The 56,469-nt window shown below is 67.5% G+C and carries 54 protein-coding genes (1 of these 54 only partly in view); 41 read left to right on the top strand and 13 right to left on the bottom strand.

Annotation, left to right across the window (positions count from 1 at the left end):
* The 3 genes from G6R31_RS08370 to argR all read left to right on the top strand — a co-directional run.
* Positions 1-437, top strand: the final stretch of a protein-coding gene (locus G6R31_RS08370) for an efflux RND transporter periplasmic adaptor subunit (protein ID WP_017870666.1). The gene continues 790 nt to the left of window position 1, outside the view; 437 of the gene's 1,227 nt are visible here — the last part of the coding sequence; its start codon lies off the left edge, out of view; the stop codon is at positions 435-437.
* Between the two features lie 115 nt (positions 438-552).
* The gene (locus tag G6R31_RS08365) at positions 553-3,969 is read left to right on the top strand and encodes an efflux RND transporter permease subunit (RefSeq protein WP_017870667.1); all 3,417 of its coding nucleotides are present in this window, start codon (positions 553-555) and stop codon (positions 3,967-3,969) included.
* Between the two features lie 122 nt (positions 3,970-4,091).
* The gene (gene argR / locus G6R31_RS08360) at positions 4,092-4,565 is read left to right on the top strand and encodes an arginine repressor (protein ID WP_017870668.1); all 474 of its coding nucleotides are present in this window, start codon (positions 4,092-4,094) and stop codon (positions 4,563-4,565) included.
* A gap of 129 nt (positions 4,566-4,694) precedes the next feature.
* On the opposite strand, the gene G6R31_RS08355 is transcribed toward argR, so the two are convergent.
* On the bottom strand, positions 4,695-5,372 hold the full coding sequence (locus tag G6R31_RS08355) for a response regulator transcription factor (RefSeq protein ID WP_017870669.1): 678 nt from the start codon (positions 5,370-5,372) through the stop codon (positions 4,695-4,697).
* 128 nt (positions 5,373-5,500) lie between these two features.
* Between G6R31_RS08355 and G6R31_RS08350 the strand changes: the two genes are divergently transcribed.
* The 3 genes from G6R31_RS08350 to G6R31_RS08340 all read left to right on the top strand — a co-directional run bounded on the left by G6R31_RS08350 (position 5,501) and on the right by G6R31_RS08340 (position 8,938).
* The gene (locus G6R31_RS08350) at positions 5,501-7,177 is read left to right on the top strand and encodes a sensor histidine kinase (protein ID WP_017870670.1); all 1,677 of its coding nucleotides are present in this window, start codon (positions 5,501-5,503) and stop codon (positions 7,175-7,177) included.
* Positions 7,178-7,317: 140 nt separating this feature from the next.
* Positions 7,318-8,421 (top strand): S1C family serine protease, encoded by a 1,104-nt coding sequence (locus G6R31_RS08345; protein WP_017870671.1) that lies wholly within the window; start codon positions 7,318-7,320, stop codon positions 8,419-8,421.
* 304 nt (positions 8,422-8,725) lie between these two features.
* A complete protein-coding gene (locus G6R31_RS08340; protein ID WP_017870672.1) occupies positions 8,726-8,938 on the top strand; it encodes a hypothetical protein in 213 nt (70 codons plus the stop codon).
* 48 nt (positions 8,939-8,986) lie between these two features.
* Here the strand turns inward: G6R31_RS08340 and G6R31_RS08335 are convergent, their stop codons facing one another.
* Positions 8,987-9,898: an aldose 1-epimerase gene (locus tag G6R31_RS08335; protein WP_017870673.1), complete on the bottom strand. Its 912-nt coding sequence runs from the start codon at positions 9,896-9,898 to the stop codon at positions 8,987-8,989.
* Positions 9,899-9,909: 11 nt separating this feature from the next.
* Positions 9,910-10,638, bottom strand: coding sequence for a 23S rRNA (guanosine(2251)-2'-O)-methyltransferase RlmB (gene rlmB / locus G6R31_RS08330; protein ID WP_017870674.1), 729 nt, complete (start codon positions 10,636-10,638; stop codon positions 9,910-9,912).
* A gap of 232 nt (positions 10,639-10,870) precedes the next feature.
* On the opposite strand from rlmB, the gene G6R31_RS08325 reads away from it, so the two are divergent.
* A complete protein-coding gene (locus G6R31_RS08325; RefSeq protein ID WP_025566838.1) occupies positions 10,871-11,362 on the top strand; it encodes a Na+/H+ antiporter subunit E in 492 nt (163 codons plus the stop codon).
* Positions 11,363-11,537: 175 nt separating this feature from the next.
* On the opposite strand, the gene G6R31_RS08320 is transcribed toward G6R31_RS08325, so the two are convergent.
* The 3 genes from G6R31_RS08320 to minD all read right to left on the bottom strand — a co-directional run bounded on the left by G6R31_RS08320 (position 11,538) and on the right by minD (position 15,596).
* Complete coding sequence (locus G6R31_RS08320; RefSeq protein ID WP_152423641.1) at positions 11,538-14,228, bottom strand: sensor domain-containing protein; 2,691 nt, start codon at positions 14,226-14,228, stop codon at positions 11,538-11,540.
* Positions 14,229-14,514: 286 nt separating this feature from the next.
* Complete coding sequence (minE, locus tag G6R31_RS08315) at positions 14,515-14,793, bottom strand: cell division topological specificity factor MinE (RefSeq protein WP_017870677.1); 279 nt, start codon at positions 14,791-14,793, stop codon at positions 14,515-14,517.
* Entirely contained in the window at positions 14,793-15,596 is an 804-nt protein-coding gene (gene minD, locus G6R31_RS08310) for a septum site-determining protein MinD (protein ID WP_017870678.1), read from the bottom strand. The genes minE and minD overlap by 1 nt, the downstream gene beginning before the upstream one ends.
* A gap of 138 nt (positions 15,597-15,734) precedes the next feature.
* Between minD and G6R31_RS08305 the strand changes: the two genes are divergently transcribed.
* From G6R31_RS08305 to rplS, 3 genes are all read left to right on the top strand, one after another.
* Positions 15,735-16,421 (top strand): DsbA family protein, encoded by a 687-nt coding sequence (locus tag G6R31_RS08305; RefSeq protein WP_017870679.1) that lies wholly within the window; start codon positions 15,735-15,737, stop codon positions 16,419-16,421.
* Positions 16,422-16,437: 16 nt separating this feature from the next.
* Positions 16,438-16,899 carry a disulfide bond formation protein B gene (locus G6R31_RS08300; RefSeq protein WP_017870680.1) on the top strand — a complete coding sequence of 154 codons (462 nt, stop codon included), beginning with the start codon at positions 16,438-16,440 and terminating at the stop codon, positions 16,897-16,899.
* Between the two features lie 161 nt (positions 16,900-17,060).
* Positions 17,061-17,549, top strand: coding sequence for a 50S ribosomal protein L19 (gene rplS / locus G6R31_RS08295; protein WP_017870681.1), 489 nt, complete (start codon positions 17,061-17,063; stop codon positions 17,547-17,549).
* 298 nt (positions 17,550-17,847) lie between these two features.
* On the opposite strand, the gene tsaB is transcribed toward rplS, so the two are convergent.
* Positions 17,848-18,438, bottom strand: a complete 591-nt coding sequence (gene tsaB / locus G6R31_RS08290; RefSeq protein ID WP_017870682.1) for a tRNA (adenosine(37)-N6)-threonylcarbamoyltransferase complex dimerization subunit type 1 TsaB — start codon at positions 18,436-18,438, stop codon at positions 17,848-17,850.
* A gap of 279 nt (positions 18,439-18,717) precedes the next feature.
* Between tsaB and G6R31_RS08285 the strand changes: the two genes are divergently transcribed.
* Together G6R31_RS08285 and G6R31_RS08280 are read left to right on the top strand one after the other, a co-directional pair.
* On the top strand, positions 18,718-19,851 hold the full coding sequence (locus G6R31_RS08285) for a citrate/2-methylcitrate synthase (RefSeq protein ID WP_017870683.1): 1,134 nt from the start codon (positions 18,718-18,720) through the stop codon (positions 19,849-19,851).
* Positions 19,852-20,325: 474 nt separating this feature from the next.
* Positions 20,326-20,973, top strand: coding sequence for a TapB family protein (locus G6R31_RS08280; protein ID WP_017870684.1), 648 nt, complete (start codon positions 20,326-20,328; stop codon positions 20,971-20,973).
* A gap of 73 nt (positions 20,974-21,046) precedes the next feature.
* Here the strand turns inward: G6R31_RS08280 and G6R31_RS08275 are convergent, their stop codons facing one another.
* Positions 21,047-21,874: a DUF72 domain-containing protein gene (locus G6R31_RS08275; protein ID WP_017870685.1), complete on the bottom strand. Its 828-nt coding sequence runs from the start codon at positions 21,872-21,874 to the stop codon at positions 21,047-21,049.
* Between the two features lie 94 nt (positions 21,875-21,968).
* Here G6R31_RS08275 and zapE point away from each other — a divergent pair, with 94 nt between their 5' ends.
* Both zapE and G6R31_RS08265 read left to right on the top strand, forming a co-directional pair.
* Positions 21,969-23,012: a cell division protein ZapE gene (gene zapE / locus G6R31_RS08270; protein ID WP_017870686.1), complete on the top strand. Its 1,044-nt coding sequence runs from the start codon at positions 21,969-21,971 to the stop codon at positions 23,010-23,012.
* Positions 23,013-23,121: 109 nt separating this feature from the next.
* A complete protein-coding gene (locus G6R31_RS08265; RefSeq protein WP_017870687.1) occupies positions 23,122-24,144 on the top strand; it encodes a serine hydrolase domain-containing protein in 1,023 nt (340 codons plus the stop codon).
* Between the two features lie 33 nt (positions 24,145-24,177).
* On the opposite strand, the gene G6R31_RS08260 is transcribed toward G6R31_RS08265, so the two are convergent.
* Positions 24,178-25,017, bottom strand: coding sequence for a metallophosphoesterase family protein (locus G6R31_RS08260; protein WP_029732895.1), 840 nt, complete (start codon positions 25,015-25,017; stop codon positions 24,178-24,180).
* 78 nt (positions 25,018-25,095) lie between these two features.
* Between G6R31_RS08260 and G6R31_RS08255 the strand changes: the two genes are divergently transcribed.
* Together G6R31_RS08255 and G6R31_RS08250 are read left to right on the top strand one after the other, a co-directional pair.
* On the top strand, positions 25,096-25,491 hold the full coding sequence (locus G6R31_RS08255) for a hypothetical protein (RefSeq protein ID WP_029732896.1): 396 nt from the start codon (positions 25,096-25,098) through the stop codon (positions 25,489-25,491).
* Positions 25,492-25,559: 68 nt separating this feature from the next.
* On the top strand, positions 25,560-26,996 hold the full coding sequence (locus tag G6R31_RS08250; RefSeq protein WP_081608361.1) for an IS4 family transposase: 1,437 nt from the start codon (positions 25,560-25,562) through the stop codon (positions 26,994-26,996).
* Positions 26,997-27,047: 51 nt separating this feature from the next.
* Here G6R31_RS08250 and G6R31_RS08245 read toward each other — a convergent pair whose 3' ends face one another.
* Positions 27,048-27,578, bottom strand: coding sequence for a GNAT family N-acetyltransferase (locus tag G6R31_RS08245; RefSeq protein ID WP_017870511.1), 531 nt, complete (start codon positions 27,576-27,578; stop codon positions 27,048-27,050).
* Between the two features lie 139 nt (positions 27,579-27,717).
* Here G6R31_RS08245 and lipB point away from each other — a divergent pair, with 139 nt between their 5' ends.
* From lipB to G6R31_RS08135, 22 genes are all read left to right on the top strand, one after another.
* Positions 27,718-28,452 carry a lipoyl(octanoyl) transferase LipB gene (gene lipB, locus G6R31_RS08240; RefSeq protein ID WP_017870512.1) on the top strand — a complete coding sequence of 245 codons (735 nt, stop codon included), beginning with the start codon at positions 27,718-27,720 and terminating at the stop codon, positions 28,450-28,452.
* Positions 28,453-28,506: 54 nt separating this feature from the next.
* The gene (gene lipA, locus G6R31_RS08235; RefSeq protein ID WP_017870513.1) at positions 28,507-29,502 is read left to right on the top strand and encodes a lipoyl synthase; all 996 of its coding nucleotides are present in this window, start codon (positions 28,507-28,509) and stop codon (positions 29,500-29,502) included.
* Between the two features lie 122 nt (positions 29,503-29,624).
* Entirely contained in the window at positions 29,625-30,953 is a 1,329-nt protein-coding gene (locus G6R31_RS08230) for an outer membrane protein assembly factor BamB (protein WP_161617929.1), read from the top strand.
* Positions 30,950-31,459, top strand: coding sequence for a short-chain dehydrogenase (locus G6R31_RS08225; RefSeq protein ID WP_017870515.1), 510 nt, complete (start codon positions 30,950-30,952; stop codon positions 31,457-31,459). Before G6R31_RS08230 ends, G6R31_RS08225 begins: the two co-directional genes overlap by 4 nt.
* A 27-nt stretch (positions 31,460-31,486) precedes the next feature.
* A complete protein-coding gene (murF, locus tag G6R31_RS08220) occupies positions 31,487-32,788 on the top strand; it encodes a UDP-N-acetylmuramoyl-tripeptide--D-alanyl-D-alanine ligase (RefSeq protein ID WP_017870516.1) in 1,302 nt (433 codons plus the stop codon).
* Between the two features lie 34 nt (positions 32,789-32,822).
* Positions 32,823-33,626 carry a hypothetical protein gene (locus tag G6R31_RS08215; RefSeq protein ID WP_026138734.1) on the top strand — a complete coding sequence of 268 codons (804 nt, stop codon included), beginning with the start codon at positions 32,823-32,825 and terminating at the stop codon, positions 33,624-33,626.
* Between the two features lie 279 nt (positions 33,627-33,905).
* Entirely contained in the window at positions 33,906-35,081 is a 1,176-nt protein-coding gene (gene pilM / locus G6R31_RS08210; protein WP_017870518.1) for a type IV pilus biogenesis protein PilM, read from the top strand.
* Entirely contained in the window at positions 35,074-35,760 is a 687-nt protein-coding gene (locus tag G6R31_RS08205; RefSeq protein ID WP_017870519.1) for a hypothetical protein, read from the top strand. Before pilM ends, G6R31_RS08205 begins: the two co-directional genes overlap by 8 nt.
* On the top strand, positions 35,757-36,443 hold the full coding sequence (gene pilO, locus G6R31_RS08200; RefSeq protein ID WP_017870520.1) for a type 4a pilus biogenesis protein PilO: 687 nt from the start codon (positions 35,757-35,759) through the stop codon (positions 36,441-36,443). Before G6R31_RS08205 ends, pilO begins: the two co-directional genes overlap by 4 nt.
* Positions 36,440-38,413: a hypothetical protein gene (locus G6R31_RS08195; RefSeq protein ID WP_017870521.1), complete on the top strand. Its 1,974-nt coding sequence runs from the start codon at positions 36,440-36,442 to the stop codon at positions 38,411-38,413. Before pilO ends, G6R31_RS08195 begins: the two co-directional genes overlap by 4 nt.
* A 3-nt stretch (positions 38,414-38,416) precedes the next feature.
* The gene (locus tag G6R31_RS08190; protein ID WP_017870522.1) at positions 38,417-40,447 is read left to right on the top strand and encodes a secretin N-terminal domain-containing protein; all 2,031 of its coding nucleotides are present in this window, start codon (positions 38,417-38,419) and stop codon (positions 40,445-40,447) included.
* 142 nt (positions 40,448-40,589) lie between these two features.
* Complete coding sequence (aroC, locus tag G6R31_RS08185) at positions 40,590-41,738, top strand: chorismate synthase (protein WP_017870523.1); 1,149 nt, start codon at positions 40,590-40,592, stop codon at positions 41,736-41,738.
* 7 nt (positions 41,739-41,745) lie between these two features.
* Positions 41,746-42,462 (top strand): shikimate kinase, encoded by a 717-nt coding sequence (locus tag G6R31_RS08180; RefSeq protein ID WP_017870524.1) that lies wholly within the window; start codon positions 41,746-41,748, stop codon positions 42,460-42,462.
* Positions 42,449-43,501: a 3-dehydroquinate synthase gene (gene aroB, locus G6R31_RS08175; RefSeq protein WP_017870525.1), complete on the top strand. Its 1,053-nt coding sequence runs from the start codon at positions 42,449-42,451 to the stop codon at positions 43,499-43,501. The genes G6R31_RS08180 and aroB overlap by 14 nt, the downstream gene beginning before the upstream one ends.
* Positions 43,502-43,532: 31 nt before the next feature.
* Positions 43,533-43,964 (top strand): type II 3-dehydroquinate dehydratase, encoded by a 432-nt coding sequence (aroQ, locus tag G6R31_RS08170; protein WP_017870526.1) that lies wholly within the window; start codon positions 43,533-43,535, stop codon positions 43,962-43,964.
* Positions 43,961-44,812, top strand: coding sequence for an alpha/beta hydrolase (locus G6R31_RS08165; RefSeq protein WP_017870527.1), 852 nt, complete (start codon positions 43,961-43,963; stop codon positions 44,810-44,812). The genes aroQ and G6R31_RS08165 overlap by 4 nt, the downstream gene beginning before the upstream one ends.
* 22 nt (positions 44,813-44,834) lie before the next feature.
* Positions 44,835-45,110 carry a hypothetical protein gene (locus G6R31_RS08160; RefSeq protein ID WP_017870528.1) on the top strand — a complete coding sequence of 92 codons (276 nt, stop codon included), beginning with the start codon at positions 44,835-44,837 and terminating at the stop codon, positions 45,108-45,110.
* Between the two features lie 264 nt (positions 45,111-45,374).
* Positions 45,375-46,043 (top strand): response regulator transcription factor, encoded by a 669-nt coding sequence (locus G6R31_RS08155; RefSeq protein WP_017870529.1) that lies wholly within the window; start codon positions 45,375-45,377, stop codon positions 46,041-46,043.
* An 85-nt stretch (positions 46,044-46,128) separates the two neighbouring features.
* A complete protein-coding gene (locus G6R31_RS08150; protein ID WP_017870530.1) occupies positions 46,129-47,034 on the top strand; it encodes a P1 family peptidase in 906 nt (301 codons plus the stop codon).
* Positions 47,035-47,043: 9 nt separating this feature from the next.
* Entirely contained in the window at positions 47,044-47,511 is a 468-nt protein-coding gene (locus G6R31_RS08145) for an NUDIX hydrolase (protein ID WP_017870531.1), read from the top strand.
* 101 nt (positions 47,512-47,612) lie between these two features.
* Complete coding sequence (locus tag G6R31_RS08140; protein WP_017870532.1) at positions 47,613-48,380, top strand: uroporphyrinogen-III synthase; 768 nt, start codon at positions 47,613-47,615, stop codon at positions 48,378-48,380.
* A 32-nt stretch (positions 48,381-48,412) separates the two neighbouring features.
* On the top strand, positions 48,413-49,114 hold the full coding sequence (locus G6R31_RS08135) for a S4 domain-containing protein (RefSeq protein WP_017870533.1): 702 nt from the start codon (positions 48,413-48,415) through the stop codon (positions 49,112-49,114).
* 86 nt (positions 49,115-49,200) lie between these two features.
* Here G6R31_RS08135 and G6R31_RS08130 read toward each other — a convergent pair whose 3' ends face one another.
* Complete coding sequence (locus G6R31_RS08130) at positions 49,201-50,346, bottom strand: branched-chain amino acid ABC transporter substrate-binding protein (protein WP_017870534.1); 1,146 nt, start codon at positions 50,344-50,346, stop codon at positions 49,201-49,203.
* A gap of 137 nt (positions 50,347-50,483) precedes the next feature.
* On the opposite strand from G6R31_RS08130, the gene cysK reads away from it, so the two are divergent.
* From cysK to G6R31_RS08115, 3 genes are all read left to right on the top strand, one after another.
* Complete coding sequence (gene cysK, locus G6R31_RS08125; protein WP_017870535.1) at positions 50,484-51,434, top strand: cysteine synthase A; 951 nt, start codon at positions 50,484-50,486, stop codon at positions 51,432-51,434.
* 57 nt (positions 51,435-51,491) lie between these two features.
* Positions 51,492-53,186, top strand: a complete 1,695-nt coding sequence (locus G6R31_RS08120; protein WP_017870536.1) for a glycerol-3-phosphate acyltransferase — start codon at positions 51,492-51,494, stop codon at positions 53,184-53,186.
* 228 nt (positions 53,187-53,414) lie between these two features.
* On the top strand, positions 53,415-54,287 hold the full coding sequence (locus tag G6R31_RS08115) for an alpha/beta fold hydrolase (RefSeq protein ID WP_017870537.1): 873 nt from the start codon (positions 53,415-53,417) through the stop codon (positions 54,285-54,287).
* A 124-nt stretch (positions 54,288-54,411) separates the two neighbouring features.
* On the opposite strand, the gene G6R31_RS08110 is transcribed toward G6R31_RS08115, so the two are convergent.
* Both G6R31_RS08110 and G6R31_RS08105 read right to left on the bottom strand, forming a co-directional pair.
* On the bottom strand, positions 54,412-55,806 hold the full coding sequence (locus G6R31_RS08110; protein WP_017870538.1) for an MATE family efflux transporter: 1,395 nt from the start codon (positions 55,804-55,806) through the stop codon (positions 54,412-54,414).
* A 26-nt stretch (positions 55,807-55,832) separates the two neighbouring features.
* On the bottom strand, positions 55,833-56,405 hold the full coding sequence (locus tag G6R31_RS08105; RefSeq protein WP_017870539.1) for a dihydrofolate reductase family protein: 573 nt from the start codon (positions 56,403-56,405) through the stop codon (positions 55,833-55,835).
* Positions 56,406-56,469 lie beyond the last annotated feature (64 nt).

Below are 56,469 nucleotides of genomic sequence, written 5' to 3'. Positions count from 1 at the left end.
GCGTCCGCGCCCGCGTGGGCGTGCCCACCGCCGACGCCGCCGCGCTGACGGAGGGCGTCAAGTTCAACCTGACCTACGGCGGCAAAAGCTACGTGGCGACGGTGGTGGACAGTTCGGGCATCGCCGGACAAAACCGCCTGGTGCCGATTACCGCGACCATCGAGGGCGGCCAGGAGTTGCCCGTCGGGGCCACCGCCCGCGCCAGCTACCGCGCCAAGCTGGGCAGCGGCCTGCTGATTCCCGCTGGAGCCTTGCAGGTCGAAGGCGGCGAAAACGCCGTGTATGTCGCCAGAAACGGCAGGGCCGAGCGCGAAGTCGTGCAGGTCGTGGCCGAGAGCGGCAACCGGGTGGCAGTTTCGGGCCTTCAGAGTGGCGACGCGGTCATCAGTCCCCTGCCTGCCGGGGTGCAGGACGGGGCGAAGGTGGTGGTGAAGTGAGGGGGGCGGAAGGCAGAAGGCGGATGGCTGAAGGCAGATGGCAGATGGCCGATGGCGGATGGCCTCTTGCACTGCACTCTTCACCCTCCACCCTTGACGCTCCGCAGGAGCAGCCATGAGTACGCACCTCGACGAGGCCGAGTTCAGGTCCGGCGGCACGCTGCCCGACGGCACGCCCGAGCCGCCCATTCACCCGCTGGTGCGCTTCAGCGTCAAGAACTACGTCTTTTCCATCGGCATTTTCGTCATGGTGGTGCTGCTGGGGCTGGTGTCGACCTTCCGGCTGGGCGTGGAGCTGCTGCCCAACTTCGAGGTGCCGGTGCTGGCGGTCAGCACGACCTACCCCGGCGCCAATCCCGACCAGGTGGACCGCGAGGTCAGCCGCCGGGTGGAAGACGCCGTGAGCACCCTCTCGGGCGTCACCGACATCAACACCACCTCGGTCAGCAACCAGTCGGCGGTGGTCATCACCTTCAGCGACGCCACCGACATCGACTCGGCGGCCAACTCGGTGTCGCAGGCGGTGGCGGCCATTCGCGGCGCCCTGCCCGACGGCGCGGAGGCTCCGGTGGTGCAGAAGTTCGACCCCAACGCCCAGCCCATCGTGACGCTGGCGCTGCTCGGCGGCTCGGCGCGGCCCAGCGAGGTGACGGCCTTTGCCGAAGACACCCTCGTGCCCCGCTTGCAGCGCGTGGAGGGCGTGGCCGACGTGACCGTGAGCGGCGGCCCCGAACGGCAGGTGCAGGTGCTGCTCGACCCCGTGCGGCTGCAGACCTTCGACCTCTCGCCCGCGCGGGTCAGCGGGGCCGTGGGCGCCTCGGCCCTCGACCTGCCTGCCGGGACACTCGATACGGGCGGCGCGACCACCTCCTACAGCACCCGCAACACCCCCCGCAGCGCCGCCGACGTGGGCCGCATCGTGGTGGACCCGGCGACGGGTCTGCGTGTGAGCGACGTGGCGACGGTGCGCGACGCCAGCGCGGCGGCCAGCAGCTACGCCCGCGTCAACGGGCAAAGCGCCGTGCTGCTCAATGTCCGCAAGGCGAGCGGCACCAACTCGGTGGCCGTGACCGACAACGTGAGGGCGGCGATGGAGCAGCAGCGCCTCCCGGCGGGCTACAAGCTCACCCTCGCCAGCGACACCACCACCAGCACGCGGGCGACGGTGAAAGACACCTTCGGGGAATTCCTGATCGCGGTGGCGGCGGTGGGCCTGATCTGCCTGCTGTTCCTGGGGCGGCTGAACACCGTCTTTGCCGTCGTCCTCGCCATCCCCATTTCCATCAGCGCCGCGCCGCTGCTCTTCGGCACGATGGGCATCACCTTCAACATCATCTCGCTGCTCGCCATCATCGTCGCTATCGGCATCGTGGTGGACGACTCCATCGTGGTGGCCGAGAACGTGCAGCGCTACCGCGACCTGGGCTACTCCACGCTGCGGAGCGTGCTGCTCGGCGGCTCCGAAGTGTTTTCCGCCGTCACCGCCGCCAGTTTCTCGCTGCTGGCGGTGCTGATTCCCCTCAGTCTGATGCCGGGCATCCTGGGGCAGTTCTTCAAGCAGTTCGGCCTGGGCATCGCCGCCGCCATCGTGCTGAGCTGGCTGGAAAGTCTGCTGTTCCTCACCGTCCGCATGGCCTACACGAACGAGCCGCAGCGCGTCACCTGGGCCGACCTGCCTAACGTGCTGCGCCGCCTGCCGCTGACCTTCCGCGAGTCGCTGAGCGGTGTCAGGACGTTCGGGGGCCTGTTCTGGCTGGCAGTGGCCGGGGCCGCGACGTATTTCGGCCTCAGCCGCGCCGGGCTGCCTGCGGTGGCGGCGGGCGTCCTGTGCCTGCTGCTCGCGCCGGTGGTGCTGACCGCCGTGCGCTACCTGCTCACGGTGCTCTACGCCCTGCTCGAAGCGTTGACCGAGACGCTGCACACCCTCACGCTGAGCGGCGTCAACCGCGTGGCCCGCGCCTACGCCCGCTCGCTGGCGGGGGCCCTGCGGCGGCCCGGCGCGGTGATGCTGATCGCGGGGCTGTTTCTGCTCAGCGCCCCGCTCGCCCTGCGCGGCCTGGGCTTCGCGTTCGTGCCGAGCAGCGACAGCGGTATTGCGACGGTCAGCCTGACCCTCCCCGTGGGCACGCCGCTTTCCGTCACCGACGAACTGACCCGGCAGGTGGAAGACAAGCTGCTCGCCCGCCCGGAGGTCAGGCTGGTGCAGACCGCGTCGGGCAGCAGTGGGCAGCTCGGCGGCGCCAACGCCAACACCTCCGACCTGACGCTGACGCTCGTGCCCAGATCCGAACGTCCGGGTCTGGATGAACTGCTCGAACGCTACCGCCGCGAACTCGCGCCCGTCGTGGCCCGCTTTCCCGGCACCGAACTGCTGGTGGCGGGGCAGGCGGTGGGACCGGGCGGCAGTGCCGACATCTCGCTCGCGCTGACCGCCCCGAGTCAGGCGCTGCTCGAAGAACGCAACCGCGCTCTCGTTCGCCTGCTCGCTGCCGACCCCAACATCCGCACGGTGGAAAGCAGCCTGTCGGCCACCCGGCAGGAGCGCACCTTCGTGCCTGACCCGGTGCGGCTGAGCGGCACGGGCCTGAGTGCCAGCGACGTGGCGCAGGCGCTGCGCACCTACAACGACGGCACGGTGGCCGGGCAGGTGCGTGACGGCGACCGCAGCGTGGACATCGTGGTGCGGCTCGACCCCGCGCTGGTGGCGGGCGAGCAGAGCCTCCTGTCGCAGACGCTGTACTCGCCCGCTCTGGGGGCCAACGTGCCGCTTTCCAGCCTGGGCCGCTTCGAGGTCGCGCAGGCGCCCGCCACCCTGCGGCGCTTCAACAAGGCCTATGCTGCCACCGTCGACATTAATCTCGTCTCGGGCGGCCCCAACCCCTTCGCGTACCAGAAGGAACTGGAGCAGCGCGTCGAGAAGGCGGGCCTGCTCGCGGGCGGCGTGTCCCTGGGCAACGCCAACTCCTTCGGCAGCGCGGGGCTGACCGGCGACCTGATTTTCTACGGCCCGATTCTGATGGCCGCGGCGGTGCTGCTGACCTATCTGGTGCTGGGCAGCCAGTTCAACTCGTTCCGTTACCCGGTTTACCTGCTGCTGCCCATCCCGCTCGCCATCGTGGGGGCGCTGTGGACGCTGAGTTTGTTCGGCGTGAACCTGGACGTGATTACCGTGCTGGGGATGGTGATTTTGCTCGGCCTGTCCACCAAGAACTCCATTCTGTACCTGGAATTCGTCACCGAGCGTGCCCGCGTCTTGCCGCTGCGTGAGGCGCTGCTCGAAGCCGCCGAACTGCGCTTCCGGCCCATCCTGATGACCACGCTGACGGTGCTGGTGATTTCCATTCCGCTGATTCTGGGCCACGGCGAGGGCGCCGAGTTTCGCCGGGGCCTGGGCATCGTGATTCTGGGCGGCGTGATTACGAGCACCCTGCTCACCTTCTACGTGGTGCCGAGCGTCTTCTGGCACTTCGAGAAAAAGCGGATGCCCCGTCCTGCGCTGGGGGCAGAAGCAGCCGCCACTCCAACCGCCTGACCACGAAACCGCAAGAGGAGTCCCCTTCCGAATCCTGGAAGGGGTTCTCTTTTGCCATCTGCCATCTGCCTTCCGCCCCCAGCCATTTGCCCTTTCCTCTGTATATGCATAGAATATTCAGAATGCTGGGCAAGGAAATTGGCAAGGACCACAGACAGAAACGAATTCAGGACATCATCCTGCGCGAGAGCGTGTCCACGCAGGCCGAACTGGTCAAACTGCTGGCAAAGGAAGGCGTGCAGGTCACGCAGGCCACCGTCAGCCGCGACATCAACGAGCTGCGGCTGGTGCGGGTGCCCATCGGCAAGGGGCGGCACCGCTACGCCCTGGCGCAGTACGGCGGCGACAGCGACATCGAGGAGCAGCTCGCCCGGCTTTTTCAGAGCTTCGTGCAGGACGTGGACCGGGGCGAGAACATCCTGGTCATCCGCACCGCCGACGGGCACGCCTCGGGGGTCGCGCTGCTGCTCGACCGCTGGAAACGCGACGACATCGTGGGCACGCTGGCGGGCGAAGACACCATCATGGTCGTGGCCCGCACCACGGGCGAGGGCGAAAGCCTGATGGAAGAGTTCAATGCGCTGATGCTGGGGTAGGTGCGGATGGCAGATGGCTGAAGGCAGATGGCTAATGGCAGATGGCGAAAGAAAACCCCTTCCGAATCGTGGAAGGGGATTTCTTTTAGCGGTTCGACCTTTAGACGGTTTCGACGGTTCAACCTCCCGTCATTCCTCGCGCAGCACGTAGCCCACGCCACGCACCGTGTGAATCAGGCGTCTCTCGCCGCCTTCCTCCAGCTTGCGGCGCAGGTAGCCGATGTACACGTCCACGACGTTGCTGCCACCCGTGTACTCGGGCCAGACCTTTTCCTCGATTTCGAAGCGCGAAAAGACCTTGCCGGGGTTGCGGGCGAGCAGTTCGAGCAGTTCGAACTCTTTGGCCGACAGCTCGACCCGGCGCCCACCCCGGAAAATCTCGCGCCCGTCGAGGTTCATCACCAGGTCGGCCACCCGCACTTCACCGGTCACGGCGGGGTTGACGCGGCGCAGGTGGGCACGCACGCGGGCCAGCAGTTCCTCGATGGAAAAGGGCTTGATGAGGTAGTCGTCGGCGCCCGAGTCCAGCCCTTCCACCTTGTCCTGAATGCCGTCCTTGGCGGTCAGGATGATGATGGGCGTGTTGCTGGTCTTGCGGATGCGGCGGGCGACTTCCAGGCCGTCGAGCACCGGCAGCATCAGGTCGAGAATGACCAGGTCCGGGGCCACTTCGCGGAATTTCGACAAGCCGGTCACGCCGTCAAAGGCCACCTCGGTGGCGTAGCCCTCGGCGGCCAGTTCCAGCTCGATGAAGCGGGCAATATCTTTTTCGTCTTCGATGACGAGGACGAGCGGCTTGCGTTCCATACCCGCAGTGTAATAAGTCTTCTCATGAGAAGGCGGCGCCGTGTCCTTAAGTTGTATTCATCACAATTTGGGAGAAGGCTTCCTGTGCCTGTCACGCGGCTGGGGGCCGCCGCCGTACACTGCCGGACGTGACCACGGTCAGCCCGCCTCCCCCCGCCCCCGCACCGGAGTCTGCGCCGCCCCGGCGCGGGCTGCTGCGGCCCTCGTCGCTGCAACTGCGGCTGACGCTGCTGTACGCCGCTTTGCTGGCGCTGCTGCTCGCTTCGGTGTACGGCGCCGCGCTGGTCCTGATGCGCAGCAGCCTGACCACCGGCCTCGACGAAGGGATGCGCAACACCTACAGCCAGTTCAGCGAGCTGGTGGCGCAACTCGCCCTCGACTCGCCCGCCACCGAGCAGGAGCGCGACAAGGAAGGCGTGCTGCCCCGCGCCCGCACCCTGTTTCCCAACGACGCGATTCAGATCGAGAAGCTGCCCTTCGTGAACCACCAGCAGCTTCTGACGCGCCTGGGAAGCGCCCAGCAGCCCGCCGACCGCGTGCAGGAGTTGCAGGTGGTGCGCTCGCAGCTCACCAAGTACCGCTACCCGGTCACGGTCAACCGCCTCGCTCCGCTGGAACTGACCGACGCCGAGCTGCTCAACCTGATCAAGTCGCCCACGGGCCGCATCTTCGTCGCCCGGCAGATTCGTGAGCCGTACAGCGACAAGACGGTGCCCTACCGGGTGCTGGTCACGCTGGCGGCGGTGCAGTACGCGCCCCGGCCCATCGTGTCTCTCGGCAACGCGACGGTGGACCTCATGCCGCTGCCGGTGCTGTCCATCATCTACGTGGGGCGCAGCGTGGCGGGCATCGAGGACACGCTGGGACGGCTGCAACGGGTCTTTGCCATCGTGATGCTGTTCGGGGCGCTGCTGGCGGGCACGCTGGCCTACGTGCTGGCGGGCCGGGCGCTGCGGCCCCTGCAGGAAGTGCGGCAAGCCGCCGAGCGCATCGGGGGCCAGACCCTGACCGAGCGCGTGCCCGAGCCGCAGACCGGCGACGAGGTGCAGGCCCTCGCCCGCTCGCTCAACGCCATGCTGGGGCGCCTGGAGGCGAGTTTCGAGGCGCAGCGCCGCTTTACCAGTGACGCCAGCCACGAACTGCGCACCCCCGTCACCGCCATCAGCGGGCACGCCAGTTACCTGCTGCGCCGCACCAACCCCGGCGGGCAGGAACGCGAAAGCCTGAACATCATCCGGTCCGAGGCCGAGCGGCTGACCAACCTGATCGCCAGCCTGCTGCAACTCGCCCGCTCCGACAGCGGGGCGCTGACGCTGCACCCGGCGCCCGTCTTTTCGCGGCTGTTTCTGGACGACGTGAGCCGCGAACTCGCGCCGCTGGCGAGCGGCCAGGGGTCGGAGCTGCGGGCGAGAGGCCCCGACATCGCCTTCGAGGGCGACCCCGACCGGCTGCGACAGGTGGTCATCAATCTGGTGGGCAACGCGCTCAAGGCCGGGTCCAGAACCGTCACCCTGGAAAGCAGCGAACAGGAGGGAGGCCGTGAGGTGCGCCTGAGCGTGCGCGACGACGGCCCCGGCATTCCGCCCGAGCACCTCTCGCGCCTCTTTGACCGCTTTTACCGCGTGGAAGACAGCCGCAGCCGCGACCAGGGCGGTGCGGGCCTGGGCCTGAGCATCGCCAAAGGCATCGTGGACGCGCACGGCGGGCGCATCTGGCTGGAAAGCGAGGTCGGACGCGGCACCGTGGCGCACGTACAGCTCCCGGTGGGCGACGTGCCGGTGCTGGACGAGGAGGACGTGCCGTAGGGGGCGGATGGTAGATGGCAGATGGCTTGCTTAAGCTTTGGCCTGAGCCAGCCATCTGCCTTCTGCCATTCGCCCTCCGCCCTCCGCCTTCTGCACCCCCGCGCACCTTCCCCTGCCCGCGCCCGGCCTAGACTCGGCGGGTGCGGCGCTTTCCTGTTCTGTTTCCCCTGCTTCTGCTGCTGGCGCTGACCGGTTATCTGCTGCCGGCCCGGTCTCCGCAGGGAGAGCAGGCGCCGACCCCGCCCGCTGCCGTCACGCCCCTGCCGCAGGCGCTGCCCGCAGAGGAGCGCGACCTGTTCGCGGCGCTGCGCCCGGCGGTGGTGCGGGTGGACAGCGTGAACATGGCGACACGGACCGGGGGACTGGGCACCGGCTTTTTCGTCAGCGGGCAGGGGAGGGTGCTCACGGCGTACCACGTGGTCAAGGCGGGGCAACTGTTTCAGGTGACGACCCTTTCGGGCAAAACCTACCCGGCGCGGGTCACGGCCTTCGACGAGGCGGCGGACGTGGCGCTGCTTCAGGTCACGCGGGGAGGCCCGTTTCCCTTTCTGGAACTCGCCAGCCAACCGCCGAAGGTGGGCGAACGGGTGCTCGCCATCGGCAACAGTGGCGGGGACTTTTTGCAGCCCCGGCGCGGCGAACTGCTGCGGCTGAACGCCGAGGCGGGCCGCAGCGATTTTCCGGCGGGCACGCTCGAAATGAACGCGCCGCTGGCCCAGGGCGACAGCGGCGGGCCGATTTTCAACGGGCGCGGCGAGGTGCTGGGCGTGGTGAGCTATGTCCGGGTCAGCGGCGACGGGGTGACGCGGGCCAGTTACGCGGTGCCGGTGCCGGGCGGCGGCGAACTCATCGGCGCCCTGCAAGCGGGGGAAAAGCGCGAGTCGCCGCTGACCGCGCTCGTCGGTCTCGCGTTCGACCAGAATCACAGCGGCCTGACCGACCCGCCCGGCGCCGTGATTCTGCGCGTGACCCCCGGCAGCGCCGCCGCCCGTGCGGGATTGCGCGGGTGCGTGGCCGACCGCCAGGGCCAGCTCACTGCGCTGGGCGACGTGATTCTGAGCATCGGCGGCGTGCGGACGCCCGACAGCGGCACCGCGCTCGATCAGGTCAAGCGGCTCAAGGTGGGCGACCGGGTGGAAGTCGAGTACCTGCGCGGCGGGCAGCGTACGCGAACCACGCTGACCCTGCGGGCGCAGCCGGTGGGCAAGACCCCACTGGACGCCCAGCCCTGCACCCGGCAGTAATACGGATTCCGCTTAATTCCTGCACAGTCGGGAAAGCGCCGCCTATGCATCCATATCGCGGAATCCGTATTTTTTCCTACTCGCATCCGCTCTGCTGAGCAGCTTTGCAAGTCGGATTGAATCTGAAACGACCAGATTCAATCGGAATCCGTATGAGTAGAAGAAAATACGGGACTGAACGGCGCGAAGGAGATGGCGGCGCTTTTCCGACATCTCCGAAGAAGAGTCCAGTCCTGTATAAGGGTGGAGAATCCCGCAAGCCCCTTCCTATCCGGTTCGGGCGCTGCTCGGGCACCATGCAGGGATGTCGAGAGCTTTTGTCAAGGAAGACGGGGGCGAACGCTGGACCCCGCCCACCAAGGCCGGTGACTACCGGGTGGTCGTCGAAACGCTGGACGGTCCCGAAATCGTCTTCGAGACGGGCGACCTGCTCGGCGCCCTGCGCTGGGCCGCCGCCCGCCCCGGCGCCGGTTTCGAGGTGCGCGGCAAGGACGGGCGGCTCCTGGCCGTGAGCTGAAATAGGAGGGGGCGGCGGGGCTAAAGCTGCGACCCTCCACTCTCTCCCTTACCAGTCCCCGTCCAGCGTCAACCGCACCGCCCCGGCCAGCGCCTGCCCAGGGGCCAGCACCCGCATGTCGGTTCCGGGCACCCCCCGCGCCGCCAGGTTGAAGGCGTCGGTGGCGTGGCTGGTCGGCTCCAGCGCGAGGCTGCCGTCCGGCGCGGCAAAGACGACGAAATGCGAGAACACGGGATCGGCGGTCAGCGTCAGGGTGCGCCTCCCCCAGTCGAGGCGGGCCACGCCGTCCCAGGCCGTGTACGTGGCGTCGGGTGAGCGGGTGCCCACCGGGGCGGGCAGGCGGAAGTCTTCCCCGGGCCGGACCGGGCGGGCGGCCTCCGTCGGCAATTGCCGCTCGTCCGTGTCGTAGAGCAGCGCGGCACCGAAACTCAGCGCCGGGTCCACCCCGTCCTGAAGGCGCTGAAAATAGGGATGCAGGCCCATTCCGGCGGGCATCGGGCGGGGGTCGGCGTTCGTCAGGACCACGCTGGTGTCGAAATGCGGCCCGTGCAGGCGGTACTCGACCTCGGCGGTGACGTGCCAGGGCCAGTTGAAGTCGGGAAACGCCCGGCTGTCGAAGGTGCAGCGCAGGTGCGCGCCGCTCTCCCGCGTGACCTGCCAGGGCCGGTTTCTCACGTCGCCGTGCTGGGTCAGGCCGTCTTTCGTCGTCACCCGCAGCTGCGTTTCCTCGCCGCCGAAGGTGAAGCGGGCGTGCCGGATGCGGTTGGAAAACGGCAGCAGCGTGAAGCTGGCGCACTGGCTGCTCGTTTCGACCTCTGGCAGCGCCACCGGACGCAGCACCGGGCGGCCCGACACCGAGCGCAGGTTCAGGATGCTGGCGCCGAGATCGGGCACAATCTCCAGTTCGAGCGCCTCGCTGCGGATGGTCTCGGTGCGCCGGTTCATGCTGGGCCGGTTCATGCTGGGATGGCTCACTTCTTGCCCCGGCCCCGCGTCATCTCATGCAGCAGGATGCCCGCCGCCACCGAGGCGTTGAGGCTCTGGACCTGTCCGCGCACCGGGATACTGACCAGCACGTCGCATTTCTCGCGCACCAGCCGCCGCATTCCTTCGCCCTCGGCCCCGATGACCAGCGCCGCCTTGCCGGAAAAGTCGGTGAGAGTCACGTCCTGCGCCGCTTCGCCCGCCGCGCCGTAGACCCACACGCCGTCGGCCTTGAGCTGGTCGATGAGCCGGGGCAGGTTCTTCGTCTGGGCGACGGGCAGGTAGGCGGTGGCCCCGGCGGCGGTTTTGGCGACCACCGGCGAGAGGGGGGCCGAGCGCCGCTCCTCCACGACCACGCCGTGCGCCCCGAGCACCTCCGCCGAGCGGATGATCGCGCCGAAGTTGCGCGGGTCGGTCACGCCGTCGAGCAGCACCATCAGCAGCGGCTCGCCGCTGGCCTCGGCGCGGTCGAGGATGTCGTCCACCGTCGCCCACGCCAGCTCCTCGACCTCGGCCACCACGCCCTGATGCTGCGTGGTTCCCACGAGCTGGTCGAGTTCGATGCGCGGCAGCCAGCGCACCCGCACGCCTGCCTCGCGGGCGAGGTCCTGCACCTGCCGGGCGAAAGCGTCCTCGACCCCACGGGCGAGCACCACCTCGGACACCCGTCCGGCGGGCAGGGCTTCGAGCACCGGGTTTCTTCCGTAGAGCAACATGTGCAGGAGTCTAGAGCAGTTCTCCGAATTACGTGATGCGCGTAACGGCACCCCGCATCACTCCATTCTCTCCTGCGGACTCGCAGAGCTGCCCCGCAGAGCTTTGCAAGTCCGCCCTGCTCAGTGTTTTGCACTCGCTCTCTGCGAGCTGTCCCAGTCCGCTCGCCAAAAAGACGTTGCGTCTTTTTGTCAAATGCTCTAGGACGAAAGGTCCGGGTGCTAGCCTGTGCCGGTGAACGGCCTTGCCCTCAACCTGATTCTGGCGCTGGTCTGGGCGCTGTTTCTGGGCGAGGTCAACCTGCGCAGCCTGAGCATCGGCTTCGGGCTGGGCTTCGGGGTCATGACCGTCTTTCACCGGGCGCTGGGCAGCCGGGCCTATGTCCGCTCGGTGGGCGGGGCGCTGCGGCTGGTCGCCTACTTCGTGGCCGAACTGGTGCGGGCCAACGTGCAGATGGCGCGTCTGGCGCTGCGTCCCCACCCGCCGCTCAACCAGATGATCGTCGCCGTTCCGCTGCGGCTGCGCGGCGAGGGGGCACTGACCCTGCTCACCGCGCTGACGGGCCTGATGCCGGGCACCGTCACGCTGGGCTTTGCACCCGAGCAGGACCGCATGTATGTCCACGCGACGGGGCTGGAGAACGGGGACGCCGTGCGCCGCAGCGTGCAGGAAATCGAAACGCGGCTGCTGCAGGTGCTGGGGGAAAAGCAGCCCTCCTCTGCCTGATACGGATTCCGATTGAATCTGGTCGTTTCAGATTCAATCCGAGCGGATGCGAGTAGGAAAAAATACGGGTTACGCGATATGGATGCACAGGCGGCGCTTTCCCGACTGTGCAGGAATTAAGCGGAATCCGTATGAGGCGCACGGCGTCAGCGCCCGCCTTTTCCGTGCCTCCGGGTCAGCGCCCGCGCACCCACGTCACCAGGTCGCCCACGCTCAGCGGCGGGGTCAGCGCGTAGCCCTGCGCGGCGTCGCAGCCCAGGTCGCGCAGCACGTCGAGCTGGGCGTAGGTTTCGACCCCCACCGCCGTGACCGACAGGCCCAGGCTGTGGGCGAGGCTGACCGTGCCCTGCACCAGCTTGAGCGACTTGGGGTCGCCCGGCAGCTGGGTGGTCAGCGTGGGGTGCAGCTTGAGGCCGTAGAGCGGAAACTGCGTCAGCGCGGTCAGGCTGCTGGCGCCGTCTCCGAAGTCGTCCACGATCAGCCGGGCGCCGCGTGAGCGCAGGGCGTTGAGCAGGCCCAGGGTTTGCTCGCTGTGGTCGAGCAGGCTGCTGGCACTCACCTCGATATCCAGCGCACTCGGGCGGGTAATCAGTGGCAGCAGGCGCTCGATGGCCCCTTCGCGCCGCAATTCTTCCAGACTGAGGTTGACGCTGGTGCGCCAGTCGTGCTGTTCGGTGGCTTCGCGCAGCTGCGCCCGGCCCTGGACCGCCTCGCGCACCACCCACTCCCCGATGGCGGTGATCAGGTCGCTGCGCTGGGCCAGCGGCAGAAACCGGGCGGGCGAGACGTTGCCCAGTTCGGGGTGGGTCCAGCGCAGCAGGGCCTCGGCGCCCAGCACCCGCCCGTCCTTGAGGCTGACCGCCGGCTGGTAGAGCAGCGAGAACTGTTCGTGTTGCCGCCCGCCCTCGATGACCGCCCGCAACTGGTCTTCGAGTTCGAAGGTCTGGGCTTCCTCGGCGCGCAGGCCCGGCTCGAACACCGTCAGTTGCCCGCGTCCCCGGCGCCGGGCGTGTTGCAGGGCGACTTCGGCGTCGGCCAGGGCGTGTTCGGGGGACGCGGGCAGCGGCGCGGCCCCCAGCGAAAAGGTCACCGGCACCAGTCGGCGTCCGGCCCGCAGCGGTTCGCGCAGCGCCGCCTGAAGTTTCTGTCCCCCCACGGCGGCCCCGAGGTGGGGCAGGAACACGGCGAAGGTGTCGTCGGCCAGCCGCGCCGCCTGCCCGCCCTCCAGCGTGGCGAGGTCGTTGAGCCGCGCCGCCACCTGAATCAGCAGCAGGTCGCCCGCCGTGCGGCTGAGCGCGGCGTTGAGGCCCCCGAACCCGTCGATGTCGAGGCAGGCCACCATCCCGCCCGCCTGCGCCGCAACCTTGCCTAGTGCCGAGCGCAGCCCGCTGCGGTTGAGCAGGCCGGTCAGGGCGTCGTGTGAAACGTCGTGGCGCAGCTTGGCCTGGGCGCGGCGCAGTGTGGTCACGTCGCGCAGCGAGAGCAGCAGTTCAGGCGCCGCCTTGCGCGAGGAACCGGCCCCGGCGTGCGCCCCCGGCAGGGCCGACAGGGTGACTTCCAGGTGACGGGTCAGGCCGCCAGGCAGCAGCGCCAGCACCTCGCCGCTGTAGGGGAGCGGCAGGTCCGGGAGTGAAGGCAGGGTCAGCGGGTCGCCCTGCGGGGTGTGCAACTTGATGCCGAGCTGCTGTTGCAGGCGCGGCAGCGGCAGGCCGGTCAGCTCGGTGCCCTGGGCGCCCTGGGAGTCGAATCCCAGCAGCCGCGCCGCCTGCTCGCTGATGAGCTGCACCCGCCCCCGCGAATCGAGCAGGATGGTGGCGGCGCCGCTCAGGTGCAGCAGGCGGGCCGCGCCGTTTTCCTCGCTCAGCGTGGCGGGCCGGGCGCCCTCGGCCAGCAGCAGCCCCGGCTCGGTGTCGCTGGGGCGCACCACCAGCGCCAGATGTCCGCCCCGCGCCAGCGCCACCTCGCTGGGTGCCGGGCTGGGCTGGCCCGCTTCGGCGTTCTGAATCAGGTCCTGCAGCAGCCGGGCGCCTGCGGGTGCCCAGCAGGGCCACTCGTGCAGGGGCCGCTGGGCAGCCGCGTCTGCCCCGTCTTCCGGTTCGCCGAGCAGCTGGCGCAGGCCCCGGCTCGCGCCGCGCACCGTGCCTCCCGGCCCGAGCAGCGCCAGCGGCAGGTCGGTGCCCAGCAGGGTCGCCACCTGTGACTGCTGGGCGCATTCGGCACTCACGTCCTGCACGGTCCACAGCACGCCCGCCGCCGCGCCGCCGAAATAGGGCCGCGCCGACCCGCGCACCCAGCGTTCTCCCCGCACACCGGGCACGGGCGGCAGCCGCTCGTCCCCCAGTTCTGCCGCCCGGCCCGCCGCCGCGCTGGCGAGGTGCTGCGCGAGCGTCGGGTGGTCGGCGAAGACCTCGTGGACCGTGCGGCCCAGCACCTCCGGCCCGCTCAGCCCGAACAGTTCCAGAAAGGTGCGGCTGACCTGCCGGAACTCCAGTTCGGCGCTCAGCCACGCCGTCGCGGCGGGCAGCTGGGTGATGAGCATGTCGGCCTCACGGTTGGCGCCCTCGGCACTGGCCGCCGAGAGCAGCAGCGTGAGCACCTGCACCGCGCCTTCGGGCACGGGCGCACCTTCCGACCACAGCAGGCCCAGCAGGGCACCGTCGCGCGTGATCCAGGCGAGGTCGCCGCGCTCGAGCCAGTCGTCGGGCGGCACCAGTTGCGCTTCTTCGGTGGGCGTGCCCTCGGCCTGGATGTTCAGGATCCGCTGCCCGATGGCGGCCAGCAGGGTGGCCTGCGGCGCATGAAGCCGGATCAGGTCACGCAGGGCAATGGGCAGCACGGACTGGGCATCGGTTGGGGCAGCAGACATGAAATCGACCTCGGGAAGATGGGGCGTATAGGTGGGACAGACAGGTGGGGATGAGGCGGCCAGCAGCGAAACACAGCCGGTCGCCGGAGGTGGGCCAGCACTGGGGGGCCAGGGCAGGCAGAGCGTGCAGCTTGCGGGACAGTGACCTGACCTGAACTGGCCTTCACCCCCGAGCTTGTCACGTCGCCTCTTACGGAGTTCATGCAGGAGCGGCGGGGTGGCCCTGCACAGCAGCAAAAACCCCACCGCCGCGCCAGCAGGGTGGGGTTTGATGAAGGAAAAAAGCTCAGGTGCCCGGCTTGTCTTCCTTGGGGGCGTCTTCCTCGGTACTGAGCGCCGCTTCCTCGATGGAGATGCTCGCCATCAGCACGACCTTGTCGCCGTCCTGCTCGACCTCGACCTTGGAATTGCCCGAGGGGAAATACTTCTGCACGACTTCCAGCAGGTCGTTGCGCAGCGCCTCGACCTTGCCGGGCGCGATCTTGGCCCGGTCATAGGCCAGAACGAGTTCCAGGCGGTCCTTGAGTGTTTCCTTGGAGCGGCGGCCCCTGAACCAACCGAACATCATCCACCTCCGAACAGCCGACGGATGGCGGCCCAGATGCCTTTTTCTTCCTCGGTCAGCTTGGGAAAGGGCACGTCCTGACCCTGGATGCGCTGCGCGGTCGCCATGAAGGCGTCTCCGGCCTTGGTCTTGCCCAGCACCGCCGGTTCACCCACGTTGGTCGAAACGATGATGCCCTCGTCCTCGGGAACGATGCCGATGGGCTTGACCCCCAGGATGTCCACCATGTCGTCGATGGAGAGCATGTTGCCGCTCGCCACCATCTTGGGGCGCAGGCGGTTGACGACCAGCCGGATTTCGGTAATCTGCTGCGCTTCGAGCAGCCCGATGATGCGGTCGGCGTCACGCACCGACGAGACCTCGGGGTTCACGACCACCAGCGCACCCTCGGCAGGCGCGGCGGCGGTGCGGAAACCCGACTCGATCCCGGCGGGCGAGTCGATCAGCACGCGGTCGAAGCCCTCTTCTTCCAGCAGGCCCTTGACGACTTCCTTGAACACTTCGGGGTCCAGGGCGTCCTTGTCGCGGGTCTGCGAGGCGGGCAGCAGGTGCAGGTTTTCCACCCGCTTGTCGCGGATCAGTGCCTGATTCATGCGGCATTTGCCTTCCAGCACGTCCACCAGGTCAAAGACCACGCGCGACTCCAGACCCATCACCACGTCCAGGTTCCGCAGACCCACGTCCACGTCGATCACAACGACTTTTTCACCCAGTCGGGCCAGGGCCGCGCCGATGTTGGCGGTGGTCGTGGTTTTGCCCACGCCCCCCTTCCCCGACGTGACGACAATCACTTTGGCATCCATGCTTGGGGCAGCATAGCAAGGCGGCGGGGAAATGGAAGCCTGTAGGCCGTGAGTGCCGCCCGGCAAGGGGGGGGAGGGGGAGCGGGGACAGGCGGCCCCGAATGCAGGCGCCGCGAAGCCGGTAGACTGTGGGGCAGCATGACCCGACTTTCCGGAAACAATCAGAACCGCAGCGTCCTGATCATCGGCACCCTGATCGCCGCCGCGCTGATCGCTCTCGCCCTGTTCGCCGTGCGCGGCAAGGGAGCGACCACGGGCGAGGCGCAGACCTTTACCTACGCCAACCTGCCGTATGCAGGCCAGGCGAGTGCGCCGGTGAACGTGCTGGTGGTCGAGGACTTCAAGTGCCCCAACTGCAAGACCTTCGAGGAAGGCGCCGCCACCGAGCTGCGCACCAAGTACGTGGGCACGGGCAAGGCCAAGATGTACTCGCTGGTCTACCCCTTCCTGTCCGACAGCCTGCCTGAAAACGACAGCAAGTACGCGGCCCAGGCCGCCCGCTGCGTCTACGCCCAGGGCAAGAACGACGCGTTCAACACCTACAAGGAAATCATCTTCCGCGCCCAGGGTCCTGAAAGCGAAATCTGGGCCACCAAGTCGCGCCTCAAGGAACTCGCAGGCAGCCTCGACATCGACCAGGCCAAGTTCGCCGCCTGCCTCGACAACGACGAAACCGCCGCGCAGGTCGAGGCCGACAAGCAAGAAGCCCTGAAGGCGGGCGTGACCGGCACCCCCACCGTCTTCGTCAACGGCAAGCGCGTGAATGTCCAGAGCGATTACGTCAAGGAAATCTCGGCGGCCATCGACGAAGCGCTCAAGCCGTGAGCCGGGAGGGGAGGCCATGAGCCGCGACACCCGGTTGTACCTGGCCTGGCTGGTGGCCCTCGTCGCCACCATCGGCAGCCTGTATTTCAGCGAGGTCCGGCAGTTCAACCCCTGCATCCTGTGCTGGGCGCAGCGCATCTTCATGTATCCGCTGGCTGTGATGCTGGGGATTGCGGCCTTTGTCGGGGACCACGGTGTGCGGCGCTACGTATTGCCGCTGGCCGTACTGGGGCTGGGCTTCGCCGTGTTTCAGAACCTCGAAACCTGGGGCATCGTGCCGACCATCAAGGCCTGCACCATCAACGCTGGCGCGGCGTGCAACACCCCCTGGGAAGTCTGGGGCAAGGGGCAGGACGCCCTGAACCGCACCCTTACCATTCCGGTGCTGAGCATGATCGCCTTTTCGGCCATTCTGGCGCTGCTGAGCTGGCCCCAGTCCCGCGCCGCCGTGCATGAAGGCGTGTCGGCTCAGGGCTGACGGACTGACACTCGGCTTGCATCGGTCGCCTCCGGCCCCCTATACTTCTCCGGCCCGGTTCGCCTGCCAGCGTGCAGCGCGAGCCTGTAAAGGAGTAAGAACGCTTCTGCCCGTGAAGAGCGGGAGATGGGAGGCGGTCCGCTGCCCGGAGGAGTAGAGACATGCAGACCCACATCAAGATCAACCGCGGCGAACTGCTGCGCGGCATCGAGAAGGACCACACCCGCGAGCTGCCCGACTTCCGCCCCGGCGACACCGTGCGCGTGGACACCAAGGTGCGCGAAGGCAACCGCACCCGCAGCCAGGCCTTTGAAGGTGTCGTCATCGCCATCAACGGCTCGGGCAGCCGCAAGAGCTTTACCGTGCGCAAGATTTCCTTCGGTGAAGGCGTGGAGCGCGTGTTCCCCTACGCCAGCCCCCTGGTCAACCAGGTGACGGTCATCGAACGCGGCAAGGTCCGCCGCGCCAAGCTGTACTACCTGCGCGACCTGCGCGGCAAGGCCGCCCGCATCAAGAGCGACCGCAGCCGCGTGATGAAGGACGCTGCCCGCGCCCAGCAGGACAAGGCCAGCCAGGCCGCCGCTGCCCAGGCCGACGTGACCGTCATCAGCGCCGCGCCCGAAGCCAGCACCGAAGCCCAGGGCGAATAAGCCCCCACAGCGGCCTGTGCCGCTCACCCTCCCGCTTGCTCCCCAGGGGCAGGCGGGATTTTTTGGTTGAGGGTCAGGGGTTGAGGGCGGAGAGTGGGAAGGACAGTGTTTTTAGCCGTCTCGCCCTGTTACGAAACCTGCCTTATACGGATTCCGATTGAATCTGGTCGTTTCAGATTCAATCCGACTTGCAAAGCTGCGCAGCAGAGCGGATGCGAGTAGGAAAAAATACGGATTCTGCGATATGGATGCACAGGCGGCGCTTTCCCGACTGTGCAGGAATTAAGCGGAATCCGTATTACAGATAGGCCAGCGCCCACTGCGTTTCTCCGTGCGACAGCCCCGCTCGCAACAGCGACAGGCCGCTCGGCGCCGGGTCGCGCCAGTGGGGAAGGTCACCCGTTTCGGCTTCAAAGTCAGCCAGGGCGCGGCGGGCGACGGGCTGCACGGTGGCCGTCACGGTGCCGCCGCTGACCTCGTAGACCGCGCTGTAGACGTTGCCTTTGCGGGCGTCGAGGCTCACGGCCTGCCGACCCTCGCCGCGCACCAGGCTTTCCAGGGTGGACACGCCGCGCACCTCGGCGCCCCACACGCGGGCCAGCCCCAGCGCGTAGCTCGCCCCGACGCGCACGCCGGTATAGGAGCCGGGGCCGGTGCCGATGACGATGGTCCGGGCCTGAAACGGCAGCCCCGCTTCCCCGAACAGGGCGCGAACTTCGTCGGCCAGCCGCTCGGCACTTGCCCGCCCGACTTCCTCCGCGCGTTCCAGTTCGCCGCCCGGCCAGCTCAGGGCCAGCGTCAGGAAGGGGGTGGCGGTGTCCAGAGCCAGAGCGACAGGGGCAAGAGTGCTGGGGGCCAGAGCGACGGGGGAGAGGGTCATCGGGGCCATTAGAGCAGTTCTCCGAATTACGTGATGCGCGGAACGGCACCCCGCATCACTCCATTCTCTGCCCTGCTCAGTGTTTTGCACTCGCTCTCTGCGAGCTGTCCCAGTCCGCTCGCCAAAAAGACGCAACGTCTTTTTGTCAAATGCTCTAAAGCAAAGGCGAGGAAGCGCCGGGTTCAGGGCGCCTTCCATTTCTTCAGGGCCTTGTCACCCCCCCAGGGACGTTTGCAAGTGGCGATTGCGTCGCCGCTGTGGAAAGGCAGGTGTTATCCTTGCTTCACTATGTCCAACATTGCCAAAGGGCTTGAAGGCGTTCTCTTTACCGAGAGCAAACTGACGTTCATCAACGGTTCCGAAGGCATCCTGACCCACCTCGGCATTCCGATTCAGGAGTGGGCCGAAAAGAGCACCTTCGAAGAACTCAGCCTCGCCCTGCTCGACGGCGAACTGCCCACCGCCGAGGAACTCGCCCGCTTCGACGCCGACCTCAAGGCCAACCGCGCCATTCCCGACCAGCTCGTGCAGCTCATCCGCGACATGCCCAAGGGTGTTCACCCCATGCAGGCGCTGCGCACCGCCGTGTCGTACCTGGGTCTGCTCGACGCTCAGGCCGAAGACGTCACCCCCGAAGCCCGCCGCGCCATCAGCATTCGCCTGATTGCCCAGTTCTCGACCATCATCGCGGCCATCAACCGCGCCCAGGAAGGCCAGGACATCGTGCCCCCCCGCGCCGACCTGACCCACGCGGGCAACTACCTGTACATGCTCACCGGCAAGGAGCCGACCGCCGAGCAGGCCCGTCTGTTCGACATCGCCCTCGTGCTGCACGCCGACCACGGCATGAACGCCAGCACCTTCACCGCCATCGCCACCAGCTCCACCCTCAGCGACATGTACTCCTGCATGGTCAGCGCCATCGGTGCGCTCAAGGGACCGCTGCACGGCGGGGCCAACGAAGCCGTGATGGACATGCTCGACGAAATCGGCACGGTGGACAAGGCCGAGGCGTACATCACGAAGAAGCTCGACAACAAGGAAAAGATCATGGGCGTGGGGCACCGCGTCTACAAGAACTTCGACCCCCGCTCGCGCGTGCTGCGTGACTACGCCGAAGTCGTCGCCAACAAAGAAGGCAAGAGCGACTACTACCAGATTCTCGAAACCATCGAGAAGATCATCGTGGACCGCATCGGCGCCAAGGGCATCTACCCCAACGTGGACTTCTACAGCGGCACCGTCTACAGCGACCTGGGCATCAAGAAGGAATACTTCACCCCCATCTTCGCCCTGGCCCGCATCAGCGGCTGGTGCGCCAGCGTCATCGAATATTCCCGCGACAACCGCCTGCTGCGCCCTGACGCTGTGTACACCGGCGCGACGGACGCGCACTATGTGGAGATGCAGGACCGCAAGTAATAGGCATTCCGGTTGCCCAGTTGTTTCATCGCTGGGCAACCGGGCCGGAGGGAGTGGGAATAAAGAGCGTCCCGGACATAGAGAACGAAATAAACGGGATGCTGACAAGCGCTTGGGAAAAGCGGCGCTGACCCGCCCGCCGAATGGAAGGAGCCAGAGCAACAGCTCTCGCTTCTTCTTTTTGGCTTGTTCTTTTTGGTTTGCCCCCAGGCGAGGTGTAATACGGATTCCGCTTAATTCCTGCACAGTCGGGAAAGCGCCGCCTGTGCATCCATATCGCGAAATCCGTATCTTTTCCTACTCCTTTCAGTCGGATTGAATCCAGAAATCTGCTGGATTCAATCGGAATCCGTATAAAGAAAAGATCAAGCCCAGCCGTCCTCCGGATAGACATTCGCTGGGCATCCTGATTTTCAGGAGTAGCTTCAACTTGTTGTCGGGGAAGTCCACTTGTTCTGTCAGGAGGAAACGCTGATGCTGACCTTGAAAGGAACTCCGCTAAGCCGCCCGGCTGCGCTGCTGGGCACCGCTGTGGCCGGCCTGCTGGCCCTGAGCAGCGCCCAGGCCGCTTGTTCGTCGCCCTACAACCCGGTCAAGGAGGGGCTAAGCCGCACCTACCAGACAGCGGTCAACGGCAAGACCATGAGCTACACCGAAACGGTGGTCAAGGTCACGCCCAGCAGCTATACGTACACCAACAGCATCATGCCGGGCGCGTCGTCTACGGTGAAATGCACCAGCAAGGGCATCGTCAACGTGGCTTCGATGTCTGGAACAGGGATGCAGGTGAAGGAAGTGCGCGGCGTCAGCTACCCGCCCAACCTGAAAGTCGGCAGCACCTGGACCAGTGGCGTCACCATGCAGGGCAATGTCCAGGGCCAGAGCGTGAGGACCGTCATGGACACGACGTCTAAGGTCGTGGGCCGTGAAAAGGTCAAGGTCAAGGCGGGTACCTTCGACGCCCTGAAGGTTCAAATCGTAATGCACAGCACCATGACCATGAACGGCAAGCAGCAAAAACAACCCACTGTCACGAGCACGGCGTGGCTGGCCGAAGGGGTGGGCATGGTTAAGACCACCGCCGCTGGCACCAATGTCGAACTGGTGGAATACACCAAATAGTGGGGCTAAAAAGGACAGGTCGGAGCGACATGCTTCGGCCTGTCTTTGCTTTTTGCCTTCCGCCATCTGCTCCTTACAGCAGCCGCCCCCCACCTTGCGGCTCCGGCGCCCGCACGGGTACGCCCCGCGCATTCAGCGCCTCGCGGAGCATGGGGATGTTGTGGAGGGCATGTCCCTTAGTCGTGTTCTGGAAATAGACGTAAAGCTCAGACAACTCTCCCGCCACTGCTGCAATTTTCTCGGCCCATTCGTCCATTTCGGCGCGGTTGTAGAGGTAGTCGTGGCGCTCGCTGGCACTCTGGCCTTCCCACCACGTTTCCCGGTTGCGCCCGTGCAGCCGCAGGTAGCCCACGTCGCCCGTGACATGCACCTGCGGCTCGGGCATTCCACCGACGGGTGGGTAATCGGGGCTGACCCAGATGACGCCGAATTCGCCCATGCCCTCGCGCACCTCGGGCTTGTCCCAGCTGGCGTGCCGCAGTTCCACCGCCAGTTCGTGCCCGGCAAAGCGTTCGGTGAGCATCGCCAGATACTTGCGGTTGGCCGCCGTGCGGTGAAACGAGTAGGGAAACTGCGCCAGATACGGCCCCATTACGCCCGCCTCGCGCAGAGGCTCGGGGCTTTGCAACATCCGGTCAAAGTCGGTGTCGCCAGGGGCGCGTTCGTGGGTAAAGACCTTGTTGAGCTTGACGGCGAAGCGCACCCGCCCGCCCGATTTGCGCACCATGCCCTCGAACGCCTTGAGACCGGGAATCGCGTAGAAGGACGAATTGAGTTCTACGGCGTCGAAGTGTTCGGCGTAGGTTTCGAGAAAGGCGTCTTTTTTGACCCCTTCGTAAATCAGGCCCGGAGCCGTCCAGTCCTCGTTGGTGTAGCCGCCGCAGCCGATGTAGACGCGCATGGGGGAGAGGCTAGCGGGTGGGCATGGGAAACGCGCTCAGGGAAGCTTCACGGGTGGCGTTTTGTCTGGAGCCGCACCCCCTACAATCTTCCCCGTGACCCCGCCGCTCTACGCCGACCCGTTCGCCCACCCGCCCGAGGGTTCGCCTGCCGACCTGATTACGCACCTGACGCCCGGCGCCCGCTTTCAGGACGTGCGCTTCGAGAATTACCGCCCCAACCCGCAGTTTCCCAGTCAGGCCCAGGCCCGCGCTCTGCTGGAAGACTTCGTGGCGCAGGCGGGGAGGCCAAGCGGGGGCGGTGGTTTCTGGCCGTTCAAGCGCAGGGCACCGGAAGGGCGCGGGTTGTACCTCGACGGTGGGTTCGGCGTGGGCAAGACGCACCTGCTGGCGAGTGCCTACCACGCGGCTGGCGCAGGCGGAGACGTGGCGTTCATGTCGTTTCAGGATTTGATGTACCTCATCGGCGCCCTGGGAATGCCGCAGGCCATCGAAACTTTTCGCCACCACAAACTGCTGCTGATCGACGAATTTGAACTCGACGACCCCGGCAACACCCACATGGCGAACACCTTCCTGGGCGGGCTGATGCCGGGGGGCGTGAGCGTGGTGGCGACCTCCAACACCGAACCCGGCGCACTCGGCGCGGGCCGCTTCAACGCCGAGGATTTCGCCCGCCAGATTCAGGGCATCGCCGACCGCTTCGAGCCGCACCGGGTGGACGGCCCCGACTACCGCCAGCGCGGCACCGACGCCGCCCAGCCGCTCAGCGAGGCCGAATTTGCCGCGTGGCTCTCACGCCAGGACCCGCAGACCACCGCCGTGCTGACCCATGAGCAGCTGAACCGCGCCCTGCTGAGCGTGCATCCCAGCCGCTTTGCCCGCGTGCTGGAGCAGGTGCGCGGCGTGGCGGTCACGAACCTGCAGCCGATGCCCGAACAGGGGGCCGCGCTGCGCTTCGTGCATTTCGTGGACAAGGTGTACGACCTCGGCCTGCACGCGGCCTTCACAGGTGCCCCGCTGGAAACGCTGTTCGACGACATCTACCGGCACGGCGGCTACGCCAAGAAGTACAGCCGGGCGCTGAGTCGCCTCTCGGAGATGCTGCGGGAGGCGAGGACGGTGAGGGCGGAGAGCTGAAGGCGGATGGCGGATGGCTGATGGCAGAAGGCTTTGCTTAGGCTGAGCCGACGCCTCCGCGCACACAGTAGGCTTGACCTTCGTCCTTTCCCTCTCTCCTCTTCCCCCTATGCTCTTTTCCCCTGCCCCTTTTCCCCCGCCCCTCCGCGCCCTGCTGAACCTCAGCGAGGCGGAAGCCCGCGCTTTGGCACCGCTGCTTCGGCAGACGTTCCGGCGTGGGGGCGTGCTGGGCGTTTCACGGGGGGGCGAACGGCGGCTGATGGCGCTGGGCGGGGTGCCGGAAAGCGGCGTCTTTGAACTGGCGAGCGTGACCAAGCCGTTTACGGCGGCCCTCGCGTCGGCGCTGGTGCGGGAAGGATGGCTGGAGTGGGACGTTCCCCTCGCCGCGTTGGGCGGCCCGCTGCGGCGCTTGCCCCGGACGCTGACGCCCTCCGCGCTGGCGACCCACACGGCGGGACTGCCCCCCCACCCGGCGCGGACGGCGCTGACCACCTTCACCCGCTTTGCCGACCCCTACGGCGGCATGTCGCCCGCCGACGTGCTGGCGAGTGCGCGGCGCTGGGCGCGTCCCCCCCAACGCGGCGGGTTTCCTTTCGCCTATTCCAACCTCGGCGCGGGGGTGCTGGCGCTGGGACTGGCACACGCGGCGGGCGAGGACGTGTCGGCGGCGGGCTATGAACGGGCGCTGCGAAGGCACGTCATCCTGCCCCTCGGCCTGCCGGACGTGGCCCTGACCCCGGTGCGGGAGGTCGTGACGCCGTATGGCCTGCTCGGTGGGCGGGAGGTGACGGGCTTTGCCCAGCTCGCGGGCGCGGGTGGGCTGTTCGGGACGGCGGCAGAGTTGCTGCGCTTTGGCGAGGCGCACCTGAGCGCAGAAGTGGGAAGGCACTGGCAGGATGCGCGGCCTGTTGCCGGATTGCCGCCGCTGTACACCGGGGCCGCGCCGGGGTGGTTTCACTCGGGTGCCGCCGTCTGGCACGACGGAATTGCACGCGGCACCCGCACGGCGCTGGGCTTTTCGCCGCGTTCGGGCGTGGTCGTCACCCTGCTGGTGCGCGGGGCGGCTCCTGTCCTCGGCGTGCGGGCCGGGGTGCCGCTGTTGCTGCTGCGATTGCTGAAGGCTGAGGGCTAAGGGAAAAGGGGGATGTCTGCTGGCCCCCAGCCCTCAACCCTCTGCCCCCCTGAAGCGCTGCCAACTCTCCGCCGTCCTCGCTTCCCCCTGTCCCTCGGTCCATTCCCAGTAGGGCGTGTAGAGGCTGCGGGCGGTGAGCAGTTCATCGCGGAAAATCTGGGCGCTCAGGGCCGTTTGCAGCAGGCCGCTCGTCTCGAAGCGCCGCAGCACGCCGCTGCGGTCATAGGGCACGCGGCGCAGTTGCACGTCCCAGCCTCGCGGCGTTGCCGTGAGCAGCAGGTACTGTGCGCGGGGGTCGCCGTCCGCCGAGGAACCGACGGCCCCGGTGTTCAGCACCCGCACGTCGCCCACCAGCGCGTCAGCTTGGCGGTGAATGTGCGAGCCCACCAGCACGCCCGCGCCCGACTCGTCGGCGATGCGGCGAACCAGCGCGGGGTCGGTGCGTTCGCTTAGGCCCCGGCGGTAGTCGTCGGGGGTGCCGTGCGCGAGTAGGACGTCGGGCAGGCCGGGCGCGCTCAGCCGCGCGGTCAGCGGCCAGTCTCCCGGTACGTCCAGCAGCCCCGCCGCGTGCAGTTGCTCGGTGCTCCAGGCCGTCGCGCCCCAGAAGGGGTCGTCGTACCAGTCCTGCGGCAATTTGTCGCTGCGCGTGTGCCACAGCCGCAGCAAGTCGTCGTGGTTGCCCAGGACAAACGACGTGTCGTCGCGGGCGAGCAGTTCTTCCATCACCTGCACCGAATCCGGCCCCCGGTTGACCACGTCCCCGTTGACGATCAGCCGCTCGGCGCCCTGCTCTGCCGCGTCTTTCAGCACGGCCCGCAGGGCGTCGGCGTTTCCGTGGATATCGGCCAGCACAGCAATTCTCACGGGGGGCATTGTAGGCGCCGCTTCCGGAGAAAATACTGAAGAAAACCCCATACCCGTTCAGGCCCCGTTTGTGTTTACAGTAGGGCCATGAAGCCACTGAAGATGCTGACTGTTGTTCTGCTGGGTGCTGGAACGTTCGCTTCGGCGGCTTCGGTGACTCCGGCGGTCAAGACCGAGACCAACCAGCTCGCCCGCCAGTACACGGGCCGCCCGTGCCTGAGCAATGGCGAATACGGCCTGGACACCGAGCCTTTCGGCCGCAAGGTGTCACCGAGCGAGCTGAGGACGGCGCGGGACACTCTGTACCGTCAGTTGCTGGAAGGTTTCGACCAGAGTGCACGCAAAAACCACTTCACCTACGAGGTGCGCTACAACCAGAACCGCGTCTGGGTCTGGGCCAAAGCCCCCGACTCCTCCCGGCAATATTTCACCTTCGCGACCCTCAGCCCGACCGGCATTCGGATGGTGAGCTGCCTACAGTAAGCGGACAAGAAGAAACAGGCCCCTTCCCGCTGTGCTTGTCATTCCCCAAATTGAGGCAGTCTATGTAGGTGACGACCTTTCACCCGCTACAGGCAGAGCAATGGGCACTGAAGCACTTTGGTGCTGTGGATCTTGGAGATCGGCGTAGAAATCAACGAGCAGTACGCATTGCGCAGGGGATGGCTTCCCGATCCGGGAAGTCCATCCCCAAGCTTTTTGACCGTAGAGCAGATGTCAAAGCGGCGTATACCTTCATGTCACGCAAGGAGGCAACCCCTGAGCGCCTTCAAACACCTCACCGCAACCATGTACGCGCAGCACTGGGGCAGGCAGGAACCTTCTTGCTGCTTGAAGACAGCAGCGAATTCATCTGGTCACGACATCAGGAGACTCCCGGCCTTGGGCGGACCGGGGATCTCAGATCCCCGGTTCGGCAGGGGTTTACCCTCCACACGACACTTGCTGTGAAATGGCAAAAACCCCATCAGCAAAGTGGGCAACGGCTTCCCGTTCAGGTTCTGGGCATACTCGATCAGGAGTATTACCTCCGGCAACCCGCACCCACAGCGTCAGAGAGCGACGCTGAGCGACGCCAGCGGGAAAACAAGGAAAGTGCGTTGTGGACAAGAGCAACTGAACGCATCGGAAAAGGGCCGGACGACCAAGACGTTCGATGGGTCAGAGTCTGTGACAGAGGGGCAGATATTGAGGTCTTTATGCGTGGCGTCATCGCTCAAGGACAGGGTTTCGTTGTCAGGGCAGCCCAAAACCGGCGGCTTCTTGATCCGAATGCCCGCACACGGGAGTGCATTGGGCATGTCTTTGAGGCAGCCAGGGCTGCCTCGCCGCTTGGAAGTTACACCATAGACCTTCGAGGGAGAAAAGGTCAGAAAGCACGTGCTGCACACGTTGAAGTGAGTGTTGTTCGTGCGTACCTTTGGCCGACACCAATGGCGGGTGGTCAAGGTAAACCTCGTCAGGAAGGGATACGGGTCAGCATTGTTCGTGTGGCAGAAAAGCCTTCGGATGACGTGAAAGAACCGTTGGAATGGATGCTGCTCACGGATGCCGACATTGAGACCTTTGAGGAAGCGCACGAAGTGGCGCTTCAGTACCAGGCCCGTTGGCTGGTGGAAGAGTTTCATAAAGGGTTGAAGACGGGCCTGGGAGCAGAGCGGCTCCAGTTGGAAGCGGGTCAGCGTCTCAAAGCCATGATTTCGATGATGAGTGTGGTGGCCACAAGGTTACTCGCGCTACGCGAGGATTCACGAGAACGCCCAAATGATCCAGCTCAGAGCGCTGGGTTGAGTGCCGTCGAACTTCAGGTGCTGAGCAAGGTTTTGAAACGGCAACTGAAGACTGTGCAGGACGTCATTTTGGCATTGGGAAGGTTGGGAGGACATATGAACCGAAAAAGCGATGGCCTGCCAGGGTGGCAGGCCTTGTGGGAGGGAATGAATATGCTTCAGGTCTATGTCGAGGGGTATAAGTTAGCTCGCACCTAATTTGGGGAATGACAAGCCCGCTGTGGAGGGGGCCTTTTGCTGTTGGGCTGCCTAAGACTGCCGAATCCAGTACCGCCGGATGGGCTGGTCGTGATACTGAGGCACCTCAAATTCGCCTTCCAGCACGCCGCCGTTCGCCTCAATGACGCCGCGTGAGCCGAAGTTGTCCACATCGCAGGTGACCAGCACCGGGTCTATCCCCAGTTCGCGCGCCCGCTCCAGCGCCAGTTTCAGAATCAGGGTGCCGTAGCCTCTGCGCCGCGCTGAGGGCCGAATTTCGTAGCCGATGTGCCCGCCGAACTCACGCAGACGGTCGTTGAGGGTGTAGCGAATGGAGACGCGCCCTAGGTACTCGTCACCGTCCACCAGCCAGCGGTATTCGGAGTGGACGAAGCCTTCCGGCAACTCGTTGCCCGGCTCGTAGCGGGTCAGGTCGCGCAGGACTTTGCCGAAGTCGGCGCTGATGTCGTCCAGCTTCCATACAAGTGTCTCGCCCAGGCCGCTGCCGGTGTCCTGCGCCTCGCGTACGGCGGCGAGGAAGCTGTCTTTGTACTGTTCGGAGGGACGGACGAGGTGTGGCATGGGTCAGGGTAAAGGTTGGCGGTGGCCTGGGCATCGGCCACCCGGCCTACCCTCACCCACCAACCGGGTTGGTCAATCTGTCCCGAAATGGCGTCCGCAGCCCCATAAAGCGGCGGGTGGGGGGCGTACAATCCGGGATGTGAAAGAAGCGGCCTTCGACGTGCTTGACCTCGGCCTGCTGCCCTACCCGCAGGCGTGGGCGCGGCAGAAGCAGGAACTGGCCCGCGTGGCGGTGGGCGGGCGGCCCACGCTGCTGCTGGTGGAGCACCCCGCCGTGCTGACGCTGGGGCGCAAGGCGCAGGAGGGCGAGAACATCGTGGTCACGCGCGAGTATCTGGCTGCGCAGGGCATCGACGTGTTCGCGGTGGAGCGCGGCGGAGACGTCACCTACCACGGCCCCGGCCAGCTCGTCGCCTACGCCATTTTTCCAGTCGGGCGCCGGGTGCGCGACTTCCTGCGGCTGCTGGAAAACGCAGTGGTGACGGCGCTGGGCACCCTCGGCCTGCCCGATGCCCGGCCCAATCCCGGCTACGCGGGCGTGTACGTGGACCCGCGCGAGATCAACGGCAAGACCTACGACCAGAAAATCTGCTCCATCGGCGTGGCCATCAAGCAGAATGTCGCGCTGCACGGCATCGGCCTGAACGTCTGCACCAATCTGGACCACTTCGACCTGATCGTGCCCTGCGGCCTGACGGATACCCAGATGACCAGCGTGCAGCGTGAGTACGACCTGCGCGGTCTGGGCAGCGTCAGCATGGAGCAGGCGAAAAAGGCGCTGACCGACGCTTTCGCCTTGACCTTTGCCGACTATGATTGGAGCCTTCCGGGGGTGGCCGCCGGGCAGGAGGCGCTCTCTGTGGCCTCTCCCTAGCCTCCTTGACCAGCCGTCACCCTCCAGCGACCCTTTCCAACCGAGGAAACCGAAATGACCCAGCAAGACCCGTCCACCAAGGAACCTAAATTCATCAAAAACGGCATCTACCGCAAGGACAGCGTGCCGGTGCGCGAGAAGAAACCTGAGTGGCTGAAAGTCACCATCCCCACCGGGCAGGTGTTTACCGAAGTCCGCAAAATCGTGAAGGAGCACCGCCTGCATACGGTGTGCGAGGAAGCGATGTGCCCCAACATCGGCGAGTGCTGGTCGCGTGGGACGGCGACGTTCATGCTGATGGGCCACATCTGCACCCGCGCCTGCCGCTTTTGCGCGGTGGACACCGGCAACCCGATGGGCAAACTGGACCTCGACGAGCCGCGCAGCGTGGCCGACTCGGTGCGGCTGATGGACCTCAAGTACGTGGTGCTGACCTCGGTGGACCGCGATGACCTGCCCGACGGCGGCGCCTACCACTTCGCCAAGACGGTGAAGGCCATCAAAGAGGTCAATCCGCAGACCCGCGTGGAGGCACTGACGCCCGACTTTGGCGGCAACACGGCCTGCGTGGACCTCGTGCTGGACAGCGGCGTGGATACCTACGCCCAGAACCTCGAAACCGTGCGGCGCCTGACCCACCCGGTGCGCGACATTCGCGCGAGCTACGACCGCACCCTGAGCGTGCTGGCCCACGCCAAGCAGGCCCGCCCCGACGTGATTACCAAGACGAGCATCATGCTGGGCCTGGGCGAAACCCGCGAGGAAATCCGCGAGGCGATGGCTGATTGCCGCGCCGCCGGGGTGGACGTGCTCACCTTCGGGCAGTACCTGCGCCCCACCATGCACCATCTACCGGTGGAACGCTACATTTCGCCCGCCGAGTTCGACGAAATCCGCGAAGAAGGCATGCAACTTGGTTTCCTGGAAGTCGTCTCCGGTCCGCTGGTGCGCTCGTCGTACAAGGCTGAGCAGATCGTGATGGACCGGCCCGGCAACCTGCCCGAGCACCTGAGCCATCTGGAAGGCGGCAGCGAATTGACCCTTATTTGAGGTTTGGGAGGAGAGAGGCCGGGGCCATGCGCTCTGGCCCTTATTCTTTGGGTCGGTACTTGGCTTCGAGGCTCCACCAAAAGTCGGACGTGCCGCTGCCCGCCGTCCGTTACCCTGACCTCATGTCGAAGTTCCGGCGAATAATGCTGCCCTTGGCGTTGCTGGCTGCCCTGGCTCCGGCCCAGGCGGCCCCACCTACGAGCTATCAGGGGCCGGTGTACGGCGCTGGCGTGCCGAACGTCAAGGTGGTTCGCCCTCTCTGGACGTTGACGGTAGATAAGGCCGAGTACGGCGACAGGGCCGTGCTGCTCGCTGAAAACCGCGTGCTGGTGAAGGTGGGCGGGGCGTTGCAAGCCCGCGACGTGGCGACGGGCCACATGCGGTGGACGCTGCGGCAGCCGGGAAACCTGGGACTGGCCGACAAAAACGCTGTCTTTCTCACATCGGGCCAGATTCTGAGCGCTTACCGGCTCAGCGACGGGCGGCGCCTGTGGACCCGCGACCTGGGCGGCACGGTGCGCGATGTGGGCGAGTCGGGCGGCGTGCTGTACGCGACGACGGAACACGGCGGCATAGCCCTGAGCGCCGCGACGGGTCAGACGCGCTGGGCCTTTAAAGAGCACGAAATGACGGGCTTCCGGACGGTTCTGGGCGACACAGGATCAGGGAGCGTGGTGTTCTGGGACGCTTACCAGGGCGAGCCGCATTTTCCGGCCACCTACGCCTTTGACGCGGCGACGGGCAAACAGCTCTACCGCCTCGGCGGCACGACGGGGCCGCTGGGCGTGCGCGGCAAGGCGGTCCTGATGGCCGACGCGAGCTTCCTCTCAGGGAGCGACAACGCAGTCCTGACCTGGGTGAACCTGCGTTCCGGCGTCACTGAACAGGTCTTGAAGCTGGCTGCCGATTTCCGCTGCCCTGGCAGAGGCACCCTGGAGCGCCGCACGTCCGAAACCTTCTCTGCCCCGCCGCACATTTATGTCAATGACCAGTGCGGCACGCGGCTGCGGCAGTTCTGGGCGAATGACCCGGCGCTGGCTGCAAAAACGCCTTCCGCGCCGCTGCTACCCGCCCGCACCTTCGCCGTGCCAGACGACGGTCGCTTTCGCCTGGGGCCAGTGGGAGAACTGTTGGTGTTTGAAAGCCGCATGGGAGAAGTGCGCTTGATTCCAACCACGGGCCGCGCGCCTATCAACTACAACGGGGTGGATATGCCGACCGGGACGGGCTTGACCCTGCCGGGAGCGGGGCCGGTCTCGCGGTTGGACGCCCTGGGGAGCGTGCTGTATGTCGGGCGGGTGAATGGTGAGTTTCTCGCCTACGACGCCGCCAGAAAAAAGCCCCTCTACGCGGCGCAGCTTTCCTGGCGCGGCTTCGGGCCGACCTTCCGCAGTGGCAAGTACGCGGTGCTGACCACTCCCGGCGCACTGGCTGTGGTGCGTGAGCCATGAAAACGCTGGTGGTCGGCGGCACCGGCATGCTGCTGGGGCTGGTGCGCGAGTTGCTCGCGGCGGGCGACGAGGTGTGGACGCTGGCCCGCCACGCCCCGGCGCTCACACATTCGCGCCTGCATCCCCTGCTGGCGGACTACCGCGACGCAGCGGCCTTGCGCGCGGCCCTGGCCTCCGCCGCGCCGTTTGACCGGGCGGTGGTCTGGATTCACTCTGCGGCGCCGGACGCGCCTTTCGTGGTGGCCGAAGCGGTACAAGGGCCGTTTTTTCACGTCCTGGGCAGCGCGGTGGCCGACCCGTTCAGACCCGACGACGGACGGCGGGCCCGTTTCGCCGCGCTGGGCAGCGATGCGCGCGACGTGGTGCTGGGCTTCGTGCGGGAAGGCGAACACTCACGCTGGCTGACGAACGCGGAAATCTCGGCGGGGGTCTGGGACGCGGTGCGGGGCAACGTTCAGCGGGCAGTGGTAGGAACGGTAACGCCGTGGGCCGCGCGGCCCGGCTGACCGGCGTGTTCCTGCTAGCCTCGCCTCATGCTTGACCCCCGCTCTGTTCCTTTTGCCGCTCAGATTCACCCCCAGGCCCGCCCGGCGCGGCGGCTGACCTGGGACTCGCGCGAGGCGGGGCCGAACACGGCGTTCGTCGCGCTGCCCGGCGAGAAGATGCACGGCAACAGGTTCGTCGAGCGGGCGCTCGCGGCGGGGGCGCCTTTCGTCCTGACCGACCTCGACGTGCCCCGCGCCGTGCGGGTGGATGATGCGCGCGGGGCCCTGTTCGCCTGGGCGCGGAGTGAACGGGCCAAAAACCCGCTGGTGGTGGGCATCACCGGCAGCGCGGGCAAGACGACCGCCAAGAGTTACGCGGCGGCGGCCCTGGACGCCCACTTCATGCCGGTGTTCAACACCATGCCCGCCATCGCCTGTTTTCTGGTGCAGTACGGCGCGAGCCAGAAGCCTTTGGTGGTGGAGATGGGCATCGACCACATCGGCGAAATGGCCGAACTGATGGACCTCGTGCGGCCCGATGTGGGCGTGGTCACGACCATCGGCCCGGCGCATCTGGAGCAGTTCGGCACGGTGGAGACCATCGCCCGCGAAAAGGGTCAGATTCTGACGGCGCGGCGGGCGCTCGTCGGCTCGCAGGCCGCCGCCTTTTTCCCCAAGGCCCAGTTTCCCCACGTGGACAGCTACGGCTTCGGCGACGTGACGTTCCGGGGCGAGGGGCTGGAACTCTCGCCGCAGGCCGCCCGCTTTCGCTTCGGCGGCATGGGCGTGATTTTGCCGCTCGCCTCGCGGGTGCAGGCCGAGGCCGCCGTGCTGGGCATGGTCCTCGCCCGCGAAGCCGGCATCGCGCTGGCCGACGCCGCCGTAAGAATGAGCGCGGTAGAGGTACCCGGCGGACGCTACCGGCTGCATCCGGGCCGGTTTACCGTCATCGACGACGCCTACAACGCGTCTCCGGTGGCGGTGCGCGCCGCGCTCGATGCCCTGCACGCGCTGAAGCTGGAGGGCGAGGCAGGCCGCCGCATCAGCGTGCTGGGCCGGATGCTGGAACTCGGCCCCACCGAGCGCGAGTTGCACGCCGAAGTCGGCAGCTATGCCCGCGAGCAGGCCGACCTGACCTATGGGGTGGGCGAGTTCGCGCCGGAGCTGGGCGAGCGCGCCTTCACCACCGTGCCTGAGCTGCTCGCCGACCTGCTGAATGAGGTCCGTGACGGCGACATCGTGCTCGTCAAGGCGAGCCGGGGCATTTCCCTGACCCCAGAGCAGCGCGCGGTGACGGGCGTGGGGCTGGACGTGGTGGTGGAGGCACTGCTCGATAAGCGCGACCGCTGACCTGCCGCTCACCCGGACCCGGCACAATCGGACCATGCCCCTCCCGCCCCGCTGGACCACACCGCGCCGCTTGCTTCGCCTTCCCGTGCTGGCCTTGCTGGGGGCCTCGCTCCTCGCCTGTGCTCCCGCGCCGTCTGCCGGGCGGGGAAGTGAGGCGGGAAGCACTGCCTCCGCCACTGGCGGGGTCCGCGCGGCCTTCAGCGACGATGGGGTGGCGTGGGTCAGTGGGGGCCGGGCGTGCGTGGCCCGCGTGCCGAGCTTTCAGCCGAGTTGCCCGCGCCTCGCCCCCGCCTCCGATGTGGGCTGGCAGCAGAGCGGTGGGCAGGGAGCCGACGCCTGGGCCGCGCTGCCGGGGCCGGGGCTGGTGGTCACGCTCGACCGGGCGCCGCGCAGCCTGAATGTGGGCGCGGTGGTCCTGCTGAGTAGCACCCGCATCTACCGCGAGGACGGCAGCGCCCTGACCTACAGCGGCGAAGCGGGTCGTGGCGTGGCCGGAGCGCCGCTGGCCGCCGTGACCGGGGGCGACGGGCGCGATTACGTGGTCCTGGGCCGCGAACTGCGCCGGGTGGACGATGGGGCAGTCCTTGACCGGGCGGCGCAGCCTTTCCTGTATGCCACCCCCAGCGGGGCCGCCAGTGCCGCCCTGCCCACTGCCAGTGACGGCCTGAGCCTTTACCGCCTGACCGGCAGCACCCTGGAACGCTTCAGCGCTGGGCAGGTGGTCGCCCGCGTGCCGCATGGGCCGGGGCAGGTGGGGCTGGTACGCGGCGAGGTGGTCACGGTGGACGCGGCGGGCCGGGTGCGGCGGTTCACTCCGCAACTCGCGCAGCTGAACTGAGCCTGGGACGCCGGGTTTCGGTGCCCTGTCCGTAGCTTGCGAGGGGCCAACGAGCGGCTCACCGACGCGCTCCGGCAGGGCTGGGGGTGTCAGAGTTCCGTAAGCGGGGGGATGGTTCCATGGGCAGCGGTATGTCCGCCCTTGCCCTCACTCGCCGGCTTATTCCCGCAGCAGCTTCTGCCCGTTTCCGGAGCGTGGCCCAGGCCCCCGCATCGTTGCCGGGGGGCCCGGCCCGGGTAGATGAGTGAATGCTAAAATTCGCCGGACTCTGGAGGGAGCATGACGAGCCTCATTAACCGTTTTCGCAGTCGTTCCGCCGCCATCGGCGTGGAGATCGGCACCAGCACCATCAAGGTGGTGGCCCTCAAGGCGGGGGCGCCCCCTTCCCTGCAACACGCGGTGATGGTTCCCACCCCCATCGGCAGCATGCGTGACGGTCTGGTCGTCGAACCCCAGGCGGTGGCGAACGAACTCAGGAGCCTGCTGGCCGAGCACCGCATCACCACCCGCCACGCCGTGACCGCCGTTCCCAACCAGGTCGCCGTGACCCGCAACATCATGGTGCCGCGCATGGACCGCAAGGACCTGCAAAGCGCCATCCGCTGGGAAGCCGAGCGCTATATTCCCTACCCCATCGACGAGGTCACGCTCGACTTCGACCTGCTCGACGACCCGGCGTCCATCCCCGAGGACGGTCAGATGGAAGTCGTGATCGCGGCGGCGCCCACCGAGGCGGTCCACCGCCAGATAGAGGTGTTGCGCCTCGCCGGGCTGGAACCCACCGTGGTGGACCTCAAGAGCTTCGCGGCGCTGCGTGCCCTGCGCGGCAACCTGCTGGGCGAGCACCTGACCAAAAGCACCCTGACCGGCACCAACTACACCGAGGCCGGCGAGGTCGCGCTGGTGATGGAAATCGGCGCGAGCAGCTCGGTGATCAACCTCGTGCGCGGCGACCGCATCCTGATGACCCGCAACATCAACGTGTCGGCCGACGACTTCACCACCGCGCTGCAAAAGTCCTTCGACCTGGACTTCGCCGCTGCCGAAGACGTCAAGCTCGGCTACGCCACCGCCACCACCCCCACCGAGGACGAGGAAGACCTGCTCAACTTCGACCTGAGCCGTGAGCAGTACAGCCCGGCCCGCGTGTTCGAGGTGGTCCGGCCCGTGCTGGGAGACCTGATCACCGAAATTCGCCGCTCGCTGGAGTTCTACCGCGTCCAGAGCGGCGACGTGGTGATCGACCGGACCTTCCTCGCCGGGGGTGGCGCCAAGCTGCGTGGCCTGGCCGCCGCCATCGGGGACGCGCTGGGGTTCCGGGTGGAAGTCGCCTCCCCGTGGCTGACCGTGCAGACCGATCAGGCGGGCGTGGACACCGGCTACCTTCAGACCAACGCCCCCGAATTCACCGTGCCGCTGGGACTGGCGCTGCGGGGGGTGATGGGCCGTGGTTGAAATCAACCTGTTGCCCAAGGAGTACCGCAAGCAGTCACAGCCCAGCGTCTGGAAATACGCGTCCTGGGCGGTGGCTGGCCTGACGGCGGCGGTGCTCGGCGGCTGGTACCTGGCGGTGTCGGGCGACACCAGCCAGTTGCGCGCGCGCTCGGCGGCGCTGCAGCAGCAGATCGACGCGGTGGCCCCGCAAAAGGCGCGGTTCAACGAGCTGACTGCCACCCAGGGCGAACTGGAGCGGGTCACCCAGGTGGCGCTGCAACTGCGGGACCAGAAAACCTACTGGTCCAACGACCTCGCTTCCTTCGTCGAGCGTGTGCCCGGCAACGTGGTGTTCAGCAGCGTCAACATGACCACCGTGGCGCCCGGCAGCGGGGCCAATCCCGCCTACGCGGGCAAGGCCGTATCGCGGCAACTCGACCTGTCCGGCAGCGCCCGCAGTCAGGAAGCGATCGTGACCTTCCTGAACGCCTTCGAAACCGACGGCAATTTCGGCGTCGATTTCAAGGGCCTGCAACGTGACGACGCCAACGGCATCTACACCTTCACCGCGGCCATCGGGGTGGTGGGGGACCAGCCCAGCGCCGCTTCCGGAGGGGCCGCGACGCCTGCGCCGGTTCCCGGGGCCGCGCCCACGGCTCCGGCGGCGCCCGCCGCACCGGCCGAGGGAGGCACCCAGTGAACGCGATCAAACTCGCTCCGCAGTACATTTTCGCGCTGGCACTGACCGCGTCGCTGGTGCTGGGCTACCTCTTCTACACCCTGGCGATCCAGCCCAGGCAGCTTGAGATCATGGCCCTCAACGACGAAATCACCGGCAAGGAAACGACCCTGGCCGCCGATCAGGCCAAGGCGGCGCGGGTGCCCGTCCTCACCGCCGAGGTGGCCCGGCTCGAAGTCGAGCGTGACAAGTTCCTGCAGGCGCTGCCGCCCACCGCCAACTTCGGTCAGGTGGTCGCCAACCTGCGGCAGACCGTCAGCGCCGCCGGGGGCGACCTCAAGACCCTGTCGTTCGGGGGCAGCGGCGCCGCAGCCGCCAACCTTCCTGCGGGCGTGCGGCCTATCGGGATGACCCTGACGGTCGACGGCAAATTCCCACAACTGTTTCAGATTCTGCGGAGCCTGGAATTGCAGGGCCGCTTCACCACCGTGGACAACGTGAGCCTGCAGTCGGTCGCGGCGGCAGGCAGGGGCACCGGTACGGGCGGACTGCTGAGCAGCACCCTCGGTCTGACGGTCTACACCTTCGATGCGGCGCAGGCCGCAGGCGCCCCGGCAGCAGCGGGCACGGTTCCTGGGGGCACGCCGCCCGCCGCTGCGCCCGCCGCTCCCGCCGAACCGGCCGCTGGAGGCACGCAACCATGAGCCCTTTTCCTACTGAAGATCAAACCCAGACCCAGACCTATACCGACACGACCAGCGTGTCACAGGTCAGGTCACCGCTGAACCTCCAGTTTTCGCGTGAGGTCAAGATGGTGCTGGTGGTGCTGGGCATGGTGGCCCTGATCGGCGGCTGGTTCGTTCTGACCGGCCAGCCCGAGGAACAGACCGCCGTCACCGACCCGGTTGCCGTGAACGGCCCCGCGTCCGTGCCTGGTACGGACACAGTTACCGATACGAACACAGTCACTGGTACGAACACAGTCACTGGTACGAACACGGTCACCACGTCTACGACCACCACCACGACGTCCAGCACCGATGCGGCTCAGACGGGCGGGACGGGCGACACCTCCACCGGCTCGGGGACCACTCCGGACGGGGACCGTCAAGCCGACGGGTCGGGCCGCACCTCCGGGAGCAGTTCGCAGGCCGGCACAGACACGGACGCCACCGACACCGACGCCACCGACGAGAATCTGGTGGCGACCCTCCCCCCGCTCGAAGGCGACGGCCTGGCTCAGCCGGTGCCGGTGCCCAGCGGCATCAACCCCGACCGGCCCCTCAAGACGATCAGCGGCGCCGACCCCTTCGGCACCCTCGTGGCTGGGTCGGGCGCACGTCCCAACGGCTCTGCTGGCGGGGACACCCTGGCCGGTTCGGTGGAAACCCAGACTCCTGAAGTGCAAACTCCTGAAGCACGGACTCCTGAAACCCGGACTTCTGGAACCCAGGCGCCCGAGGCCCAGGGGCAGGCCGGACAGGGTCGCGTGGGCGGCTCGGTTCCGGCTCCGGTGGTGCTGACCGGCCCCGCAGGAAGCAGCGTCGGCGGTCAGGGCGGCGTGCTGGACTACACCTCGCAGCTCGATCAGGGCGCCCTACCCACTCCGGTCATTCCAGTCACCCCGGCCGAGGTCGGCGGCGCAGGCAGCCGCGCACCGGCTGTGGTCGCTGCCCCGGCCCGGTCTGCGGCAGCCCAGGCAGCGGGTCAGACGGCGGCGGGTCAGACGGCGGCGGGCCGGAACACGGGAGCTTCCGGCACGGCGGCCCAGGGTGGACAGGCCGCCCGCACCCCGGGTGTGGTCGTGGTGCGTCCGCCCGCAGCCACCGGGACAGGTTCGGCCGCCTCCCGAACTGCGGCCCCCGCAGGCAACGGTGGAACCTCCAGCAAACAGGCGGGCACCGCACGCACGAACGCTGGACAGGCCAAGCCGCCCCGCGTGATCGCGGCGTCGCCTGCCGCAGGCACCCGGACTCCGGCGACGACGTCCGCCCGCACCAACGCCAAGCCGGGGAACGCCAGCGGCACCACCGTCGTCGTGCGCCCCCCGGCCACCGTCAGCGGTCAGCCGCCCCGCGTGATCAGCGGCACGGACACCGGCGGTAGGGACACCAGTGGGAGAGACACGGGAACCCCGGCAGCGGCCCCGGTGCCCACGCCTCCCCCGGTCGTGGCGGCGCGGGTGCCCCAGTCGAACGTCGTTCCTGACCTGGTGGTCCAGAATGCCGCAGCGTCCGCTTCCGGAAACGCGGCTTCCGGCAACCCGGCGGCGGCCCCGGCAGGCCAGGACAGCGACGATGCGTCGGCCCCGGCAGCCACGCCGCCCCTGATCACCGTCGTGAGCGGTGAAGTGGCCCCGGCAGGCAGCGCGGCAGGAACTGGTGCTGCTGGCACGGGCACCACTGGCACGGGCACCACTGGCACGGGCGCAGGCACCGCGCTCGACCGCCTGCTCGCGCAGGGTCAGGTGGCCCTCAGCTCGGTGGTGCTCGGGCCGACGAACACGGCGGTCTTCCGCACGCCGCAGGGCTTCGTCGTGGTCGAGCAGGGTCAGACCATTCCCGGTCTGGGCGGCGAAAACGCGACCCCTGTCGTCTTGCAGAACGTCGACACCGACGCCGTGACTCTGTCCTTTGGTGACACGGTCAAATCTCTGAAACTCGAACAAAGGTGAGCCATGAATAAACGACACGCCCTTTTCCTGACCGCCGTGCTGGGCATGGCCACCGCTCAGAACGCTGCTCCTGCCCAGGCGCCCGCGCCGCAGACCGGCAGCGCCGCGCTTCCCGTCTCGCAGGTCGCCGCCACTGACCCGCAGTTGAGTGCGGCCAGTGTCAGCGTCGAAACCGGCAGCTACGCCGGGCCGCTTTCCAGCCTGCTGGCCGCGCTGGCCCGGTCCGCGGGGTACGGCCTGATCCTCGACACCAACCTCGACCTGTCGGCCGCGGCCAACTCGTCGGCGGCCACGGCCGACCAGCCCCTCGCCCCGGCGGGCCGCCCGGTGTCCTACTCGTTCCGCGCTCAGCCGTTCAATCAGGTCTGGCCGCTGCTGATGGACGTGTACGGCCTGAGCTACGAGGTCGTGCAGCTCGGAAGCCAGCCGGTGTTGCGGGTAGGCAACACCCCGATTCAGCGCATCGTGACGCTCAAGAGCGCGGAGGCCACCGAAGCGGCCACCCAGGCCAAGCTGTTTTTCGGCACCCCCAAGTACACCGAGTCGCCCCGGCAGAACGAGGCCGGGCAGACGGTGGGTGTGACGCGCACCCTGATCGATGTCGAACTCGATTCCAAGACCATGCGAATCATCGCGGACACCCGCAACAACGCGGTGATCGTGCGCGGCACCAACAAGGAAGTGGCGGAAGTCACCCGACTGCTCGGGCAACTCGACCAGGCCGCCGGTCAGACGGCCGCTGGGGAGCAGGCCCAGAACCAGGCCGTTCGTCCGGTGCAGCGCGTGTACAGCGTGCGCGGCCAGACCGCCGACATCACGGCGCTGCTGGCGGCCCAGTACCCCACCCTGCGCGTGACCCCCGTGGGACAGACCGGCCAGCTGGTGCTCAACGGCGCCCAGGCCCAGCTCGATACCGCGCTGGCCCTGCTGGAGCAGGTGGACCGCCCGGCCCCGGTCACTGCGCCCCAGAATGTTCAGCGTGTCTTTCAACTTGTCAATGCCAGTGCTGAAGAGGTGAAAGCAGTGTTGCTGGGTCAGGCTGAGACACGGATCACCGAGCAAGTGACCTCCCGAAGCACCACCGTAACTGATCAAACTTCTCAACCGGCCATTCCTACGCCAAGTGCATCTACAAATGCTCAAGCTCAGCAGCAGACTGTCAGCAAGACGGTTTCCACGCCTGCTCAAGAAGGTCTGCTCAGCCAGGATGCGCCCACGATCATTGCCGATATCCGCACCAATAAGCTCATCGTGCGCGGCACGGCGGAGCAGGTGGCGCAGATCGCAGAACTGATTCCGCAACTCGACCAGGTGGTGCCGCAGATCAACGTGCAGGTGCGCATTCAGGAGGTCAACGAACGGGCGCTGCAATCGCTGGGCCTGAACTGGCGGGCGACCTTCGGCGGCTTCAACGTGGCGGTGACCGGCGGCACCGGACTGGCCGCCACCTTCAACCCCACCCAGAGTTTCCTGGGCTTCAACATCTTCCCGACCCTCACGGCGCTCGAAACCCAGGGCCTGACCCGGCGCGTGTACGACGGCAACGTGACCATGCAGAGCGGCCAGCGGTCGCTGAGTGCCACGGGCGGCGCCCAGAACGCGTCGAGCAGCGCGGCGGCGAGCGTCAAGAGCGGTGGGCGACTGGAAATCAACATTCCTTCGGCAGCGGGCAACATCGTCCGGCAGATCGATTACGGCCTCAACCTCGACTTTTTCAGCCCGCAGGTGGCGCCCGACGGCACCATCACCCTGCGCGTTCGCGGTCAGGTCAACCAGCCCGCCACGCCTATCACCGCTGACAGCCTGCCCAACCTGATCGACTTCACCAACAGTGAAGCGCAGAGCACCATCACCTTCAGAAACGGTCAGACGGTCCTGATGAGCGGCCTGCTCGGCAGCACCGAGACGAGCAGCAGCAGCGGCGTGCCTTTCCTGAGCAGCCTGCCGGGCATCGGCGCGGCCTTCGGGGAAAAGCGCAACGAGAAGACGCAGTCTCAACTGCTCGTCATCATCACCGGCACGGTCGTCAAGTAACCAAGTCACAAGGAACAGCCGTCAAAGAACGTTCCTGTCATCGCGGCGCCTTTCTTCGGAGGGGCGCCGCTCTTGGTGTTCGCGGGGGGCCTGTTTGCTCAAGCCGCCGCGCCGGGGGGGGCAATCCCGCTACAGTCGCCCCATGAGGTACCTGACCGCCGGAGAATCGCACGGGCCACAGCTGACGGCCATCATCGAGGGGCTGCCCGCGCAGTTGCCGCTGGGCAAGGGCGACATCGACCCCTGGCTCAGAAAGCGGCAGGGCGGCTACGGGCGCGGGCGGCGCATGGTCATCGAAACCGACGAGGCCGAGATTCTCTCCGGCGTGCGGGCCGGGCGCACCACCGGGGCACCCGTCACCCTCGCCATTCAGAACAGGGACCACCGCAACTGGGTCGAAATCATGTCGCCCGAGCCGGGGGGCGAGCCGCGCAAGAAGGCGCTGACCGACGCCCGCCCCGGGCACGCCGACCTGACCGGCGGCATCAAGTACCGCCACAAGGACCTGCGCGACGTGCTCGAACGGGCCTCGGCCAGAGAGACGGCGGCGCGGGTGGCGGTGGGCAGCGTCGCCCTCAAGCTGCTCGCGGAACTCGGCATCGAGGGGGCCAACTATGTCTCCAGCCTCGCCGGAATAGAAACGCGGCAGGCCTTTTCCTGGGACGGGCTGGCCGCCATCGAGGAGTCGGACCTGCGTACCCCCGACGCCGACGCCGCCGCGCAGATGCGGGAGCGCATCGACCAGGCCAAGAAGGACGGCGACACGCTGGGCGGCATCCTCGAAGTGCGGTTCCGGGGCCTGCCGGTGGGGCTGGGCAGCTTCGTCCACTGGGACCGCAAGCTCGACGGCAAGATTGCGCAGGCGTGCCTGAGCGTGCAGGCGATGAAGGGCGTCGAAATCGGGCGGGCCTTCGAGAACGCCGTCAAACCCGGCAGCAACGTCCACGACGCCATTCACTACCGGGGCGGCACCTATACCCGTGACACCAACGGCGCGGGCGGCCTGGAAGCGGGGATGACGAACGGCGAGGAACTGATCGTGCGGGTCGCCATGAAGCCCATCGCCACGCTGATGAAGCCGCTGCCGACTGTCAACGTGGTCACCCACGAGGCGTCCGACGCGGCCCGCGAGCGCAGCGACACCACCGCCGTGCCCGCCGCCGGGGTCATCTTGCAGTGCGTGATCGGCTGGGTACTGGCCGAGGCGATCACCGAGAAATTCGGCGGCGACACCCTGCCCGAGCTTCAGGAGCGCCTCGCGGCGGCGCGGACCTACGCGGCCGAATACTGAGGGCGCCTTGACCTTTTCTGAGCTTTCGGCGCGCGTGCAGCACGCGCTGGACGAGGTGCTGGCGGCTCCGCCCCGGCCCCCGGAGAGTGAGGCAGGCACCCCGCTGCGGGGGGATGAGGGTAGACTGCCTGTTATGTTTCCGTCCGGCCTGATCGAACGCCCTGCCAACTGGGTGGCGCTGGCAGGCTTTATGGGCACTGGCAAAAGCCGCATCGGCTGGGAGCTTTCGCGGGCGCTGGCGCTGCATTTCGTGGACACCGACAAGCTGATCACGCGGGTGGTCGGCAAGAGCATCCCCGAGGTGTTCGCGCAGGAAGGCGAAGGTTATTTCCGCGCCTGTGAGCGCGAGGTGGTCGAGCGCGTGACCCGGCTCGAGCACGCCGTCATCAGCCTCGGCGGGGGCACCTTTATCCACGAGGAAAACCGCCGCCTGCTGCTCTCTCGCGGCCCGGTGGTCGTGCTGTGGGCCACCCCCGAAACCGTCTACCAGCGCACCAAGCACAGCGACCGGCCGCTGCTCAAGGTCGAAGACCCCCTGTCGCGCATCCGGAGCTTGATGGACGAGCGCGAGAGCGTGTACCGCCAGGGCACCATCCACGTCCACAGCGACGGGCGCCCCTCCGAGGAAATCGTGGAGGAGGTCATCGAACGCCTGTGGGCCTGGCGGGACGCGCAAACCGCGTGGGCGCAGCTGTCACCGGAGTTCGACCGTGCGGCGGATTGAGGTCGGTGGCGCCTCCCCCTACGTGGCCCAGGTCGGCCCCGGCCTGCTCTCGCGCCTGACGGTGTCTGAAACGCCCGTCGCCCTGATTCACCCCGCCGACCTGCCCGCCGTTTGGGTGGAGCGGGCGCAGGCGAGCCTTCGGCCCCTGCTGACCGTCGAGGTTCCCGCCCGTGACGAGTGCAAGACGCTCGAGGTGTTCGCGGACGTGCTCTCGCAGCTCGCGCGGGCGGGCCTGCCCCGCAGCGGCGCGGTGGTGGGACTGGGCGGCGGCGCGGCGACCGACCTCGCGGGCTTCGTCGCCGCGAGTTACCTGCGCGGCGTGGCCTTCTACACCGCGCCGACCACGCTGCTCGGCATGGTGGACGCGGCGGTGGGCGGCAAAACCGGGGTCAACCTGCCCGAGGGCAAGAACCTCGTCGGCGCCTTCTGGCCGCCCCGCGCCGTGTGGTGCGACACCGATGCGCTGACCACGCTCCCGGAGGCCGTGTTCCGCGAAGGGGCCGCCGAAGCCTTCAAGCACGGCCTGATTGCCGACCCGTCGCTGCTGGAACGGGTGGCGTCGCCGGAGTTTCGTCCGGGTGGCGCCCTGCTCGAAGACACCCTGGCCGACGCCATCGCCGTCAAGGCTGGGGTCGTCACCCGCGACCTGACCGAGCAGGGCGAGCGGGCCTACCTCAACTTCGGGCACACGCTGGCGCACGCCCTTGAAGCCGTCACCCATCAGGCTATCCCCCACGGCGAGGCGGTGGCCTACGGGATGCACTACGCCGCCCGCCTTAGCCACGCGCTCGGCGGCGCGGACCTGACCCGTCACACCCGCGCCTTTCTGCGCTGGCAGCGGCCCCAGCCCTTGCCGCCGCTCACCTTTGGCGACGTGGCGCCCTTTATCGCCCGCGACAAGAAAGCCGACAGCGCGGGCGTGCGCTTCGTGCTGCTGCGCAACCTCGCCCAGCCGTATCTGGCCCGCGTGCCGGAGGACGTGCTGCGGCGCGAGTTCGCGGGCTGGCAGGCCGACCTCGGCGACCTCTGGCCGGGCTGAATGCTGGCCCCTGGCCGGGCTATCCTGTCTCATGCTGCTCATTCTCAACGGTCCCAACCTCAACCGCCTGGGTCTGCGTGAACCCGGGGTCTACGGCCCGCAGACCATCGAGGACCTCGAGCGCCAGTGCGAGGCGTGGGGCGCCGAACTGGAAATGAGCGTGACCTGTCGCCAGAGCAACTACGAGGGCCAGCTGCTCGAATGGGTGCAGGACGCCGAAGAACAGGGCTTTACCGGCATCGTCATCAACCCCGGCGCCCTGACCCACTACAGCTACGCCCTACGCGACGCGATTTCAGGGCAGCGGCTGCCGGTGGTCGAAGTCCACATCAGCAACGTGGACGCCCGCGAGGAGTTCCGGCACCAGTCGGTCACGGCGGCGGTGTGCCGGGGCAAAATCAGCGGCCTGGGCTTCACCGGCTACCGCCTGGCGATGGAATATCTGGTGAGCGTCATCGAGTGAGTGCCCTGGTGAACGCAGGCTGGCGGTCCTACGCCGCTCTCCCCGACAGCACCGTGACGGGCACGCTCCTCCAGTGGGACGGGGTGGGCGACGCCGACCATGCCCCGCGCCCGCTGCTCGCCTGGCTGCCGCCGTCCTACGGCGTGGACCCACAGCGGCGCTATCCGGTGGTCTACTTTCACGACGGGCAAAACGTGTTCGACGCCGCCACCAGCTTCAGCGGCGAATGGGGCGCCGACGAGGTGCTGACCGAACTGGCGCGGGAGGGAGTGGAGGCCATCGCCGTCGGCCTTCCCAACGGGGGAGAGCGGCGGTTTCACGAGTACAGCCCGGTGCCGCCCCCGCAGGACGCGCGGGGCGGGTTCCCGCCCGGGGGTGGTGGGGCGGGCGCCTACGTGCGCTTTCTGGCCCGGACGGTCAAGCCGCTCGTGGATACGACCCTGCGGACCCGGCCCGCCCCCGAGTTCACCCACGTCGTCGGCAGCAGCATGGGCGGGGTGGTCAGCCTCCACGCGCTGCTCACCTGTCCGGACGTGTTCGGCCACGCGGGGCTGCTGAGTCCGGCGTTCTGGACCGGCGGCGACTTCGCGCTGCGGCAGGCGGCAGCGTCGCCCCTCCCGGCAGGCCGCGTCTGGCTGGACGTGGGCGGGCGCGAGAGCGACGACCCGGCGCGGGCCGAGGCGTACCGGCAGGACACCGAGCGGCTGGCCGAACACTGGCGGGCACGCGGCATGGGGGAGCGGCTGCACTTTCTGCATGACCCACAGGCCATTCACCACGAATCGGCGTGGCGTGCGCGGCTGCCCTCGGTCCTGCGGTTTTTGCTGTCCGGTACGGTCACGTCCTGAGCGGGCGCGGCATACTCCCGCCATGACCGACACCCCCCAGGGCATCGCCTTTACCCTCGACGGCGTGGATGAACTCACCTTCGCCCGCATCCTGCGCGACGTGATGGACGACCCGGCGTTTCGTCGGCCCCTTCAGATTCAGGCACAGGAACCGCGTCCGGGCACGGCGGCGCGGCTGATTGTGGCGTTTGACCCAAAGGAGCGCCCCCGCGCCGTGGCGGCCATGCAGCGGCTCAAGACCGTGCTGCTGCGTTACGGGGTGCAGGTGGACAGTGTGCGGGTGCCGGGAGAAGAGTAATACAGATTCCGATTGAATCTGGAACTACCAGATTCAATCCGAGCGGATGCGAGTAGGAAAAAATACGGATTCCGCGATATGGATGCACAGGCGGCGCTTTCCCGACTGTGCAGGAATTAAGCGGAATCCGTATAAGCCGTTAAGGGTCCATAAAACGGCGGGGGGCACAGCACCGGTGGGCGGCCCCTACGATAATCGGTAAAGATTTTGCAAGGGACGCACGCAGGACGAACAGGCGGCATCTCGATCTTTGAAGGGCACCGCATGGAACAACGTATTCTCCTGATCGAAGACAATCCGGACATCACCCGCGTCGTCCAGTATGAGCTGGAACAGGCCGGGTACCGCGTACTCACCGCGCCGGACGGCATCACCGGCCTGACCAGCGCCCGGGAAAACGCTCCTGACCTGGTGATTCTCGACCTCGGTCTGCCGGACTTCGACGGTGCGGAAGTCGCCCGGCGGCTGCGCAAGACCAGCAGCGTGCCCATCATCATCCTGACGGCGATGGACGCGATTGACCGCAAGGTGAATCTGCTGGAGGCCGGGGCCGACGACTACATGACCAAGCCCTTTCACCCCGAGGAACTGGTCGCCCGGGTCAAGGTGCAGCTGCGGCACCAGCAGCACGGTGAGGTCATCACCATTGGCGCCCTGGAAATCCACCCGCAAAAACGGCTGTGCTCGTACAACGGCCACGAGGTCCGGCTCTCGCCCAAGGAATTTGACCTGCTCACTTTCCTGGCGCGTCAGCCGGGCCGCGTCTATTCCCGGCAGGAAATCGAGCGCGAGGTCTGGAACGGCGAACTGCCGAGCAACTCCAACGTGGTGGATGTCCACATGGCGAACATGCGGGCCAAACTCCGTGACCTCGACGGCTACGGCGTGATTCGCACCGTGCGCGGCATCGGCTACGCCCTCAAGACGCCGTAACGCGCAAAGCAGACAGTAGATAAAGGAGAGGGGCTTTGCCGGGCGCAGGCCTCTGTTCATTGCTCCGGGCGGCACAATAGGCGCCATGCCTGAGCCTGAAAACACGACCCTGACCGCGCTTCCCGGCTTTCAGGTCGGCCACTGGACCGACCCCATCGCCCGCACCGGCTGCACGGTCATCCTCTGCCCGCCGGAGGGGGCGGTGGCGTCGGCGTCGTTCATCGGGCCGAGTCCCGGCACCCGCGAAGGCGTGCTGCTCAGTCCCGAGAAGAAGGTCGAGCGCGTCCACGCCCTGCTGCTCACGGGCGGCAGCGCCTTCGGTCTTGCGGCGGCGACCGGGGTGGTCCGGGTGCTGGAGGAGCGCGGCATCGGCCACGAGACGCCCTGGGCGCGGGTGCCCATCGTCCCGGCGGCCGTGATTTACGACCTCGGGGTGGGCGACCCGGGGGTGCGGCCCGGCGAGCGTGAAGGCGAACTCGCGGCGCGGGCGGCGTCCTCTGCTCCGGTGACGCGGGGTCTGGTCGGCGCAGGCACCGGGGCCACGGCGGGCAAATACCTCGGCGGTGGGGTGCCGGGCGGGCTGGGCAGCGTGTGTCTGGAGCGCCACGGTGTACGGGTCGCAGCCCTGGCCGTGGTCAACCCGGTGGGTGACGTGCTGGACGAGCAGGGCGGCGCGCTGGCAGGTCCGGGCACGGGGCCGGGCGCCGCCGCCTTTGCGCCCGGCGACGTGGAAAACACGACGCTCGTCGCCGTCGCCACCGAACATGCCCTGACGAAAGCCGAGTGCCGCCGCCTGGCCGACGCCGCGCAGACCGCGCTCGCCCGCGTGATTCACCCCAGCCACACCGCCTGGGACGGGGACAGTGCGTTCGTGCTGAGCAGCGCCGCCTTGCCCCCCGCCGACCCGCTGCTGCTCGGGGCGCTGGTGCAGGAAGCGGTCTGTGCGGCGGTGCGGGACGCGGTGCGCTCGGCCCATCAAAACTTTGAGTAAGATACTCACATGAGTACAACCGAATATGTCCATGACCTGCGGGCGCTGGTGGGACACGCCCCCGTCAACTTGGCCGGTGCCTGTGCCCTGGTGCTGAACTCGGCAGACGAGGTGCTGCTGCAACGCCGCCGCGACACGGGCGGCTGGGGAACACCCGGCGGGATTGCCGAACTGGGGGAGGCGCTGGAAGACACGTTGCGGCGCGAACTGCACGAGGAAACGGGCCTGCGGCCTCTGGAAGTTCGGTTGCTGACGGTGGTCAGCGGCAAAGAAACCCACGTGCTGCTTCCCGGCGGCGACGAGTTTTATCAGGTCACAGCGGTCTATGTGGTCCCGGCCTGGGAAGGCGAGCTTGCGCCGGACGGGTCAGAGGGCACGGAACTCCGCTTTTTTCCGTTGGACGCCTTGCCCGCCGGTCTGGGTCCGGTGGACCGCCGCGCCCTGGACCTGCTGCGGGTGTGCTGGGGCGTGGAATAGCTCATACGGATTCCGATTGAATCTGGTAGTTTCAGATTCAATCGGAATCCGTATCAGTGGACATGGCCTGCACTGTAGAGCGGCGCTAGTCTGAGCGGCGCATGGCTGCTGAAGTTCTCCCCCTGCAAGGTCACACCGTCGCCGTCACCCGCCCGGACAACGGGGAAGACGGCGGCGGGCGGCTGGGCGAACTGCTGCGCTTGCAGGGGGCCGAGGTGCTGAGCGTGCCGCTGATTCGGTTCGTGCCTGCTCCGGACCCCCAGGCCCTGCGGGAAGGTTTGAGCGACCTGCGCGGGGTGGCCTGGGTTCTGATCACGAGTCCGCAGGGGGCGGCGGCGCTGTCGGGGACGCTGGAAAGCCTCGGCCCGCTGCCCCTCTCGGGCATGCGACTGGCCGCAGTGGGGGAGGCCACCGCCCGCGAACTTCGCGCCGCCGGGCTGGACGTGGCGTTTGTGCCCAGCACCGCCACCGCCCTGGCCCTGGGCCGCGAGTTGCCTGCCCGTCCCGGTCAGGTCGCCCTGCATCTGACCTCGCAACTCTCCGAAAACACCCTGCGCGGCGAGCTGCAAGCGCGGGGCATAGCGTACCGCCGTCTGGAGCTGTACCGCACTGAACCCGCCGTCCTGAACGCAGCGCAGCGGCGCTCCCTCGCGGGCGTCTGCGCCGTCACCCTCGCCTCGGGCAGCGCGGCGCGGGAGCTGGCGGCGCTGGCGGGGCCGGACCTCGACCCCCGGCGCCTGCGGGTCGCGGCCATCGGCGAGCAGACGGCGGCGGCGGCGCGGGCGCTGGGGTTTTTCTCCGTGACCGTCGCGCCGCACCCTTCGCTGGAGGGGCTGGTCGCGGCGGCCATTAAGGCTGTGCGTTCCTGACGCCCCGCCTGCCTGCGGGTATCCTCGCGGTCATGAAACAGAAACTTTCCACCCTCATCGCCCAGGCGGGCGGCGGGCGCGTCGTGCGGACCCCTTTCGTGGACGGCGACGAGATTGACCGCCGTCTGCTCAACGAAGAGGGCGTGCGCCACAAAATCGCGGGCGGCTTTCCCGATGCCCGGCGCGTGGTGCTGACCCTCTACCCGGCCCACATTCCCGACGTGGACGCGGGCGTACAGGTGCTGCGCGTGACCCCGGCCCCCGGCGGCGTGCCCTGGGACGAGCAGGACTTCGCCGTGCAGCTCAAGCGGCTGGCGCTGAGCGAAGACCAGCTCGGCGACGTGCGCGAGGAACGCGGCGGGGCCTTTCTGGTCGCCGCCACCGGCAAGGCGGCGCAGGCGATTGCCGACCTGACCGAACTCGGCGGGCGCGAGGTCGAGGTCGAGGAGGTCGGTGAAAGCGCGGGCAAGGGCAGCAAAGTGCGCGAGGTGGTGGTGCCCTCTATGCGCGTGGACGTGGTGGGCGCCAAGGGCTTCGGGGTCAGCCGCGCCTACTTTCAGCAGGGCATAGACGGCGGCAAGGTCCGGCTCAACGGCCAGCCCGCCCGCGCCAGCAGCGAAATCCGCGAGGGCGACAGCCTCAGCGCCGAGGGCCTGGGCCGCATCGACTTCAAGCGGGTGGTTAACGAAACGCGGCGTGGGAACTTCAAGGTGGAACTCGACGTGCATAAGTAGGAGAGGTCCAGGAGTCGAGTCGTCGAGAAACCGTGAGAGAGGCCCCCAGGCATCATGTCCTGGGGGCCTTCGCTGCTGATTGCCGCTTACTTGCGCGTGATGTTCAGCGTGGCCGCCGTGCTGCGCTTGCCGCTCTTGATGGCCTCGACGTAAATCTTGGCCGAGGTGCGGTCGCCGCTCGCGTTGAACTTGATGTCCCCGGTCAGGCCCTTGAAGGTGCCGCCGCGCACGGCCTTCTCGACCTGGGCACGGGTGGGCACTTTGTTGCCGCCCTGCTTGGCGGCGTTCAGGATGCCGGTCAGCACCACCTTGGCCGAGTCGTAGGCCATGATGCCCGTGCCCTGAATGGGCGCCCCGAAGGTCTTCTGGTACTGGTCGGCCACCTTCTTGGCGGCGGGCACCACGCTCAGCGAGGGGGCGAGGCTGGTGAAATACACGTTGCTGACATTTTGCCCTGCGAGCTTGATGAAGTCGGGGCTGTCCAGGCCGTCGCCGCTGACGATGGGCGTCTGAATGCCCTTGGCGCGGAGCTGCTGGGTAAACGGCCCGATTTGGCCGTACAGCCCGGCGAAGTAGATGGCGTCGGGCTTGAGCGCCTGAACCTTGGTGATGACCGCCGTGAAGTCCCGGTCCTCGGCAGTCACGCCTTCGCTCTGGACCACGCGCACCCCTTTCGCCTTCATCGCTTTTTCGGCTTCGGCGGCCATGCCCTGACCGTAGGGGGTCTTGTCGTTGATGACGTAGACCGATTTGGCCTTCAGCGTCCCGGCCACGAAGTTGCCGCCCGCCGCGCCCTGGGCGTCGTCACGGGCGCACACGCGGTTGACGTTTTTCAGGCCCCGGTCGGTGACTTTCTCGCTGGTGGCGACGGGGGCCACGGCGACGAGGTGGCTGGGCGCCATCGCCTGGGTCGCGGGAATCGCCACGCCGCTGGTCAGCGGGCCGACCATGCCCAGCACCGACTTGTCGGCCAGGGCACGCCGCGCCGCCGAGGTGCCGGTGGCGGGGTCGGCCTGGTCGTCGTAGGCCACCAGCGAGAGGGTCATGCCGAGTTTGGCGAACTGCGGCTTCATCTCGTTCACGGCGAGCTGGGCACCGTTTTTCATCTGTACGCCGAGGTTGCTCACGGCGCCCGACAGCGGGCTGATGGTGGCGATCTTGACGGTGGTGGCGGCCTGCGCCTGAGACAGCAGCAGGGCGCTGAGAACGGTAAAAACAGCGGCTTTGGTCATGGACTTCCTCCAGAGGGAACGTTTGAAAAGGGCGTGTGTGCAAGGTACCGCACCCCGAGGCGCGCAAAGGTGGGCCGGGGCAGACAAAGCGGCGCAGGCTGCGGCCCTCCCCCGGGCGGCGGGGCTACACTCCCCGCATGATCGAGTCGCTTATCGGGCACACGCCCCTGATTCAGCTCCAGCGGGTGGTCACGCCCGACATGGCCGAGGTGTTCGTCAAGCTCGAAGGCCAGAACCCCGGCGGCAGCATCAAGGACCGCACCGCGCTGGGCCTGGTCGAGGACGCCGAGCGCCGGGGGGTGCTCAGGCCGGGCGGCACCATCGTCGAGCCGACCAGCGGCAACACCGGCATCGGGCTGGCGCAGGTGGCAGCGGCCAAGGGCTACAAGCTGATTCTGTGCATGCCCGCCCAGATGAGCGAGGAGCGCAAGCGCACGTTGCGGGCCTACGGCGCGGAACTGGTCCTGACCGACCCCGAGCGCCGGATGCTCGCCGCCATCGAGGAAGCCGAGAAAATCGCGGCGGAGACGGGCGCCGTGATGATGAACCAGTTCGCCAACCCCGCCAACCCCGCCGTCCACGAGGCCACCACCGGCCCTGAACTGTGGGAACAGATGGAAGGCCGCATCGACGCCTTCGTGTACGGCTCGGGCACGGGAGGCACCATCAGCGGCACGGGGCGCTTTCTCAAGCGGCAGAACCCCGATATTCAGGTCATCGCCTGCGAACCGGCCCGCTCCAACGTGCTCTCGGGCGGCGAGCGCGGCAACCACGGCTTTCAGGGCATGGGACCGGGCTTTATCCCCGACAACCTCGACCGCAGCGTTCTCGACGACGTGATTCAGGTCTGGGAAGAGGACGCTTACCCCCTGGCGCGGCGCATGGCGCAGGAAGAAGGCGTGTTTATCGGCATGAGCAGCGGCGCGATGGTCTGGGCCGCGCTGGAAGTCGCTCGCCGGCTCGGGCCGGGCAAACGGGTCGCCACCATCGCCTGCGACACCGGGGCACGCTACCTCACCACGGCGCTGTTTTCCGGTGAGGGCGACACCCCGGCGGGCTACAGGCCGTACTCGCGCGAACAGGTGTGAGGCTCCGGGCGGCTGGCGCTCCTTTTTCCGTTTCCCGCAGCCCTTATACTCGCCCCCATGCTGTTTCTTTCCGCCTTGCTGCTGGTCGTCGCCTTCGTGGTGGGCAGCTTGCCCCTGGGCCACTGGCTGCTGCGCCGCGCTGGGGTCAGCACGCGCCTCAACAGTGCCCACAACCTCGGGGTCGAGAACGTCCTGCGGCGCGTCGGCCCCCGTCTGGCCTTCGGGAGCGCGGGCCTGGATTTCCTCAAGGGCCTGCTGGCGGTCGTCATGGCGTCGAGCCTCGGCCCCGGTCACGGCGGCGTGATGGTGCTCGCGGGGCTGGCGGCGTACCTCGGGCACCTCAACCCGCCCCGGTTTCTGTACGGCCCCACCCCCCCGCGTGGGCGCGGCAACCTCGTGCTGCTGGGCGTGCTGGCCGGGTACGCGGTGACGGGAGCGCTCCCGCTGTGGCTGACCCTGGTGCCGCTGGTCGTGTACGCGGCGGTGGCGGGGTACTGGGGCTTGATCAGCGCGGCGACGCTCTCGGCGCTGGCGGCCCTGGCCGGGGTGGGGGCGCTGCTGCCGCTGAGCACCGGAAGCAAGGTCGGCCTGCTGGGGCTGGGGCTGGCCGCCGCGTGGCGTTTCAAGGAAAACGTGGGCCGCATTCTGGACGGCACCGAGGCGCGGCTGGGCGAGGAAGTGCCGGTGGCGGGCAAGCGCGACGACGTGGTGGTCGCCGCGTTCATGATTCACCCGATGAACCTGCACGACTTCTGGTCGGCGCAGCGCTTCGCGTGGCTCCGGCCCCTGGTGCAAAAGGGCCTCGTCAGCGAAAAACTGGTGCGTCAGATGGCCGACGAGATGCGCCCGATGAAGGTGGGCGAGTTGCGCGGCATCCGCACTGCTCCCGACGCCAACGGGCAGAGCAAGGAAATCCGCTGCTACCTGCTCTCGGCCCCGCTGCTGCCTGACCGCTTCCGCGACAATCCCGAACTGGCGACCCGGCGGGCCATCGAAGGCGCACGACTGGCGCACGAGCTGGGCGCGGAAGTCTTCGGCCTCGGGGCGTTCTGGAGCGTGGTCGGCAACAAGGGCGTGGACGTGCAGGCCGCCGTGCCCGAAATCACCGTCACCAACGGGGGCGCGTACACCTCCGGCACTGTCAAGGCCGCCATTCCCGGCATCCTGAAGCACTTTGCCGAAACGGGGCGCGACCTGAAAGCGGCCACGGCGGGCATCGTGGGGGCCAACGGCGTGGTCGCCTTCGGGATCGCCCGCACCATCGCGCCGCAGGTGGGCAAAATCGTCATGATCGGGCGCGACCTGGAGCGGCTGGAGCGCAGCGCGAACACCCTGCGCCGCGCCAACCCCGGCACCGAAATCGTGACCACCCTCAGCTACGACAGTCTCAAGGAAGCCGACCTGATTTTCAGCGCCACCAGCGACCCCAACCCGGTGATTTTCCCGCAGCATGTCAAGCCCGGCGTCTGGATTTTCGACGAAGGCCGCCCCGCCGACGTGGACCAGACGGTGGGCGCCGTGCCCGGCGTGCGCGTCATCCCCGGCGGGCTGGTCGTGCCGCCCGGCTCCATGACCACCAACATCGACCTGCAATTCGGCGTCGGCAACGTGCCCGCCTGCCTCGCGGAAACCCTGATTATCGCGGCCACCGGCGAACACGGGCGCAAGAGCCTGGGGCCGCAGACGCTCACCGAGAACATCAATTTCTTCGTGGAAGAAGCGGAGAAGCTGGGCTTCCGCGTGGTGGACTGAGATGGCTTTGAAAAAGCGGAGTGAGTCAAAGAAACTACAGTTCTGGACGGCGCGAACCAGAGTTCAGAACCGTATCAAACCCTTCAGTTAAACAGATGACTGCGATTCAGATACCGAACAGGGCTTGGGTGAACCCGGGGCGTTTCCCTATCAAAAATTGAGCTGGGCCTTCGCCGCCGCCGGGTGCTTCTAGACTGGCCTCCAGATTCAATTTCTGGAGGTTTTCCCATGAAAAAAACACTTTTGACCCTGACCGCCCTGCTTGCCACGTCCGCCTTCGCGGGTGCCGCTCCGATGCCCATGATGTCGCAGGGGACCGTGACCGTGAACGGTGCCCAGGTGTTCTACAAATCCCAGGGAAGCGGCCAACCGCTGCTTCTGATTCACGGCTATCCTCTCAGCGGTGAACTGTTCAAGAACAACCGCATGCTGACCGGGTACCGCGTTATCACCGTGGACCTCCCCGGCTTCGGTCAGAGCAAACTCGCGCCCGGCCAGACCGTGAGCATCGAGAACTACGCGCAGACCATGCTGGGCTTTATGGACGCCATGAAGCTGGACAAGGCTGTCGTGGGCGGCATGAGCATGGGCGGCATGACCCTGTTTCAGATGTACCGTTCGGCTCCCGAGCGCTTCAAGGGTCTGATTCTGATCGATACCACCGCCGAGCCTGCGGGTGTCGCCGAGGCCGCCATGTGGCGCGGCACCGCGCAGCAAGCGCAGGAAAAGGGAGTCGCCAGCCTGGTCAACCTGCTGATGCCCCGAATGCTGACTGGCGAGAGCCGCATGAAGATGCCCAACCAGGTCATGCACCTAGGCAGCCTGATCAAGCAGGCCAGCCTCCCCGGTGCCGTGGGCGCCGCCAACGCCCTGGCCGCCCGTCCCGATGCTAATCCGGTGCTGCCGACCATCAAGGTACCGACCCTGATCGTCGCGGGCCTGGAAGACAACGTGACGCCCACCGAACTGCAAGTGAAGATGAAAGGGGCCATTGCGGGCAGCAAGCTGGTGATGATTCCCGGCGCCGGACACGCGGCCACTTTCGAGAAAGCCAGCGCGATGAACGCGGCGGTGGCGAACTGGCTGCGCACCGTGCGCTGAGCGGAGGACACAGGGAAGGGCCGGGGGCGATGCTCCGGCCCTTTTCGCTTTTTCAAAGTGGGATGAGTCAGACGGAAAACGGGGGCCGGAGATGGATTCTCTGCCCTCCGCCGTGTTCTGTCGGTCAATGCCCGGCCACCGCCTCTTTCCCCCGCTGCTCCTGCGCCAGCCGCTCCCAGTTCACCTTGCGGCGTCGCCACTCGAAAATCAGGACTTTGACGATTTCTTCGAGGCTGCGGGCAAGAAACACGCCCCAGACGCCCAGCGGGGTGTACAGCCCCAGCCCGATGGCGAGCGGCAACCCCACCACGAACGCGCCCACCACGTCGCCCAGAATCACGCCTTTGCCGTCGCCCACGCCGGGCAGCACGCCGCCGCCGACAATCATGTTGCGGACCTTGAACACCTGCGTGGCGGCGTTGATCAGGATGCCGACCAGCGCAATCTGGTGGACCTCCGCTCCCACTTTTGGAAACATCAGCGGCACCACGAGGCTGCTCAGGGCGAACAGCAGCCCGAAGCCCAGGCCCGTGAGCAGCCCGGTGCGCGAGATGCGGGCCAGCCAGCTTTGCGCCCCCTGCGCGTCCCCCGCGCCGAGGCTGCGGCCGATCAGGACAGTCGCCGCGCTCATCAGGCCGAACGACGCCACCACGAACATGCCTTCGAGCGTGCCCACGATGCCCGCCGCCGCCAGCGCCAGGGTGCCGACCCGCGCAAAGACGGCGTTGTACAGAAAGCCGCCCAGACTCCACGCGAACTCGGTAAAGGCCAGCGGCGCACTGATGCTCAGCAACGGAGCGGTGATTTTCCCCCACTCCTTTTGCGGCGGCAGCGTAAAGGCAGCGAGGCGGCGCGGCCCGTAAATCTGAAAGGCCAGGAAAGTGGCCTTGAACACGTTGGCCGCAAAGACCGCCCAGGCCGCGCCCACCAGTCCCAGCTCAGGCAGAGGCCCCAGCCCGAACACCAGCGAGTAGGCCAGGGCGATTTCGAGCGTCACCGTCAGCAGGGTGGCGACCAGCGGGGTGCGGGCGCGGCCCAGCGAGCGCAGCGCCCCCGTAAAGACCCAGCCCAGCATGCCCGGCACCAGGGCCAGCATCATGACGCGCAGGTAGGGAATGGCCGCCGCCGTCACCTCGGCGTCACCGCCCGCCAGCCGCAAAATCGCGGCGCTGCCCAGCATGGTCGGCACGGTCATCAGCGCCCCGAGCAGCGTGCTGATGACCAGCGCCACGCTCAGCGCGTGGTTGACCCCGGCGGTGTCCGCCGCCCCGAAGCGCCGCGCAATCAGGATGCTGGTGCCGGAGCCGAGCGCGCCCAGCGTCACGAAAAACAGGAAACCGAGGCTGCCCGCCAGCCCCACCGCCGCCACCGCCACCGCGCCGAGGGTGCCGACCACCACCTGATTGATGAAGGTCAGCAGGAGTTGAATGACCATTTCCAGGCTGACGGGTACGGCCAGTTCGGCAATTTCGCGCCCCGGCGACTTGAACGTTTCAGTTTGGGGGGCAGCGGTCGTCATACGCGGCTTACCTTACAGGCCCGGTGTCATTGCAGCGATAGGCCATCTGGACGGGGAACGGCGGGGCCGCAGCCATACACGCTCTGCACCGCCCCGCTTTTCCCGAAACTGCGCGTGTGCAGATGCCGCAGCCGCACGTCTTTCGCCAGCGGCCCGAACAGGGGCAGCCCTTGTCCCAGCAACACCGGCAGACGGGTGATGGTCAGTTCGTCAATCCATCCGGCCCGCAGACACGACTGGATGACCTGCCCCCCGTCTACGTAAACGCCTTTCGATTCGCTCAGGCGGGGCCAGAGGTCGTCCAGTTCGCCCGCGTAGAGGCTGACTCTGCCGCGCAGGTGGGCGGGCAGGTCGGCGTCCCGCAGCGTCCGGCTCAGCACCGTGACGGGAATGCGGTAGGGCCACTCCGGAAAGGCCGCGACCTTCTCGAAGGTGCCCCGGCCCATCAGCAGGTGGTCCACCCGTTCCATAAACGCGTCGTAGCCGAAGTCCTCGCCCGAGCTGTCGGCGGCGCTCAGCCAGTCCAGGCCGCCGTCCGGGCGAGCGATGAAGCCGTCGAGCGAGCAGGCGATAAAGACGAGCAGGGGCGGGCGCGGCATGGCGGCAGGATAAGCCACCACCTCTGATACGGATTCCGATTGAATCCAGCAGATTTCTGGATTC

The organism is Deinococcus wulumuqiensis R12, from assembly GCF_011067105.1.
Taxonomy (GTDB): Bacteria; Deinococcota; Deinococci; order Deinococcales; family Deinococcaceae; genus Deinococcus; species Deinococcus wulumuqiensis.
This window is presented reverse-complemented; position numbering and strand designations above follow the sequence as displayed.

Bases quoted from the DNA above. Each gene is read 5' to 3' on its own strand.
- G6R31_RS08285 (WP_017870683.1), top strand. From the start codon at position 18,718: ATGTCCAACATTGCCAAAGGGCTTGAAGGCGTTCTCTTTACCGAGAGC.
- G6R31_RS08150 (WP_017870530.1), top strand. From the start codon at position 46,129: ATGCCTGAGCCTGAAAACACGACCCTGACCGCGCTTCCCGGCTTTCAG.
- G6R31_RS08115 (WP_017870537.1), top strand. From the start codon at position 53,415: ATGAAAAAAACACTTTTGACCCTGACCGCCCTGCTTGCCACGTCCGCC.
- G6R31_RS08145 (WP_017870531.1), top strand. From the start codon at position 47,044: ATGAGTACAACCGAATATGTCCATGACCTGCGGGCGCTGGTGGGACAC.
- G6R31_RS08335 (WP_017870673.1), bottom strand. From the start codon at position 9,898: ATGAACCGGCCCAGCATGAACCGGCGCACCGAGACCATCCGCAGCGAG.
- tsaB (WP_017870682.1), bottom strand. From the start codon at position 18,438: ATGGCCCCGATGACCCTCTCCCCCGTCGCTCTGGCCCCCAGCACTCTT.
- G6R31_RS08110 (WP_017870538.1), bottom strand. From the start codon at position 55,806: ATGACGACCGCTGCCCCCCAAACTGAAACGTTCAAGTCGCCGGGGCGC.
- minE (WP_017870677.1), bottom strand. From the start codon at position 14,793: ATGTTCGGTTGGTTCAGGGGCCGCCGCTCCAAGGAAACACTCAAGGAC.
- G6R31_RS08140 (WP_017870532.1), top strand. From the start codon at position 47,613: ATGGCTGCTGAAGTTCTCCCCCTGCAAGGTCACACCGTCGCCGTCACC.
- argR (WP_017870668.1), top strand. From the start codon at position 4,092: ATGCTGGGCAAGGAAATTGGCAAGGACCACAGACAGAAACGAATTCAG.
- G6R31_RS08265 (WP_017870687.1), top strand. From the start codon at position 23,122: ATGCTCTTTTCCCCTGCCCCTTTTCCCCCGCCCCTCCGCGCCCTGCTG.
- G6R31_RS08120 (WP_017870536.1), top strand. From the start codon at position 51,492: ATGCTGTTTCTTTCCGCCTTGCTGCTGGTCGTCGCCTTCGTGGTGGGC.
- G6R31_RS08105 (WP_017870539.1), bottom strand. From the start codon at position 56,405: ATGCCGCGCCCGCCCCTGCTCGTCTTTATCGCCTGCTCGCTCGACGGC.
- G6R31_RS08365 (WP_017870667.1), top strand. From the start codon at position 553: ATGAGTACGCACCTCGACGAGGCCGAGTTCAGGTCCGGCGGCACGCTG.
- rplS (WP_017870681.1), top strand. From the start codon at position 17,061: ATGCAGACCCACATCAAGATCAACCGCGGCGAACTGCTGCGCGGCATC.
- G6R31_RS08280 (WP_017870684.1), top strand. From the start codon at position 20,326: ATGCTGACCTTGAAAGGAACTCCGCTAAGCCGCCCGGCTGCGCTGCTG.
- rlmB (WP_017870674.1), bottom strand. From the start codon at position 10,638: ATGTTGCTCTACGGAAGAAACCCGGTGCTCGAAGCCCTGCCCGCCGGA.
- G6R31_RS08195 (WP_017870521.1), top strand. From the start codon at position 36,440: ATGAGCCCTTTTCCTACTGAAGATCAAACCCAGACCCAGACCTATACC.
- cysK (WP_017870535.1), top strand. From the start codon at position 50,484: ATGATCGAGTCGCTTATCGGGCACACGCCCCTGATTCAGCTCCAGCGG.
- G6R31_RS08160 (WP_017870528.1), top strand. From the start codon at position 44,835: ATGACCGACACCCCCCAGGGCATCGCCTTTACCCTCGACGGCGTGGAT.
- G6R31_RS08155 (WP_017870529.1), top strand. From the start codon at position 45,375: ATGGAACAACGTATTCTCCTGATCGAAGACAATCCGGACATCACCCGC.
- G6R31_RS08255 (WP_029732896.1), top strand. From the start codon at position 25,096: ATGAAGCCACTGAAGATGCTGACTGTTGTTCTGCTGGGTGCTGGAACG.
- G6R31_RS08320 (WP_152423641.1), bottom strand. From the start codon at position 14,228: ATGTCTGCTGCCCCAACCGATGCCCAGTCCGTGCTGCCCATTGCCCTG.
- murF (WP_017870516.1), top strand. From the start codon at position 31,487: ATGCTTGACCCCCGCTCTGTTCCTTTTGCCGCTCAGATTCACCCCCAG.
- G6R31_RS08225 (WP_017870515.1), top strand. From the start codon at position 30,950: ATGAAAACGCTGGTGGTCGGCGGCACCGGCATGCTGCTGGGGCTGGTG.
- G6R31_RS08300 (WP_017870680.1), top strand. From the start codon at position 16,438: ATGAGCCGCGACACCCGGTTGTACCTGGCCTGGCTGGTGGCCCTCGTC.
- G6R31_RS08135 (WP_017870533.1), top strand. From the start codon at position 48,413: ATGAAACAGAAACTTTCCACCCTCATCGCCCAGGCGGGCGGCGGGCGC.
- G6R31_RS08260 (WP_029732895.1), bottom strand. From the start codon at position 25,017: ATGCCCCCCGTGAGAATTGCTGTGCTGGCCGATATCCACGGAAACGCC.
- lipA (WP_017870513.1), top strand. From the start codon at position 28,507: ATGACCCAGCAAGACCCGTCCACCAAGGAACCTAAATTCATCAAAAAC.
- G6R31_RS08190 (WP_017870522.1), top strand. From the start codon at position 38,417: ATGAATAAACGACACGCCCTTTTCCTGACCGCCGTGCTGGGCATGGCC.
- G6R31_RS08355 (WP_017870669.1), bottom strand. From the start codon at position 5,372: ATGGAACGCAAGCCGCTCGTCCTCGTCATCGAAGACGAAAAAGATATT.
- G6R31_RS08215 (WP_026138734.1), top strand. From the start codon at position 32,823: ATGCCCCTCCCGCCCCGCTGGACCACACCGCGCCGCTTGCTTCGCCTT.
- G6R31_RS08340 (WP_017870672.1), top strand. From the start codon at position 8,726: ATGTCGAGAGCTTTTGTCAAGGAAGACGGGGGCGAACGCTGGACCCCG.
- G6R31_RS08130 (WP_017870534.1), bottom strand. From the start codon at position 50,346: ATGACCAAAGCCGCTGTTTTTACCGTTCTCAGCGCCCTGCTGCTGTCT.
- aroC (WP_017870523.1), top strand. From the start codon at position 40,590: ATGAGGTACCTGACCGCCGGAGAATCGCACGGGCCACAGCTGACGGCC.
- G6R31_RS08230 (WP_161617929.1), top strand. From the start codon at position 29,625: ATGTCGAAGTTCCGGCGAATAATGCTGCCCTTGGCGTTGCTGGCTGCC.
- aroQ (WP_017870526.1), top strand. From the start codon at position 43,533: ATGCTGCTCATTCTCAACGGTCCCAACCTCAACCGCCTGGGTCTGCGT.
- pilM (WP_017870518.1), top strand. From the start codon at position 33,906: ATGACGAGCCTCATTAACCGTTTTCGCAGTCGTTCCGCCGCCATCGGC.
- G6R31_RS08245 (WP_017870511.1), bottom strand. From the start codon at position 27,578: ATGCCACACCTCGTCCGTCCCTCCGAACAGTACAAAGACAGCTTCCTC.
- G6R31_RS08305 (WP_017870679.1), top strand. From the start codon at position 15,735: ATGACCCGACTTTCCGGAAACAATCAGAACCGCAGCGTCCTGATCATC.
- minD (WP_017870678.1), bottom strand. From the start codon at position 15,596: ATGGATGCCAAAGTGATTGTCGTCACGTCGGGGAAGGGGGGCGTGGGC.
- G6R31_RS08275 (WP_017870685.1), bottom strand. From the start codon at position 21,874: ATGCGCGTCTACATCGGCTGCGGCGGCTACACCAACGAGGACTGGACG.